Raw genomic sequence first — 46,771 nt, forward strand, 5'->3', positions numbered from 1 at the left:
CGGACAAAAGAAAGGACCGAACGTTTCCACGTTCAGTCCTCTTTGTGCCATCCAAGTACCCGTTTAGGTACAAACGATGATGCTTATCCGAACGGCATTAGGCTATAATCGCCAGCTTTTTTGATTTTACTTATCGCAGTTATAGCTCATTATATTTTTTCGCTGATCCATAACACTTATCTATTGGGTATTTGTCAGCATTTTTGATTATCTTTCTCTGGCAAGCTTCTAAAATATCTACGTCGCATTTATCCGCTAATCGAACCAGATACATCATCACATCCGCAATTTCTTCTTCTAATTGTCGCTTTTTTTCTACTGAAAGGTGTTGGCTTTGCTCTGGTGTTAACCATTGGAATATCTCGGTTAACTCTCCCACTTCGCCGCTTAATGCCATTACCAAGTTTTTAGGGCTATGGAATTGATCCCAATTGCGCTGTATTGAAAATTGGCGGAGTTGTTCTTGTAGTTGGTGTAGCTCAGATTTTGTAGATGGGTTTGATGGCATGATAAAATGTTCTTAGTGAGCAATAATTGAAGGATAAACAAAAACACCGTACAACGCACGGTGTTTGCATTTAAATAACGATTAATGAGGCAGTGCGACTTTACGTTTTTTATGAAATAAGTTGGGTAATAATGCTTCAAGAGTGCAAAAGATCAAACCGGCCCAAATAAGGCTAAAACTGATCGCCTTAGTATGATCAAACACTTCACCAAACAAGAATACAGCTAATAAGAACTGTAATGTTGGCTCAATATATTGCATTAACCCAACCATCGTTAAGCTTGTGCGATTCAGTGCTAAAGCGAAGAAAATTAAAGGAGCTACAGTGACAGGTGCCGATCCTACATATAATAGAAATGTAGTAGTACCTGATGTCAATGACACACTATCGCCCGAGAAGTATAGCCACAGCATATAAATTACAGCAAAAGGAGTAAGGATTGCTGCTTCAATAGTAACTGAGGTTAATGCGTCATATTTTATATATTTTTTTGTTAATCCATAGATAGCAAAAAAACTTCCCATAAGAAGGGATAACCAAGGTAATTCACCGTATTGCCAAACTTGATAAGCAATGCCTAATATTGCTAGAACGACAGCGATAACTTGTGCTTTAGTGAGCTTTTCACTTAAGAAAAACATGCCTAAGGCAATGGCAAATAATGGGTTAATAAAATAACCGAGGCTAGCGGCAAGTACTTCGCCATGGGTGATCGCCCAGGTAAAAGCATACCAAGAAACACTCATGATACAACCCGCAACACCACACATTAAAAATGATTTCTTATCTGATAATAGCACTTTAATGTTAGGTAAAGGGCGTTTAAGTAGTTGCATGACGAGCAACATAACAGGCACTGAAAAAATAAGTCTTAGTGCGAGTAATTCATTAGTATTTGCTTGCGGTAAGAACTGATAATACAGAGGAAGAATTCCCCAAAGTACAAAAGAAAAAGCCGCCAGCATATTTCCAGCACGACGAGATTGCATTGATAGACCTAACAGTAAAGTGTAAATATTCGATGTAGTGTGTTAGCAAGATTTTGCTATATCGTGTGGAACAGAATGAACCTAGACGATAATCTCGACATTCTGTCACTGGGCGAGTATATGTCAATATTATTTTATCTTTTTACAGTATAAAAATATAAACAATATTTAATCACTGTTTATTCTGTTTTTTGTTAAACTTCATGGGTTAGAGTGCTGTGGTGATATAAGCTATGGTTGCTTGCCATTTAGGTTTACAACTGAGAGAAAATAGATGACTAAATTAACGTCAGATATCCAAGCTAACAAATTAATGTTTGTTGAAGAAACACAAAATACACGTATTGTTTGGAGCCTTCGTAATGAAGAAGGTGATTGGCTATCTGTTGCTTCATCTGAGTTTGAAGATTCGGAAGTAATGCCATTCTGGTCAAATGAAGAAGATGCGAAAGCGCAATGTGCTGATGAGTGGGCTGAGTTCCAACCAAGTGAATTGCCATTAGATATTTTCTTAGAAGATTGGATGATCACACTTGCTGAAGACGGTGTTCTTGTTGGCTTGAACTGGAATGAAAGTCTTGAAGGTGTTGAAGTTGAGCCTAGCGATGTTGCTAAGCTTTACATCTAAGCTTTACATCTAAGCTTTAGATTGTTGATAAAAATCACACCCAATGACTTTCATTGGGTGTGATTATTTTAGGCTTTATTTTCTTTTGATGTTTCTTCACTCGTTAAATAAGAGTTTTGCGCTAATTCATTATCAAGTTGGGTGATCTTTGCAGCCATAAGTTGATGACATTTTTCTGCCAGTTTCCTTGCATCAGTAGACTTAAATGCTTGAGTGTCAATTGGAGCTAGCATTTCAGCGATGACAGTACCGTTATCAAGCCTATTTAAATTAATCTTATTATGTGTCGTACTGATCACGACAGGAATAATAGGTACCCCTGACTCAATTGCCATTCTAAAAGCGCCTGTCTTAAAAGGTAGTAATCCACGTCCTTTGCTTCGAGTTCCTTCAGGGTAAACCCATACAGATAAATTTCTTTGATGGATAGCATCAGCAACTTGCTGAATGGTATTACGTGCTTTGGCTTTATTTTCACGATCTATCAAGATATTGCCAGTGACCCAATATAGTTGCCCAAAGAAAGGGATCCACAATAAGCTCTTTTTTCCTAATGAAACGGTATTCGGCTGTAACATACCAGGGGTAGTAACAAAGTCATAAACACTTTGGTGATTTGAAATATAGACGGCATTAGCAATATTAGTGCTGTTATGAAGCCCGCGTTGTTCAACACGAACACCTGTGATTTTTTGCAATTGGTTAAACCAACGACAGAATGTGTAGACATGTTTAGGTGCACGCGGTCGGTTAACAAGACAGTAAAGTAATGCACAACAGGTTGTTATTATAATGAAAAAGATTGCGATAATAATTCTAAAAAAAGCCAGCACGTATACTCCTTATGCTGTTTAAGTCATGTTGCCTAACGGCATGTGCATACATTACCTAAATAGTAATTGATGCGGTAGTGTCTTTTTACAAAAATATAACATTTTATAGTGAGCTATCACTGTTTATAAAAATATAACATTTTATAGTGAGCTATCACTGTTTATAAAAATATACAGTATCTGGTCAGATGATTTACTGCTTGTTAATAGAATTGACAATTACATTTTCAGGTCTGATGTGAAGATAATCGCATATGTATTTATAGATAAGTAAATGACTGGATCTTCAAAAGGATAAAAGTAAGAATTATATATAGATAATCAATACGTTATAGGCGTAGCTATTATCTCTTCTGTTGTATAGATTTTTGAGCTTACTTAACAGTAAGCTTTTTTTTTGTTTATTTTTATAATAATTTGACCATATTATAACGTTCGAATTGGATATCGGTGCGAATTACGATTTCAGTATCTATCAATTCAAAACCTAACTTTTCAAATAGTGGTTGCGATAGCTTACTGGCTGTAACGCTCAATGTTGTTTGATGAGTGATATATGCTAACTGTTCTAGGTGTTTGTAAATAGTACTTGCTACGCCTAAACGGTGATATTGAGGCTTAACATAGAGTAGTGAAACATAACTTTGAGGATTAAGTTGACCGAATCCAATCACTGTCCCTTTATTATTTAGCGCCATAATCACATTGCCTTGCATCAATAATTCAGCAAATTCCTCTGGGTATTTGCGGGGGTAATCAGCCCATAATTTAATTTGCTGCTGATTATAATAAGCGGGAGCAAGCTTTGTTATCGCGTCATAATAAAGCTGAGACAATTCTTGTTGATAATGTTGTTTATAATTGCACAGTGTTATTGATGTCATATTGTTGAGTATATACATTCAGTGTTTTGTATCTAACTTTAAAATATTACAATTACTATTGTTGGAAATATGTCAAATTTATCGTGATAGTGTGCACTTCGTCCCTATTATTGATATTATTTTAGGCCATAATCAATAAAATTATTATCAAGTAATGAGTACAGGGTAAATTTTGAAGAACGGATTTAAATATAATAAATACGCATTAGTTGCATTGGCGCTTGTGTCAATGATTGGGTGTTCTTCGACTGACTCTGTAAATGATAAAACATCAAACAATAAACCTACTGAAACAACGACAGTAGGTAAAGAAATTGCATTTAGCAATGATATGTTGAAAGAAGGCTTAAAGAAGAACGCTTCTGTAGATACAGGTATGTTTGATGGTATTTACCATTCATGGAAAGGAACACCTTATCGCCTTGGTGGAACAACCAAGAAGGGGATTGATTGTTCGGCGTTTGTGCAAGTTGGTTACTCTAGCGTTTACCAAATGATGTTACCGCGCACAACATTACAATTGGTTAAAAAGGGGCGTAAAGTTTCTCGCAATAGTGCAAAAGAAGGGGATTTAGTCTTTTTCCGTACAGGACGAAATACACGTCATGTTGGGATATACTTAGGCAACTCTGAATTTATGCACGCATCACAATCAAAAGGTGTGATGATTTCACGTTTAGATAACCCTTATTGGAAGCGACACTTTTGGCAAATTAGACGCATGCCAAAATCATAATCATACTTGAATATTAAAAAGCCCAGCTAAATTTAGCTGGGCTTTTTATTTATAAGTACTTTGCTGCCACTGTTCTTGCTAATAAACCTATAGGAGTAGTAACACCTGTCGTGGAATTAAATACTTTTCCATTTTTAACAATAAGAATAGTCGGTGTGACACTTATCCCTAATTGTTGGCTGATATGACCATTTTGATCATTAATGACAGGGAAGCGATATTCTTTACTATTCATGTATGCTTGCAACAAACGATCATCGCCAGAACGAATAGCGATACTAAATACTTTTATATTCAGATCACTTTGATATTGCTGTAGCCAATTGATTGATGGACTTACAAATCGGCAACTTGGACACCATGTTGCCCATAAATAAAGAATAACGGGTTGTTGATAACTACTGGTTAGCCAATCAACATCATGCTGGTTAATTGTTTTTTCTACCGAATGGTGAGCAACCGAAACCGTGAGATCTTTATTTCTCCATATATCAACAGCAATACTTACCACCGTCACTATTATAGCTATGATCAGTATATTTTTAAGCCATCCTTGAGCAAATCTCCCTGCCATTTATGTTATTCCTTACTTGCTTTTTTAATTGCGTTAAGTACTTCGTCACTTGTTAAAATTACAGGTAATGGAATCCCCTGTGGAGCATTAGGACCATATACAATATTAAATGGCACACCAAAGCGTCCATGAGATTGCAGGAAGCCTGTCACGTAGTCTGATGGTTTCGTCCAATCACCGCGCATTAACTCGATGTTATCTGCAGATAAGGCCGAATATACGGGCTCTTGCAATAACACACCGACTTTATTGGCTTTACAAGTGATACACCATTCAGCTGTCACATCAACAAAGACTGTTTTTCCTTCAGCGACTTGTTTTGCAATGTTATCAACGTTTAGTGTTTCCCAGTGGTGGTCATCGGCTAGCGGCTTTGCCCAATGGTTTGAGGTTAAGCTACCTACGATAAGGCTACCAGCAACACCCAGAAGAAGAACTGCAGTTGTGATGATAACGGCTTTGCGTCCTTTCTTACGACCTAATTGCCATAAGATAACGAGCATAATGAGTAGACCAATAATCCAAACAACAGTTGCACTAAAGAAGCTAGTCATTAAGCTTAATAGCCAAATACTGGTGGCAAGCATCATCAAACCAAACAGCGTTTTAACACGATCCATCCATAAACCAGGTTTTGGTAATGCGTTTGCCAATTGTGGGAAGAGAGCAATGAGCAACCATGGTGCAGCCATACCTATCGCTAATGCGGTGAAAATGGCAAAGAGTGTCACATAACTAGCACCTAATGCGAATGCGACAGCTGTGCCTAAGAATGGGGCGCTACATGGCGTTGCGAGCAGGGTAGCAAACATACCTTGAATAAAGTGACCAAGGTGTGAGTTATCGCCTTTGGTTGCCATCCAAGTATTGGTGTTACTTGATAGGCGAATTTCAAATAAACCTAGCATATTTGCGCCAAAAAGGGCGGTGATCGCAATCATAGCACCAATAAACCAAGGACTTTGGAATTGGATTCCCCAGCCGAGTGCTTGACCAGATAATTTCATTAATGCTAAAAAGCCAGCCAATAGCCAAAATGATGTAATAATTCCTGCGGCAGAAGCAATAAATTGAGTCCTAATTTGACGTTTTTCTAAGCCTTTTGCTGAAATGACGCTACTTAACTTCATTCCTAATACCGGTAATACACATGGCATGATGTTAAGAATTAAACCACCCAATAGTGCAATGCCAATAATTTCTAATAAGTTATTATTAGAACTCGGCACAACCACGGGGGTATCAGTTGCTGTTGCTGGGATCTCGACGGCGAGATCATTATCACCGATTGTGATTTGAAGTGGTTCGCCAACAAGCTTTGGTGTACCAAACCAGCTAGTTACAGGTAATACTGCATACAGAGTTTGATCTTTAATCGTAACATTAGGGGCTAAGAAAGAGGTGTCCTTAACCGCTTTATTAGGTCCATCAATCAACACATCAGGTTTTACCCAGCCCGCTTTATTAGTTGCAACAACTGTAATCGCTTTATTGTTCTTATCATAAGAGACGGTATCCAGTGTCACTGCTTGAGATGATTTAGGGACTTGGCTATAACCTTTGTTGTATAAAAACATTGCATCGGTAGATACGTTGAGTTTATCAGGATTAAAATCAAGGGCTAATTCATAATCGGTAAGCACACAAATACTGGTACAGGAAGACATGGTTAATTTACCTGCGAGAAACACAGGCTTATTCATGTCTTTTATATGAATTGAAAGTGGGAAAATAACATCATGTTTATAGCCAAGCGTTTCAACCCCAAGAAACTCATAACGTTTTGGCATTGGCCATTGCCAATCAACACTTTCTACATTACTAGACATATCCCAGTTTATAGATGGCGCTACACCACCTTCACCAGGCGATCGCCAATAGGTTTTCCAATCTTTATCAAGTTTAACTTCTAGCAGTCCTTGAACGGTATGGTTAGCAAGATCTTTTTCCCCCGTTAGCACTAATCTAACTTGTACAGGGGGATGCTGCGGGTTTGTTACCCATCCCGTTGAAATCTCAGTAGCCGCGAAGGTTTGACTGGAAAAAGTGATACTGAGTAATGCGCCGAGCATGGCACAGACGAAATAAGTATTGAGGTATAATTTTTTCAATCTAGAACTCCGTTTTAACAATGCACGTGTCATTGCAACGATAATGGGCATATAAGTTGTATATTATGATCTTTGTGATCATATAGAACGGTAAAATAACGAATCTATTTCATCAACTTAGAAAAAATATTCATATTATTAGGTGACAGTCTATTTACGTTTAAGTTCGCGTATTAGCACGATAAGCCATACCATCATTTTCTATTGTTACTACGATAGCTTCAACATGCGTTTTAGTTTTGTGAAAAGGCTTTGCTGAGTCGCATTTTTCCCTTGGTAGAATGCTTGCAGTAACCGTTGGCGAAGCTGTTCATTTTCTTTACTGTTATTCGGTTTTTTTGTCTCTTCATTTATATGAGTTAACAGCGTTTCAGCTTGTTCGTTGGCATAACTATAATCAATTCTATTGGCGCCTTGAACCAGCAACCATAATAGAGTGATAAGCATATATTCATCAGCATCTTGATTAAGAAATTTACTCGCGTGTTCAGTTCCCACGGTTGATTGAAATACCGATTGCATTTGATGGTAAGCTGTCTGTTGTTCTACCCAGCGAGAGGATGCAATTTGATATTGCTGCGTCATAAAGCCTAATAGTAAAGCTAACGGTTCTTTATCTTGACGCTGGCGACAAATATCATCAAACCGTGGTGTTGATTCATGAATAAAGGCATTGATAATATTTTGCTCTTTTTCTGATAAATCAAGTTGTTCAAGGCCAAGAGAAAAAAATAAGTGTTTGAGATCTGTCATGCTATTAACTTCGTACAAAAAGACGGTCACAGAATAACATGGACAATTAGCGAGTAATAATAAATAGGAATGAGAATGACAAAAATTTATGACTTCGATGTTAAAGCACTTTCAGGCGAAGTGGTTTCATTAAGTGATTATGAAGGGAAGGTGTTACTCGTTGTAAATACAGCTAGTGAGTGTGGCTTTACTCCTCAATATGAAGCATTACAGGTATTATATGAAAAATATCGTGATCAAGGGTTAGTGATACTTGGTTTTCCATGTAATCAGTTTGGTGGACAAGAGCCAGGAACTGAGAGTCAAATTAAGCAAGAGTGTTTAATTAACTACGGTGTAACCTTTCCGATGTTTAGCAAAGTAGCAGTTAAAGGACGAGATGCTGCTCCTGTGTTTTCTTATCTCGTGAAACAATTACCAGGCCTGTTAGGCAAAGATATCAAATGGAACTTCACAAAGTTTCTGATTTCAAAAGAGGGTGAGCCGATTAAACGCTATGCACCTACAACCAAACCATTTGCAATAGAAGATGATATTATTAAGTTATTATCGTGATACTAATGAGCAGTATTTTGATTATATTGGATAATTTCAACAATCAAGTGCTGCTTATTCTCTAAATGCTTTTGTTGTATTTTTTGAAGTAATAAGATAATCGCTTTCGCACGTCTCCCTGTTTTTTTATATTGCGCTAAATAGTGATGAAGGAAGTCAATTTGCACCGAGCTATCATTGAAATCACCTAATTTTTCTTGCAGAAACTTTAATGTTTTTATATTCAAACTAAGAGATAACTGCTCTGTTAATGGACGGTAATACTCCAAACCATAACGTAATTTTTTACATTTAATTCTTAAACGATGCAATTGCGTGTCAGACGTTTTTGAATCAATAGAGTGCATTAAGGTTATGATACTATTATCTATTCTTAGTAATAGTGGATTTATCATTTCTTGTGGTTCTTTAGATAAAGCTTCTTGGCGAGGTGAGAGTCGCTTTAACTGTAGACTAATGTGCTTACATTGTGCGTGATATTCCACACTTTTTAACCAGTGTTTATTTTTCTTATATGCTTTTTGGCGCTGATGCTGTAAGTCGTCAAAAAAACGTGCCAATCCTTGATGATGCTTATGCTCGATTAAATAAAAGTAATGTTCCATTTGCATAAGGTAAACATCGAGATCGCGCTGTAAATTAGTGGATTGCATTAATTGTTTGATTGATAAGTTACTTTCTTTTAGTTGTTTGGGCATGAACAGTGATTGATGAAGGCTCAATATAGCGCGTATACGACGCATCGTAACGCGGTATTGATGAAGAAATTCAGGATCATCATCTTTTATGATCCCTTTTGTATAGTTTTCACAAAAAGAGAAGTTCTGTAATACGTGAGAGCGAATAATTTTAGGTAATGGCAATGTAGAAATAATTGGATAAACATCGGACGTTTTTCGGGGAAGCTGAAAAGTGTCTCGTTTATGCATAATAGTGCCTAGTTAATAAAATTCACTTTAAACTCTAAATATAGAACAAGAGGAGGCTTATGCTTGAAACATAAGGTTTATTTGTTGCTGTAAATCTTATGGAAACAGTACGTTACAAGGTTGAAAAAATTAAAACAATAATGAAGAAAGATAAAACTGCCTGTTATTTTAAAGCGCTGCTAAAGCTTAAAGAGTGATCAATAAGTTTAATAGGAGTCGCTGTATGTCAAAGATATATAACCCATTAGGTACTGATGGTTTTGAATTTGTTGAATACACAGCCCCAACAGAGGCTGGGCTTATTAAGCTGAAAAAATTATTTGGACAAATGGGATTTGCAGAAGTAGCGAAACATAAACATAAAATGGTGTGGCTTTACCGTCAGGGAGACATTAATTTCATTATTAATGGTGAGTTTGCTTCGCAAGCCAATACTTTTGCGATGAAGCATGGTGCGAGTGTCAATGCGATGGCATTTCGGGTTAAAGATGTGAATAAGGCTTTAGCTTATGCTATCGAGCAAGGTGCAACGAGATGTGAAAATAAAGTTGGGTTTATGGAGCTCAATATTCCTGCAATTGAAGGTATTGGTGGGGCGTTATTATATTTTGTTGATCGTTATGGTGAACATGATATATACGACGTGGATTTTGAGTATTATCTCGATGCCCATCAGCGTTTAGCGGCAATAGATACAGGGTTATTAACGATTGATCATCTTACCCATAATGTTGCTATCGGAAATATGGATAAATGGTCTGATTTTTATGAAAAAATTGCAAATTTCAAACAGATTAAATATTTTGATATTAAAGGGAAACTAACTGGTTTAAAATCTCGCGCAATGACATCACCTTGTGGAAAAATCCGCATTCCCATCAATGAATCAAGTGATGAACATTCTCAAATTGCAGAATATTTAAAGCAATATAATGGAGAAGGTATTCAGCACATCGCTTTAAGTACTAATGACATTCTTTCATCGGTAGAAAAACTCCGTCAGTCAGGTGTGATCTTCATGGATACACCAGATACCTATTATGAGTTAGTAAATAAAAGAATTGACTGTCACGATGAAAATATCGCATTGTTACAGCGTGACAAAATACTGATTGATAGCGATGAACATGGTATTTTGTTGCAAATTTTCACGGGTACTGTGATTGGTCCTGTGTTTTTCGAAATTATTCAGCGTAAAGGCAATCAAGGGTTCGGTGAAGGTAATTTTCAGGCTTTGTTTGAATCTATTGAACTTGACCAAATACGTCGAGGTGTCCTGAACGCAAAAGCTTAGCTCAATGAGATAAGCAATTTGTGTCTCTTCTGATAGCTATAAATGAAACATTTTGTCAATGTAAAATTTATGACAGAGAGATAGTTAATGCTCTCTATACTGTAGTAGTATCGTTTCAAGGTATTGGATTTATTGCTACTACAGTATATTGGGCTGGAAATATGGTTAATAAAGATACAATAGTGAATAAAAATAATAAATTTCTTGTTGGGTGGCGTGAAGTCGCTGCATTACCTGATCTTGGTATCAATGGTATACATGTAAAAATTGATACTGGTGCGCGTAGTTCGTGCCTACATACATTCAAAATTGAAGAATTTACTCGTGACGGTGAAGATTGGGTTAAGTTTTGGATTCACCCAATACACAATAACACCGATGTAGAGCAAGTTTGTGAAGCCAAAGTGGCAGATAAACGAGTGGTTAGAAACTCTGGTGGTGATGAACAGCTGCGCTACTTTATCGTTTCTACGATTGATTTTAATGGTCAACAATGGCCAATCGAAATCTCGCTAACAAGCCGCGATAATATGGCTTTCCGTATGTTACTAGGTCGTACGGCGATGCATGAGCGCATTATTGTCGATCCAGAAGCATCTTATCTTATTAAAACTCAAGGCTAGTTGTCATGAAAATTGGAATTTTATCTCGTAACCGTTCACTTTACTCGACAGCTCGTCTTATTGAAGCCGCAGAGCAACGTGGTCATGAAATTAAAGTGATTGATGCACTTCGTTGCTACATGAACATTAACTCTGAAAAGCCACAGATCCACTTTAAAGGTGAAGATCTGGTGAACTTTGATGCCATTATTCCACGTATTGGCGCCTCAGTAACGTTTTACGGTACTGCTGTTTTGCGTCAGTTTGAAATGATGGGTGTGTATACCGTTAATGAATCAGTCGCTATCAGCCGTTCACGTGATAAGCTACGCTCAATGCAGTTACTGTCACGTAAGTGTATTGGTATGCCTGTGACAGGTTTTGCAAGTAAGCCTGATGACGTTAAAGATTTACTTGATATGGTTGGTGGTGCGCCAGTTGTTATTAAGCTATTAGAAGGCACACAAGGCATTGGTGTTGTTCTCGCTGAAACACGTAAAGCCGCTGAAAGTGTTATTGAAGCTTTCATGGGTCTTAAAGCGAATATCATGGTTCAAGAATACATTAAGGAAGCAGGCGGTGCAGATATCCGTTGTTTCGTTATTGGTGATAAAGTGATTGCAGCAATGAAACGTCAAGGTGCAGAAGGTGAGTTCCGCTCAAATCTACACCGTGGTGGTAGCGCAGCACTGGTTAAGATCACACCTGAAGAACGTAAAACAGCAGTTGCAGCTGCAAAAATTATGGGGTTAGGTGTTGCTGGTGTTGACCTGTTACGTTCAGAGCGTGGTCCACTTGTTATGGAAGTGAACTCTTCACCTGGCCTTGAAGGTATAGAGAAAGCGACAGGTAAAGATATTGCTGGCATGATCATTGAGTACATCGAAAAAAATGCAGTGAAAAAATCTTCACTTCGCAACAAAGGCTAATTGAAAAATTAAGCTTAAAAAAAGGCGCTCATTGAGCGCCTTTTTTGTTACTATTTTATAATTATCTTACTGATTTATAGTTGTTTCTCTATCGGTAATACACCGGCCGCCCAAGCGCCCATTTTAAGCCAAATGCTGCTGTCTGGCTCTGATGTATACTGCTTGCCCGTTGCATCATCATTCCATACGATGTCACCATTTTCGTCTAATGATAAACGGTAAGCATCTTTAGTTAGGGAGTTACTGATCGTGTTGTAAACTTCACCCGAGAATTTAGGTGAATCAACAATCACGCCTAACTCTGTATTTAAGTATGCAGAGCGTGGATCAAAGTTAAATGATCCGACGAAAATTTTAGATTTATCAAGAATAAAGGTTTTCGCGTGCAAACTTGTACGAGAGCGACTTAGCCATTTGTGTTTTGTTTTATGACCGGGTTCAACTTTTACTTCGTATAATTTAACACCACCTTCTAGCATGATTTTACGGTATTTAGCATACCAGCCGTGTACAGCAAAAACGTCATTAGAAGCTAATGAATTGGTAACAATAGTAATGTTTTTGCCATTTTTTGCCGCTTTAGCTAACTCTTTTGCACCTTCTTCTGTTGGTACAAAATACGGTGAAACTAAGAAGAAATCATGCTCTGCTTTCGCAATCATCTCTGATAGCTTATGTAATAATAAATCATCTTTACTATTAGCAATTTTATACGGTGTATCGTAAAGCAGTTCTGCATCTGTCCAATATAGCGGTAATGCTTCGTTCATTAACTGTTGTACCATCGGGTGGTTTTTTAACGAACTTGCATAGTCTGACGTCATGTACTTAAGCTGGGCATCTTTCCACTGTGCCAGTTGTTCTTTCGTAGGCTCATGCGCTGATGAGACTAAGGCTTCAATAGGAGTTGCAGGTTTACTGTTCCAGTATTCATCAAATTGACGTGCGAATTGTGGGATCACCTTACCTAGCATAATAAGATCAAAGTCACCGAATTCTACATCACTATTGGCAGAGAAATATTCATCACCAATATTACGTCCACCTGTAATAGCAAAAACACCGTCTGCAATAATCGCTTTATTATGCATACGGCGATTTAAGCGATCAAAGTCTGTTAAGAAACTTAATGGCTTGATAGTACGGTTTGAAAATGGGTTAAATAAACGGACTTCAACATTTGGATGAGCAGACAGACTTGCTAATGCCTGATCGTCACGATTTTGCATATCATCAAGTAATAAGCGGACACGTACACCACGCTCAGCTGCTTGGTATAAATACCATGTTAATAGTCCACTTGTCGCATCATCTCGATAAATATAGTACTGAACATCCAGTGTTTTTTGTGCATGTTCAATAATGGCTAAACGAGCAAGTAACGCGGCTTGACCATCACCAAGTGGATAGAAACCTGTTTTATCTGGATGAACACTCGTATAAGGCAAAGAGCTTTGGTACAGGCTAGTATTGAAATTATCAACATTTGAATAGCTTGTTTGCTTTTCTGTTGATAACGGTTGAGCACAACCTACAAGGGTAAAGATACCTGTTGCGATAACAGTGCGAGATAACAGTTTCTGATAATGTTTAATACGGATCATGAATAGGGTATTGAAAGTAAATGTGGCTGAATTCTACAGAGGAATAATGGTGTAAGCTGTAATTAATAACACGTTATGTGATCATTTTCTTATTTTATAGAATTAAGTATAGAAGAAGTGTAACAAAGTAAGAATTAATTATCATCTAGGTGAAAAAAAAGCCCGAAATAGTTGAGTATTTCGGGCTTATTTCTAAAGCAAATAGATCATATTGATTAATCAGCAGTCGCTGTAATACCATGCCATTGATAGTGATTATTTGGTTTTTTACTCACAATACCTTCATCTAGTAATTGTTTGAAAATACTATCAACTTCATCGGTTGAGATATTTAAAAACTTACTCACAGCACGTTTACTGCAATTTACTTTGTTGTGGCTAAGTGCATCAATGGCTTGTTCATAAGGCGTTTTCGGTTTTTCTGGTTCAACCACAATTTCTTCAGCTTCATGTACTTCAACTTCGGATGTACCAATTGTTGAAGGGTCAAAATGCTCTAGCAGTTTGGGCTGGTCAAAATCATTGTATCCAGCCATTTCTAACACTTTGTTATGGCGATATTGATGACGGAAACGATTCTCTTCACCGATCAAGCCAACAAAAAATGCAGCAAAGAAATCCAGTAATACAGAAAGAAAAACCACTAAGCCTAACTGTGCAGATTGGGGCGAAATCTTTAATGTAGCGGCAAGGCTATCGATTAAGCCTAGTACTGAACCTTGGCTGACAACAGGAATACTGTCTCGTTGCATTGCAAGTGCTTGTTGCTGTTTGCGTAACTCATCATTCTGTTTTTGAATACGAGATACACCTGAAGCAATACGTTCCATTTGAATATATTTTTCAGCAGCGACATTGTTAAGATCAATTTGCTTTTCAATCGCATCAATTTGCATGTTAAATGCATTGATTTTGCTTTGCTGAACATTAACTTCACTTTGTGCTTTATTCGTTGCACTGTTAATACCACCAATAGAGCCACCAATCGAAATTGCGGCAAGTACAGCATAAAAGGTAAAAGCTGATAGGGTACCAGTATAGTTACGACGTGCTTTTCGCTCGCCAACTTCATACCACGCAAAGAATTTACCTAATTCAAAGATAACGGCTAATCCACCAAAGAGAAATTTCATCAATGGATCGTCATCAATGGAAAGGAATAGCAGCAGCGAGAAGATAATAGAGGCGAGAATAGCTGCACCTGTGAAACTATAAACTGTCCACATCGCAAAAAAACCTTTTGGGTAGCGGATGTGACTTTTCTGATCGTAAAGCATAAATTAAGTCTGAGTAATGAGCGTTTGCTCGCTTGTCGTTACTAACGCCAAGCAAAAAAAGGGTCTATAGGATACCTTAAAAATGCTCTCATCCCTTATAAAACCTAGCTTGTTACGTTTTTTCGACGAAAATTTACACACCGCTTTCATTGCTGTTTAAAATGCCATCAATGAGTGATTACAAACTAAACATAATCTAAGGTTAAATAAGATTGTCGTACAAAACTGTTTAATATTTAACATGATGTGTTGCGATTATTTCTGGCTTGATGATCGAGCTTTCATCCCTGTCCGATGTAAATAAATTCATATTGAATGAGATAAATTGTCATTACACTGACAAAGATATGTAGCGATATTTGAATAATACGAGTAATAAATTAATCACGGGTAGTTTTGTGAAATATCAACCACAGTCGAATGTGATGGGAAGCATCGATCAACAGGTTAGGGATAACACAATACCGATTTATTATACCGAGAGAGAACGCGTTATGTATGAGCGCTTAGGACAGTCCTATGCGTGGTACAAAATTATGGATGACGAATTATCGGTTATTGAGCAAAAGTGTCTAAGTGCTTTTTATGATGCTTGGCCACAATTAGAAAAGTTTGGTTTTCAAAATTATAAAGAAATTATTAGCAATAAAGTACATGTTCAATTTGAAATTGAGCGTATTCAAACGAAATATCCAGCGTCAGATAAACATCAATTCTCTATAAATAACTTATTGATGCAACGAGACTTATTGTTTTCTGAGTGGTTAAGAGCAAAAAAATCTTTAGAGTATATAGAGTCTGAAAAAGCGTATCTGCGTGCGGTTAAAGATATCGCTCATAATTAATTTTGTAAAAAGCTGACCTATACTTATTGTTAATTTAACGGTTAAGAAGGGTCAGTGATGTTCTTTACCAGCGAACATAAAATGACAAATGAAGAGCAATTTTTCATTAAGTCACAGTATATGGGGTGTAATTTACCATCTAATTTACAATTACACCTTGCTTTAATTTATGTTGATAATCAAACATTCCAATGTGTTTGGGAAGCAGAGTCACTTGATATGGTTGAGCATTATGTTGAGGCTCAATTAGCAGACTGTTGCCAGAGTAGTTATTTCGAAGTTGATCCTTTCTCTGCTATTGGTGCTTAAATGCATGCTGTTAATATAATGATATGTTGTTTTAATGTGATTAATTAAAATATAACGTCTTATTATTGTTAATAATTATATCGTGTTATTTCTTTGTGTGATGAATGTCGAATTGTCATTTATATGAAGAGTGACTTTCTACGCAAAAATACCTCTCATTAATAATTACTCTCAATTTATAAATATTTTGTAATATATATCGAGAGAAGTAGTAATGAAAAAGAATTTAATTTGTTTAGGTATGCTAGTTGCTGGTTTAAGTTTTCAATCATCCGCTTTTGCTCAAGGTACAGAGTTACCGAATATAAAAATATTAGCTACTGGTGGTACGATTGCAGGTGCAGGGCAATCTACGACAGGTAGCGCTTATACGTCAGGGCAAGTCGGTATTGACGCTCTTATTAATGCAGTACCTGAAATGACAAAAATAGCAGATATCAGTGGAGAGCAAGTCGCGAACATTGGTTCACAAGACATGAACGATCAGGTATGGCTGACACTAGCTAAGCGCGTGAATGCACTCTTAGCGAAAGACGATGTTGATGGTATTGTTATTACACATGGTACTGATACCATGGAAGAAACGGCTTATTTCTTAAACTTAACTGTGAAGAGTGATAAGCCGGTAGTATTAGTGGGGGCAATGCGCCCATCAACTGCCATGAGTGCAGATGGACCAGTTAATTTATATAACGCAGTGATCACCGCTGCTGATAGTGATTCTAAAGGTCGCGGTGTTTTAATGGCAATGAATGATGTAATTCTGGATGCGCGTGATGTCACTAAGACCAGTACGACAGCTGTCGATACATTTAAATCACCTAATTTTGGTGAGTTAGGCTATATCCATAATGGCGATGCTGTGTATCAACGTAGTCCTGAGCGTCATAATACCAAAGATTCTAAGTTTGATATTTCGAAAGTAGACACTTTGCCTAAAGTTGGGATTGTTTATAACTATTCCAATGCTTCTGATTTACCAGTTAAAGCGCTAATAGACGCTAAATTTGATGGTATTGTGAGTGCCGGTGTTGGTAATGGCAATATCTATAAAGGTATTTTTGAACAACTCGCAAAAGCAAGTAAAGACGGAATCATGGTCGTCCGTAGCTCTCGTGTACCTACTGGTGCGACAACACTGGCAGCAGAGGTGGATGATAGCAAGTATGGTTTTGTTGCATCTGGAACCTTAAATCCTCAAAAAGCGCGTATATTACTAATGTTGTCGTTAACACAAACACACGATTACCGCGAAGTACAAAAGATGTTTCAGTATTACTAAACTCTTTGTTTGAATTTTGTATATAAAAATTTAGATAGTAAAAAGCCAGTCTTCCTGACTGGCTTGATACTCGCTTAATAACGTACTGAATTATTTAGCGTTACTTTTTACTGCCGCAATGGCATCTTTTAGACCCTGAGGATCATAGCCATTAATAATGTGAACATTGTCTGTGGTTACATTGTCTGTAGGCATAACAATGAGTGCAGGTGTGCCTTGAAAACCTAATTGGCTAAATAGTTGGAAGTTGTCTTCAAAACTATTGTTAGCATCAAATTTACTGATATCAATTCCCAACTTAGCTGCAATATCATTAATATCTTGTTTGGTTAATTTTCCTTCATCTTTACCTGAGGCAAAGACAGCATTATGATATTTACTGTAAACATCACTGCCTTTATGAGCAAAAATCCAGTTACCCATATCTGCCGCATATTTTGATGCTTCCCAACGTGAGGCAAAGATTGGCGTTTCTTTGAAAATGAATTTCACATCAGGGTTTGCAGCTTCAAGTTGTTTCACGATAGGTGAAATCTTAGAGCAGAACATACATTGGTAATCAAAAAACTCAATAACGTTTACTTTTGCATCTTTAGGACCAACATATGGTGTTTTATCATTTTTAACAAGTTGATCAGCATATGTTACGACAGTTTGCTTGGCTGATTTCTCCTGTTTTTCCATTTGTTGTTTCTGCAGTGTTTCTGATGCTTTTACTAAAACTTCAGGATGCTCAATAATATATTGGCTTGCGATTTTCTCAATTTGTACTTTTTGCTCAGGGCTAAAATCTTTATTGTTTACTGCTGTTGTTTCATTACAACCAGCTAATAGTGCAGTAACCATAAGAGGAAGAATTAGTTTTTTCATGTTATCTCTATACGTTAGATAGCGTATTTATTATTTACAATTAGATGTTATTAATCATGAATGTAGCCTGAATCAAATTGTTAAATATTATTCAGTTTATTCGTTTATACATAAATAAGAGTAACTGTTATTTATTAGTTATTTAATTGAATCATTAAAAAGTAAATCTTATATTTCATTTGAAATCGAATTCATTGTGACATATTGCGCAGTTTTATTGTTAACTAACCTTTAAATTGAGCGCATTTAATCAACAGGGATCTTATTTATGAATAAAAAAGTAACATTATTAGCCGTTAGCTCTTTATTTGCATTATCGACACTTTCTACTACGGCTTGCGCAGATCCTAAAGTTCCTGCTACTGATCCTGGTTACAGTACAGTTCAAATAATGGAAATGGGACAACCAAAAGATGTCCATTGGACTTCAGTAGAACAAATTGCTGAAAAGTTAAAAGGCAAACCACCAATGGCGGTCGGCTTTGATATTGATGACACTGTATTATTCAGCACGCCTGGTTTTTACCGTGGTCAGCAAGAATTTTCACCGAGTGCATTTTCATACCTACATGATCAGAAGTTCTGGGATAAAATGAATTGTGAATGGGAAAAATTTAGTCTACCAAAACAAATAGGTAAAGAGTTGATTGCTATGCACCAACAACGTGGCGATCAAATTTACTTTATTACAGGGCGTACACCATCAAGCTGTGAAATTACTACTCAATACTTAAAAGATGTATTTGGTATTAAAAATATGCATAAGGTGATATTTGCAGGTTCAAGCAAAACAGAGTTTACTAAAACACCATATATAAATAAAAATAATATTAAGCTGTATTATGGTGACTCTGATGGCGATATTATTGCTGCTCGTAAAGCAGGAGCTGAAGGTATTCGTATTATGCGCCCAGCTAATTCAAGTAATCGACCGATTGCCAAAAATGGTGTATTCGGTGAAGAAGTTGTAATGAACTCACAATACTAATAATTTTCATACAAAACAGCGACTATTATGGCCGCTGTTTATACATGTTTATTCCGTTGTGCCCAACAGCCAATAAATATAAAAAATACAGTGATAACACAAATTGATAAATAGTTAGGGATATTTAAAAGTTCACGATATACCCAAGGTGATAAATTTATAATTAAAAATCCGTAGCCAAAGGCATTGACGAAAATAAACACAATAGTTCTAATAATAAAATTATACCGAGATAAGTGCCGACGTAAAAAACGATTAAAATCTCCACCGAAAACAACCAATAAACAAGCAACAATAGCGGTTGATATATCATCTAACCAAGGACGAATTTCGTGTCCTAAATCAGATAAAAGACGAACAATAAGATCCATGTCTATTTGCTTTCCTACTAAACAATGACATTTGAGAGTAATTCTCTTGATGATAAAAAACTAGGGTAGCGGTGCGAACTTGCAAAGAAGATCACGGCACAGAAATATATACCTAAGTCTTCTCAAGATGCAGTATTCAAAACCTTGTCACGACGTTGAGTTCAACGGACTATTTACTATTGCTATATAACGATTTAACGCTCTCTATGATAAAATTGACGTAAGAAAAGCAGAGAGTAAGTACATGTTAGTTATTTCAAATTCAGTTCAACTTGCCGATTGGGAAATAGAACTTACCGCTATCCGAGCTCAAGGAGCTGGTGGTCAGAACGTCAACAAAGTTTCTAGTGCAATCCATTTACGGTTTGATATCAATCGTTCATCATTACCTGGTTTTTACAAAGAACGACTTTTAAAACTATCTGATAGCCGTATCACAAAAGATGGTGTCATTGTTATTAAAAGTCAACAGCATCGTACTCAAGAGATGAACCGTGACGAAGCGTTAGCACGGTTAAAATCGCTTATTCAAGGTGTAATGACAACGCAAAAAGCGCGTAAAGCAACGCGCCCAACCAAAAACTCACAGGTACGCCGTGTGGATAAGAAAACCCAACGAGGAAAAACAAAAAATCTTAGGGGAAAAGTGAATTTTTAATCAATATTAATGTGACCTTTACAGCATAAGTTTCTGAAAAGCAGTGACATTATGATACGTAACCGAATATCTTTGCTATCAATAGCGTTGTAAATTCTTTATTGCAGTTATTTAATATTGGGTGGCAGGGATGTTCGAGAAAAAAACACTTCAACTTTTACAATTGTTTTATCGTGAAACAGAGCGTGTACGTTTATTCGGTTTAGCCGAGCTCCCGCCATTAGCTATTGAACAGCAACAACAAATGAATTTATGGCTAGAAACCAAACGTAATTTTGAACGCAATGAAATTGTCGATCAGGTGTGGATAAAAAGCTGTAGTGCTGGGTATATAACAGAGTTAAGACTGCATGATGATGGCACTCTTGATGAATATACACTATTTAATCGTCTACACACCACTGGCTATTGGGAACTCGTCGATGGTGTGATAGAAATTGAAATTAAAAAAGCAGAAAATATTTATCGCTTCGCTGTGTTTGCTAATCGCCACGTTAATATCCATTCTGCCATTGAGTACAAAAATGGCGAGCTGCATTCATACCTAAAATTGGCTCAAACACGACCTATAAAATTCTAATCTATAGCTTTTTGGTTGATAAAATAAACTGGTATCGACGTATATTATCAGTACACTGGATGTAAGAGTTTGGATATTAGGAAGGTCAAGGATGAGTAAGATAAATAAAGTTGCAGTTGTTGGTGGTACTCACGGTAATGAATTTAGTGGTATTTACTTACTCAAAAAGTGGCAAATTGATCCCCAGCAATTAGCACGTGAGAGCTTTTCTGTTGATACTGTATTTGCAAACCCAAAAGCATATGGTGAAAACAAGCGATATGTTGATCATGATCTAAACCGTCAATTTGGTATTGATGATCTCGCAAATAGTGAACGGACGAGTTATGAACAAACGCGCGCTAAAGTAATAAATCAGCAAATTGGGCCCAAAGGAAGCGCAAAGAGTGATTTTATCATCGACTTGCATAATACCACCAGTAACATGGGTCCTTCGTTAATTTTATTACAGTCAGATCTATTTAATCGCCGATTAGGGGCTTATGTAAAGTTAAAAATGCCAAAAGCAGTGGTGGTATTTGAAGATCATACTTCTGTTGATGAACATTTATTTCTTTGCTCAATTGCTAAACAAGGTGTGATCATTGAAATAGGGCCGCAACCACAATCGGTTATACGTCAAGATGTATTAGATTGGATGGAAGCGATGACAAAACATATTTTGGATTTCGTTCATTTAAATAACACCAATGAAGTGCCTGAACTGCCAGCAAATTATGACGCTTACCGTTATGAAGAAACCCTTAAGCTTCCAGAAGATGAACAGGGTGAGCGAATTGGCATGGTTCATCAATCGGTTCAAGATAATGACTTTGAACCGCTGCGCTCTGGCGATCCTATTTTCACCTTGTTCGATGGCACAGAGATTTTCTGGGAAGGGGATTATGAAGCGTACCCTCACTTTATTAATGAAGCCGCTTATTATGATAATAATCTTGCGATGTCATTAGGCAAGAAGATTGTGGTATCAACAAACTAGTACTTAGCCCATATCCTAAGTGATCAAATACTTGCCCGTAACAGACGCATATCGTTCTGTTACGGGCTTTTTAGTTGTTACTATTATTCTTTAATGGGTTGTTTTCATGACCACAATAGGGGTGTGATCAACCATAATGATATGTGAATCAACATTAAATACCGCAGAAATAAGCTCACTCGTTACTGTAGTTTTAGGCGAGCCATAGTCGAATAATTTGCCGTTATGTAGTACCGCAATATGGTCGGCATATTGAAGTGCCAAGTTAAGATCGTGGATCACCATAATTACACATGCCCCCGTGCGTTTAGTATAGGAGCGAACATAATTGAGTAATCGCAATTGGTTTTGCATATCAAGTGCTGATGTCGGCTCATCTAACAGTAATACTTTAGGTGCGTTTATTAGCGCTTGAGCAAGCCCTACCATTTGGCTTTCACCGCCAGAGAGCGCAAAGCATTGTTTATTAGCGAGATGTAAAATCCCCATATCTTTTAATAAGAATAACCCTTGCTCTGCACTTTCTTTTTTCGCGATCAAAGACGTTGAGTGAATGTTCATTGTCGTGATCAATAACTCAAGTACCGTGACGTTTGCGTGGATACGATGCTCTTGCGGTAAATAGCCAATATCTTTTAGCGACAGCGGTTGTTTAAGGTATCGAATTTGTTCGGGGTGTTGTTTAAGCAGTGCTGTCATTTGGCGTAAGAGTGTCGATTTACCTGCACCATTTTTCCCTATCAAGGCTACCATTTCGCCACAGTGGATAGTGGGCAGTGTTAAGTCTTTTAATACCGACTGTTTGCCAAATGTCACTGTGATATTGTTGATATCAAGGCTCATGCTAGCGTCCCCCTTGTTTAATCACAAGAAAGATAAAGAAAGGGATCCCAACAATAGACATTACAACTGTGAGAGGCAAAATGATCCCAGGCATAATTGCTTTACTCGCAATAGAGGCTAACTCTAGTAATACCGCTCCAACTAAAAATGATGCGGGTAAGAAGAAGCGTTGATCTTCACCTAAAACCATACGTGCAATGTGCGGCGCAACTAGACCTACAAACCCGACTGCGCCAACAAATGAAACCGAGATAGAAGTAATAATTGAGACTAGCACTAAGGTCTTCATACGTAGACGCTTGACGTTAATTCCCATCGATTCTGCACGTTCTTGTCCCATTTTTAATGAAGATAATCGCCAAGCATCTTTCATCATAATGATTAATACAATGGGTAACAAAATCAGTAAGAAAACAATTTTTCCCCAGCTACCGCGATCCAGTGAGCCCATTTGCCAGAAGACTAAAGTTTGCAATTGGGTTTCGCTGGCAATGTATTGCATCATGATCAGCAAACTGTCATAAGCAAACATAACGGCAACACCAAATAACATCACACCTTCAATTGAAATACGCTTTATCGACGAAATACCTGCGATCAATAACGTTGTTAATAAACACATAATGAAAGCCATTACAGCTATTTGATATTGCGCAGGGATAAAGGGTAGAGCAACAACATTAGTGATAACTAAAGAGGCCCCGAACCCAGCCGCAGCTGAAACGCCAAAGGTATAAGGATCAGCCAATGGGTTATGCAATGTTGTTTGCATTTGTGCACCCGCCAAGGCTAATGCTCCCCCAATAAAAGGGGCCATCAGTGACATTGGCATGCGTATATCCCACACAATCACTCGGCTAGCGATAGCGCTTTGGCTAGGTGAAAAAATTGCTTGTATCACTTGTGAAAAAGAGAGACCTTGTGAGCCAATAAGCACATCAACAATGACACATAACACACTTAAGATGGCAAGACTGATCAGTGCGATTTTTTTATTACGAGAACGAATATGATGGGTTCTCAATTCGACTGTAATGCTGTTCACAGGTCCATTGCCTTAAAGTTATTTTGCCCAAACAGACCACTAAGATGACGGTCACCGAATTTAAGGTTCATCTCTTCAAATGTCTTTTCTGGTTGTAGCTTTGAAAAAAGTGAAGGGTGTAACCATTTTGCAAAATACTCAATCGCCACTAAGTTATAAGGCGAGTTATAAAATGGCATATAAATCGAATAAACATTCTTTTGTTGATACGCCGTTAATGCTTGTAACCATGGTCGATTCATCAAAGCGGTGGTCGCTTGTTTAATTGCGTCATGGTTAGGAGAGTAACCAAGAGGAATACCACTCGTTGCCTTACCGTCATTGGTGATCCAACCGGTGGTTTGCATAATATAAACATCAGGCTGTGAGGTAATGACGGTCTCTGGTGACATCTGCCCAGTTTCAGAACCATCAAGTGGTGCTATCGCAATATTTTCAGCCTTAAGCATTGGGATGTAAGCGCCCATATTACCATTAGCAAAAGTACGGCAGCATGAATCACTGTAACCCGCAGCTCTTTCAATAAACACTCGCGGAGTCGGTGTGTTTGGGTGTTGTGCAAGTGTATCTTTTATCGCATTCAAGTGACTTGTATAGTATTTGGCGAATGCATTGCCTTGTTCTGAACGGTTAACAGCATCAGCGATAACCTGTACTGATTTCACGGTGTTTTTTAGTGGCTTTTCACGGAAATCTACAGTTAATACTTTAATACCAGCATCATTGAGCTTCTTCAATAAACCTTTATCTTGAGCCAATTTAAGATTTGATAGATCAACAATAAAAAGATCGGGCTTCGGTTTTAGATTAATAAAACGTTCAACATCAAATTCTCCTGATTTAATAAGACCAATAGTCGGAACATTTTTTAGTGAGGGGTATTGCGCAATATAACTGGCATACATGCTAGGCGCTGAAACTCGCATATCATCTCTTGCTGCAACAAGGTGTTTTGCTGCCTCTTTTTGATAAATAATTTCTAGCAATGGAAAAATACGACTGGTTGAAAGTGCAATGTTTTGAGGTTGGTGATCAAAGGTAACATGTCTGCCTGCAACATCTGTTACTGTGACTGGATAGGTGTTTGCTAAGGCGGCATTGGAGACGGTTAAACCCACAGTAAGAGCAATCAATGTTTTTATAGGCGTTTTCAAAATGGTTATCCTTAAAAATTTTCGCCAAATAATAATGATAATAATTATCGTTATAAATATATTTTAGTGAGAGATAAGGATCCATTACTGAAACGTAATGATATTAGTTATCGTTTTCTTTGTGAGTTGTTTATTTAGAAGGGAGATATCTGGTAAACATTTAGAGGGAGAAAAGAATCCAAGATAGTGGTTATTTTAGTGATAGAAATTGTTTCTTGGACTCTATATTGCTATTTAACCTTCTGATCACAGTGCATTTACTGCAGAGGTAAAGCCATCAGCGGATAAATTAAAACCTGCAATATCAACGTAGTTTTTAGTTTGAAACAGGTCAAGAACTTGCGACATTTGCACACCATTATTGCTGGCATAAGCATAGGCAGTACAAGTGCAGTTGGTTGGATCAAAGCTGGTAGAGACACGCAATAAGGTTTGTTTAGCAACATTATAATTACTGAGCGCTGAAACATATTTCCAACTGTTACATGCACTTTGGCTAGAAGGCATATGGTCAATAAAGTCGATACGTGTTAGTTGATGTGAGCCGCTACTAAAGTGAAACACATAGCTTTGATTACCAAAATCGGTTTGGGTAAGCAACTCACTTTTAGATGGAACTGCTTGATAAGTATTGTGTTGAGTGGTATCAGCAAAAGCATTAGGCAGACTAAAAATAGAAAAAACAAGTGCAACAAGTGAAGTAGAACGCTTAAACACAGATATGACTCCGCATGGCTAGATTATAATTAAAGATTAATAACATGCCTTTTAAGCATTCGTAGTGCAAATGTTTTTATATAAACCTTCGGTATAATTAAATTCCATTTGTAGTAATAGAAGTAAAATATAAATAATACTCAAATAGTTGTATTCCATGATTTGTATACAGAGATGTATATGTAACGTGATGTGAGTTTTGCAATATAATTTCAGGTGTATTAAACCGTTACATTTTTGAGCTTTTAAAAGAGCCCATATACTGCCATATTTTTGACTTAGTATTTTATCTCTAAAAACGTTAATTTTATAAATTAAATAATGTTAAACAGAGTTTTGATCGTTCTTACTGGGAATGGATAACCTAATTCATGGATATGACGACAATAATATTTAATGCTCTACAGCCTTTATTTTGGATTATTCCAGTTGTTTTTATTCTGTTTGTTATAAAATCGCCGTGGTTTAAGGGCCGTGCGGGTGAATTAATTGTTCATTACCGTCTGAAAATTTTGTCGGCAAAGCATTACAAAGTATTAACTAATGTAACCTTACCCACTGAAAATGGGACAACTCAAATTGATTACCTTGTTGTTTCTCAATATGGCATTTTTGTGGTGGAAACAATAAATATAAAAGGGTGGGTTTTTGGCGGGACATATCAGCCGATGTGGCATCAAGCATTGGTTAATCGTTCATCAGTATTTAAAAACCCATTACACCAAAATGAAAAACATATTAAGACACTTCAACATTTACTGGGTGTTGATGAAGCAGTATGCCATTCTACTATTGTTTTTGTCGGTGATTGTGTTTTTAAAACCGAGATGCCTGATAATGTAGTGAAATCGGTAAGCGCAATGATGCGTTATATTCGTACATTTAATACACCGTTATTTACAGAGCAGCAGTTACAACAATGGGTTACAAATATCCAAGGAACATCACTGAATCCAGATCTGTGTAATTAACGATCAGACCACAATACTATGATACTTTCAAAATAGTGATGGTGCTTTGTCTTGCATGTTCTGAAAATAAGTGGGTATTGCGTTTTTAAGCCAAATAATTACTTTTACGTGCTACAGAACTGCCTTTAACTTAATCCAGATTAAAGTTTTCACCTGTCTTTATCAGTAATATCCTCTTTATCTGTTCAAAGTTGACAGATATTAAACAAAGAATAGTTCCCTATGCGTATAGCTGTTCTTTCTTGTTCTTCAATCTGATGATAAATCATAAAAAGATGTAAGAGGCTTCACCTTGAGTAATTTGTTTTCTGCAACTCACATTAGTTCGATGACGTTAAAAAACCGCTTTGTACGCAGTGCAACGTGGGAAAATATGGCGACAGAAGAAGGGCATATGACAGATAAGCTTTATGCTATCTATGAAGAGCTTGCCAAAGGTGAGGTTGGCTTAATTGTCACGGGTTATGCCAATATTGTAGAAGAAGAAAAGCCGAATGCGGGCATGATGGGGATGTATAACGATTCTTTTATTGAAGAATACAAAAAGCTAACAGAGCTTGTACATCAGTATGATTCAAAAATTGTCATGCAGTTAGCCTATGGTGGTACGAAAACAACGTATAATCTTGGCGAACGTGTTATTTTTGCGCCAAGTGCAGTGTGTGAAAAAAGTACCCAAACATTGGGTAAACCAATGACACAAGAAGAAATTGATTACATCGTTGATGCATTTGCACAAGCAAGCTTGCGTGCTCAACAATCAGGTTTTGACGGTGTAGAAATTCATGCGGCGCACACTTATTTAATTAATCAGTTTTTAAGCCCTTACTACAATCAACGTGAAGATCAGTACGGCGGCAGCCTTGAAAATCGTATGCGTTTCTTAATTGAAATTTACGATGCGATCAGAAAGTTAGTAGGTAACGATTTTCCGATTTTAGTGAAATTAACCGCAACAGAGTTTTTTGAAGGTGGATTAACTTTTGGAGAAACGCGTGTTATTTGTAAAAAACTGGAAGAGATTGGTGTTGATGCCATTATTATCTCAGGCAATATTCATGGTAAAGCCGATACTATGGTTGGTGAAGTACATGATGGTTATGAGATTCAAGCTGAAGGTTACTTTAGCGAATATGGCCGTGTGGTAAGTGAAGAAGTTAATGTACCAGTAATGACAGTTGGTGGCCTAAGTAATTACTGTGCAATTGAAGCTCTTGCTGATAATACCAATATTGAATTGTTTGCGTTTTCACGTCCGCTACTGACGGAGCCACAACTGATCAAACGTTGGAAAGAGGGTGATCTTAGCGATGTTGAATGTGAGCGTTGTTCTAAGTGCCGAACACGTCGTGGTAATTTTTGTGTGACATCTAAAACACGAAAAGCTGAAATTGCAAAGTTGTAATCTGTAATTGAGCGATAAAGAGTTAGTGTTTCTAATAATAGCAACACTAACTTCTTATTTCTGCGGCGGGAGTTATAGCAAGTGAGGCGCTTTTTGTTGCCATTGCTGAAACCAAGTATCAATACTGCTGTAAGGCATTGGTGGAGAGATAAAATATCCTTGTGCTTGTTGGCAATGCATGTCCTGTAATCGCTTCCATAAAGCAAGGCTTTCAACACCTTCAGCTACCGTGACTAAGTTTAAACGTTTAGTCAGTAATAAGCATGATTCCACAATTGCTTCTGCAGTAATGCTTGTTGGTAATGCTTGAATAAATCCAAGATCCAGTTTAAGTGAATTGAACGTTAATGTTTCTAACTGCTTAAGTGAAGAATAGCCTGTTCCAAAGTCATCTATAGATAAAACAAAATCATGCATACTTAAACGTGACGCCGATTCTATCGCTTGCCCTACTGACTCAAACACATCAGATTCTGTGAGTTCAAAATAAAGCCATTGATTTAAATCGTAATATTGTTCTTTTAGTTTCAATACGCAGTTGATGAAATGTGGATCAACCAATGTCTTAGATGAAATATTAATCGCAATTTTCCGATTATGAAAATATGAACGATAGCAAATAACGTAATTAATAATGAAAAGAGCCAATTGCTTTTCTTTATTATGCGCCATGATTTGATCAATAAACTGATAAGCAGGCACCGTACCATATTCAGGATGAACTAACCTAATGAGTGCTTCACATGCAATCCAGTCACCGGTTTCAAGTGAGACAATCGGTTGAAAGTGAGGAACAAACCAATGTTGTTCAAAAGCTTGATCGATAAACGCAGCATCTAATTTAATATCTGATGATGGAATGAGATCAGGCAATGCATTAGTTTGCTTGGCTGTTTCGATTAGTGCACTTATTTGCTTTAAACAAGTGGGTTTGGGGAGTGTACCTAATAAATTGAGCTTATAGTTAATACACATTTTTTCAACGCTAGATAAGATATCTTGCTTTAATGCGCTTGTAATAATGATAGCGCCTTTAAATTGTTGCTTGGCTATATGACCAAGAAAGCTAATGCCATCCATTTCTGGCATATTTAAATCACACAATAATAACTGAGGCTGGTATTGCTGCATGATGTTTAATGCATCAGCACCATTTACAGCGCAATGAATTTCATCATTAACAGGATCGATGATACGAGCTAACTGTGTGGTTAGCACTTGACGTTGAAAATTATGATCTTCAATCAAGAGTATACGCATGTTAGTGAGCCTTTAGGTTTGTGAACTGTTGATTTAATTGCTTAATTAAAACGGTTAAAGATGCATAGTGGTGTTGCAGGGTATCGATATTATGCTGTTGAATGTCTTTTTCAACATCGATACAAAAGGCATCAAGCTGATGGAATGTCATTACGCGTGCAGCACCTTTAATTCTGTGAATAATTAAACTGACTAATTCAATGTTTTTTGCGTTAATCGCAGCGCTCAATTCATACTGATCTTGAGAACAAGATGTGAGATATTGTTCAAGGAGTATATAAGTTGTTTCACGATCACCAAAAATATCAATAAGCTCGTTAATATCGATCAAATCCATCGTGTTTTTATTATCAAGATTATCTGTCACTATATGAACATCTTTTAACGTGACATTGTCACTATTGATGCTTGGTAGCCATTGGCTTAGCACTGCGTTTAATTCATCTAATGTGATAGGTTTAATTAAGTAGGCATTAAATCCAATTTCTTTAAAAAACTCTTCGTTAGATAGTGCATCTGCAGTTAATGCCAATATAGGAAGAGGCTTTGCATTTATTATCTGTTCTTTTTTACGAATGGCTTTAACCAGTTCAAATCCATCAAGCTCTGGCATATGGCAGTCTGTTAGTAGCAGATCATATGAATTATTGCTTAATGCATCTAATGCTTTTTGACCGTTATCTACAATATCAACGGCATAATTAAGTAGTTCTAGTTGTTGTTTTAGGATCTGCTGGTTTATAGGGTGATCTTCTGCAACCAGAATGTAGCGTCCTTGTGCAATAGCTTGCTCGTAAGTAAGCGTAGATTTTTCCTTAAGATTTAATTCAGGAAATGTTGAGTTTCGATTCGTTTGTTTTGCTAACAACCGATAAAGCACGTCCGGCAGTAATGGACTAAGAGAAACGCTATAACTATCATTCGTATTTTGAGTTAAAAAATGATCCGGTGAAATGATAGTAATGACGTTAATTGACGGTAAGTTTGTTATAAACCATTCTTCATTTATACCGTGTTCAATAAGCCAACTATCTCTTACGATAATCGTATTGATTTTTTTCGTGAGTATAATTGTAAGTAACTTCGCTTTATTTGATTCCATAATTTGACAAGAAGAACACTGCCATGCGTCTAAATATTGGTCTAAATATTGGTCGTAAATTCCACCAATCAAACCACAATGTTTGTATAGTGGTGTAATCATCTTCTTTTCTATAATTGGAAAAGGAATGGTAACGCTGAACGTTGTACCAATGTTTATATCGCTTTTAGCTACAATTTCCCCTTTCATTAGTTGGGCTAACTGATAACAAATGGATAGACCAAGCCCAGTACCACTAAAACGACGATTACTACTTTGTTCAACCTGTACAAAAGGCTGAAATAAACGCACCAGATCTTCTTGTTTTATGCCAATACCCGTATCTGTGATTGAAAATGTGAGCGTTTGGTGTGAGGCTGATTCTTGGATCATATCAATGGCAAGATGGATATTGCCTTTTACAGTAAATTTAATTGCGTTATTAATGAGGTTGTTAAGGATTTGTGTTAAACGCACTTCATCAAAACATAAATAATGTGCAATAGCAGGATCGAGCCATAACGTTAATGTGATTTCTTTTTGTTGAGCATGGATAGAGTGGGGTTGTACTAACTCGTGAATAATATCTGAAATACTATGTTTACTCGGGTTAATACTAAGCTTACCAGCTTCAATTTTAGAAAAGTCCAATACATCATTAACAATGTTTAATAAATTACGTCCAGATTGCGATAAGTTATGATGAATTTGGCGTAGTTCAGTTGCTTTTGCATATGGTTCCATTAATTCTAATAGACTCAAAATACCACTGATTGGTGTACGGATTTCATGACTCATCATTGCTAAGAAACGTGATTTGGATTCAGTGGCCGCTAATGATTGTTCATTAGCCTTCATTAACGCCACTTGTTGTTCTTTTGTTTGTGTAATATCTAAAATGATAGTATTCCACTGCCATCCATTTTCAACTTCTGATATTTGGCAACGCAGTTCTATCCAACGAGGTTTAAATGTATGGCTATGAATTTGTAAGTTTGTGCTCCAATAGCCAACAGAAACGGCTTGTTTCATGGCTAAATATAGCGTTTTAAAGTCTTCACGCTGCTGCAAGATATTAATTAATAAGGCAGGCTCTTCATATAGCTTAGATGCATTATAATCAATGAATTGGTTTATTTTTTCGCTAATAAATAGAAATTCAATATCAAATGGATTTGCACTCTTTTGTAGGTGTTGAATTAAAATACCATCAAAATTATTGGTTAAGTAAGTGAGTTTTTGTTCCGCATTTTTACGTTGAGTGATCTCTCGTCTTAAACGACGGTTCCAATAAATAATCACAGCGATAATACTGGTAATGACAATGGCTACTGTTAAAGCCCAGCCAATCATTTGGTTGTAATTAACATCTGATTTTATAGTAATGGATTGCCACTCTCTGAGATTATTGTATAGATTCTCTTGTGGTAAAGTTAAAATCACTTTATTGATGATATTTCTTAATGGGAAGTTATCATGATTTACCGCGAACTTAATCGAGCGCTGGTGGTTATCTAACTTACTTGGTACAACTTTTAATTGACCAAGAAATGCATTTTGTAATAACAGATGTGCTTGACTGAGTGATATAACAGCGTAATCAAGTTGATCATTCATTAGTGCGCTTAGCATTTCATTGTTAGATGAAAAACTAATGGTTTTATTTCTCGGATAAAGATTATTGGTAAGACTTTTGACAAACGCGGATTCAAGCACGCCAATACTGTTCTTATGCGTAATTCTATGACTATTTTGTTTTGAAATTTTATTTACAATTACCCAACCTTCCTGACTGTAAGGCATACTGAAAAGAAGTTCTTTTTTACGTATTGGAGAAGATGCAACTGCACCAACAATATCTATTTCCCCTTGAGCCAACATTTCCTTCGCTTGGCTATAGTTATTAATATGAATGAATTGATAATTAACCCCTAAGCTATCTTTTATTCTTTTGGCAATACCTTCAACCTGTAGATAAAGAACGTCATCTTCTTTTGGGCAATGATTATCAAATTGATATCCAATTTTTAGCGTGGTTAAAGATTTCAAAACGGTTTTTTCATTGAATGTGAGTTTAGCGCTCGTTGGATTTTCTAGAAGGGCGATCTGATCATTTGTCAGCCATTTTTCGTAAAGCCAATTTGTTTCAGTTTTTGATAATGCACTAATAGCAACATCAAGTTGTTTGATTAGTGCGCTATTTCCTTTAGCACTAGCAATATGTATTTGCTCTAATGGCATTTGTTCAATAGTTGTTACTTCGAGTGGCACCGAAGCATTATTGTTACTAAGTAGCTTATCTAAAATGATTGAATTACCGATATAGGCATCTGCCGCACCTGTTTTTACAGCATTAAGAGCCATTTTTGAATTTGGCATTCTAAGTACGTTAATACTCTTTCCAAGCTGAGGAATGAATCTATTAACGGCACTGTTTTCTTCAATTGTTATTATTTTATTATCATAATTCAAAAGGATATTTGATGAAGAGTAGCTAATCATAGCGTATGGAAAAGCCAGTAAAGCTTTGCTAAATGCAAATGTCTTTTCTCTTTCTATACTTTTACTCACACCCATCGCAATATCAAGTTCATTGTCTGCTAATGACCTTAGTAGCTTTTCTGGAGTATCGTAAACAATATTCTCGACGCTATACCCTAAATTACGAGCAATAATTTTCATAAAATCAGGTAATAGACCAACAACTTCGTTCTTATTATTGATCGATGAGAGTGGTGACCAATCGAGTGAAAGGTAACCTGCTTTTAATACTGGTTTTTGTGTGTCTTCGTGAGTATTAGCCCAAGTTAATGAGCTGATAAATATACTTATCAGTAAGGTTAGGTGACGCATTATTAGATACTCATCAACGTTTAATAAAATGACAGAGGCTTGTTAAGTGCTGTGTGTTTATTTTTTAAGGTCTTGTACCATTCAGGTTTAATATCTTGTGATTCAAAAACCCATCGAGCTTCTATGATGGTATTTTTTTCAGCGTCATATAAATTGAGGTATCCACGAGCAAATAGCTCCACGATGCAACGCGCTAAAGTGATATCAAAACGGTAGAGTGGCCATAATGTGATCAGTAATTTACCAGCAGTCGCAAACTGTTTTTGCTTCACTAACTGTAAGGCGTAATTATATTCTGCACATTTATTCTCATTAATTTTGGCTGTCTGTGCTTTTAGCCACATTTTTTTTATGACGTTATGTGGGTCATTCGGCTGTAAATTTAAAATCTCGGTTAATTTCTGCACAAACTTCATGATGTAACTATGCATTGAAAGCTTAATTGCAATACTAAGTGCAACAATAAGAAATTCGCTAGGTAACACATTGTTTTCATGGTGTTCTGTGTAATTTAAAGCATTCATAAATTCACGATACGCAATCAAAGTGGAATTGTTTTCAGTTGCTTGATAAGCCTTTAATAAGTACACATAAGCACGTTCATGTTTAGTGAGCTTTTGCTGTTGATTAATAGAACCCCATAATTTCTCGACCGATTTATTTTTTTTATTATGCTGCTGTAACTGTATCCAAACGAGAAATGCGTAGTACTGCGGTTTATCCCAAATAGAAAAACGCAATGAAAAACAAGCTTCTCTAATATGACGCTCGATCTCAGTATCGTGTTGTAAGCAAAACTCAATCCAAATTAGACCGAATAAGCGATAAAGATTATTACGACTTACTTTATGCGCTGCTAACCAAAACTCATAGCCTATGCTTATACGGTTTTGTTTTAATGCAGAGCGAGCTTTAAGATCTAATAACGTAAGGTGCTGTTGCGGGCTAGATGAATTGATTGACGAGAGTAATGGAGTTAGCTTGTCAAACTTATCTTGCTCTAACCATAATTGCGCTAATAATAATTTAGCAGGCACATAGTCATTTTGTTGAAGTAAACTATTTAGCATGACTTCGATATCGCCATAACTTTCCATTACCTTATTAAGCAATAATCGTTTAGCTAAGGTTGTTACACTCGACCAATATTTATCACAAGAAGAGTAGTTTTCAATAAACTCTTGCACACCTAGCCAACCTTTTGATTGGTAAGTATTAAATACACTATCTTCAAATTTATGCTTATTAAAATGTACATTTATGCGAGTTGTTAGTGTTTCTAAGCGAAATGGCTTAATTAAATAGTCAGTAGGTTGGTATTCAGAAAAACCCATCAAAATAGATTCTGAATCATCTGCTGTAACAATAAAAATTAATGGATGATGAGTAATCAATTGATTGTGATGAATGCGTTCAAGTAATTGAAGGCCAGTACTACCAATGCCTAAATTAAAATCAATAAAAATGATATCGAATACATTGCGTTGGCAAAGTTTTATTGCATCTTGTGCATTGGATGCAAAATAAATTCGTTGTGCTTCGAACTTCGCTTTCAACAGGATTAATTTAGTTGTTTGTTGAATAATTACACTGTCGTCGACAATAAGAATTGATTGACTATTCACCATATAAGCTCAGAAAAGGAAAATGCATTTAAATTTAGCAAAGGGAGCAGGATGATAGTGGCTAATTAAATAACCAACAAATATTCTTATGTAACAATATGTAACCTATAAAAAATGCCATTTTAACCTAGTTATTTTCATGAGGAATGGCTGTTATTAATAGGCGTTTAAACGTTAACTTAAGAAGAGTTATATAAAAGCGGTAGTGTTCATGAATGCTGATAATCTTATTATAAAAAAGAGGCCGCTAAGTTAACGACCTCTTTTAATATCAATAACGCATGGTTTAAGTTAATAGTTAACTTTCAGTGGCAAGGTGATTATTTTCTTCGCCAATGAAGCCACCGGTTTGATGAGCCCATAACTGAGCATAAATGCCTTTCTGATTGATGAGTTCTTGGTGTGTTCCTTGCTCAATAATTTGGCCTTTATCTAATACGATAAGACGATCCATCGCTGCAATAGTGGATAAACGGTGGGCAATCGCAATAACGGTTTTGCCTTCCATTAATTCAACCAAACTTTCTTGAATCGCGGCTTCTACTTCAGAGTCCAACGCGGAGGTTGCTTCATCTAAAATTAAGATTGGTGCGTTCTTCAATAATACACGGGAGATAGCAATACGCTGACGTTGACCACCTGAAAGTTTAACGCCACGTTCACCAACCTGTGCATCGTAACCAATATTACCAAACGGGTCTGTTAACGTTTCGATAAACTCATGGGCATGTGCTTGTTTGGTTGCGGCAAATAGTTGATCGTCGCTGGCATCAGGATCACCATAAAGAATATTGTCTTTAATAGAGCGGTGAAGCAAAGACGTATCTTGTGTAACCATACCAATTTTACTGCGTAATGAATCTTGCGTAACTTTCGCAATATCTTGACCATCAATGCGAATATTACCGCCTTCTAAATTATGAAAACGTAATAGCAAGTTAACTAATGTTGATTTACCTGCGCCAGAGCGACCAACCAAACCGACTTTTTCGCCGGGTTTAATATTCAACGAAAGGTGATTGATAACATCTTTATTTTCGCCATAGTTAAAACTCACGTTATCAAATTCAATGCCGCCATTTTGCACTGCTAATGGTTTAGCGTTAGGCTCATCTTCAATTTCAACTGGCTTAGAGAGTGTTTTCATACCATCAACAACGGTACCCATATTTTCAAATAACGCACCGACTTCCCACATAATCCACATTGACATGCCGTTAATGCGTAGCGCTAAACTAATCGCAATAGCGATTGCACCAATTTGAATGGCACTGTGCATCCATAGATAAATAGAAAGGGCAGAAATAGAAAAAAGTAACAAGTAATTAGCTAATTGAACGCAAATATCAAACCCAGTAACCAAGCGCATTTGATGATGAACCGTTGCAAGGAATCCTTTCATCCCTTTTTCTGCATAATCGGTTTCACGTTTACTGTGGGAGAATAATTTGACTGTTGCAATATTGGTATAACTGTCAACAATTCTTCCTGTCATGGTTGAGCGGGCATCAGCTTGCTCTGCTGCGACCTTCTTTAACTTAGGAACAAAGTGAATTTGAATACCAATATAAGCGATTAACCACGCCAACATAGGTAACATCAATAGCCAATCAGCTTGAGCAAGAATCACTAGCATCGAAGTAAAATAAACAGATACGTAAACGAAAACATCAGCTGTTTTCATTACTGTTTCTCTTACTGCAAGAGATGTTTGCATTACCTTTGTTGCAATACGTCCGGCAAAGTCATCTTGGTAAAACGACAGGCTTTGTTTGAGTAGATAACGGTGGGCTTGCCAACGAATTGACATTGGGTAATTACCCAATAAAGTTTGGTGTGATAACAGGGATGAAATCAACACCAATAGAGGCATGACAATGAGTACAACCACTGATAGCCAAATCAGCGCGGTCCCGTTTTCAGCTAAAAATGTTTTAGGATCACTGGCTGCCAGCCAATCGACTAACTTACCCATAAACCCGAAAAGTACAACTTCGATAATAGCAACAATCGCACTGAGTAATGCCATGCAAAGTAATGGCTTTTCAAATCCTCGAGTGTAATAGCGGCAAAATGCAAAAATACCTTGGGGTGGTTGTGTGGGCTCTTGCTTTGGAAAAGCGTTAGTGAAACCTTCGAAGCGTTTGAACATAGTTCACCTAGTCAGTGTTTGCATTAGATTGTTAGCTGTGGAATAACGCGCTCATCAGAAAATGGGGATTAAATATGATTTATGATTGAGCGTATTACAGTAAAACCGTACGCATGGCAGTTAATAATTTAAACACTTGCAGTGTACGAATTATCTCTAAAGGTCTCAATACGAGAATACGATTTTATAAAAATATACAAGTATGGTCAGGTTTCATTTGTAATAAATGTATACCAGTAAAAGAAAAAGGTTTGTCATGGTTAAATGACAAACCTTTAATCGCTATATTATTATGATTTTAGAGAAGAGATTTAAAGCTTCTTAGAGAAAATCCCACACAGTGCAATAATTGCTAAGCCTAGTAACATGATGTCGCCTTTATCACTATCAAAACCTGCTTTTACCCCTGAAATAGCAACAATAGCGATAGCAACTGGGATGATGTATTTGATCAATACATACCAAAGGTTGAATAGTGGGAAAGCCACTTTTCCATCATTGGTAATTTCTTTTTTTAGCTCACTTCGGTCTAAACGCCAGCCAGCAAATAGACACACCAACATACCGCCAACAGCAAGGAAGATTTTGTCTGTTAGTAAGTCGAAGATATCAAATGCTCCCGTGTCGAACAGTTTAGGACCAAAGCCACCAATAGATAGTGAAGCTAGAATACAAAGTAGCGCCATCACAATACTTGCGCTGATCACAGCAGTAACACGGCTTAAACCTTTCTCGTCAATTAAGTAAGCGACAACGACTTCAAGTAATGACACTGACGATGTTAATGCAGCCACACTTAAACCAATAAAGAATAGAAGTGCTAATAAGAAACCAATACCACCCATTTCAGCAAACAATTGCGGTACAACCACAAATACTAAACCTGGACCTGCTGAAGGTTCCATGCTGAACGCAAACATTGCAGGGAACATTGCAATACCAGCTAACAACGCAACACCTGTATCCATTGCCGTCACCATGGCAGTGGTTTGCACAATATTCTCTTTTTTACGTAAGTAACTGCCGTATGTCAGCATACAGCCCATACCTAAGCTAAGAGAAAAGAATGCTTGTCCTAATGCAGCAAGTACGACAGAGCTATCAATTTTTGAAAAATCAGGTTTAAACAAAAACTCTAAGCCCGCCATTGCACCAGGTAAGGTAAGGCCTTTGATAGAAACAATGATTAAGATAATGAAAAGCAGTGGCATTAACACTTTACCTGCTTTTTCTATACCACCTGAAACGCCTCGGATAACGACAAAAATATTAAATAAAAGGTAAAGTCCCATCCAGAAAAGCGGTTGTATAGGATCAGAAATAAAGCCACCGAAGCTATCGTTAATAGCTGTTGGCGTACTTAATAATCCTGTTGAAATTTTATAGATATAAGCAATTGCCCAGCCACCAACAACAGGGTAAAAGCCCATGATCAGTAGACCACTTAATACTCCGATAATGCCCACAAAGGTCCAGCGACGATCGGTAGTTTTAAATGCGCCAACGGCAGATAAACCTGTTTTACGTCCTACCGCAAATTCAGTTAGCATTACGCTGAAACCAATAAAAATAACGAAAAGTAAGTAAATAGCAACAAACGCGCCACCACCATTTTCGCCAGCGGTATAAGGAAACTTCCAAATGTTACCTAAACCAACAGCAGATCCTGCTGCGGCCATAACAAAGCCAATTCGGGAACTCCAGTTCCCACGGTTTGGGGTTGTTGAACTTGATGTGTCCATAAAACATCCTGTTAATGATTGTTGTGAGTCATAATTGTTATAAATATTTAGGCTTTAATATCCTTTTTATTCTTATAGTTATGCAAATGTTTGACCATAAAGCATGGAATTAAAAGTTATTTAAGCTGATAGTGTTTACATATTTAACATTTTTATCACGCATTGGTAGGGTTGAAAATCATTAATTGTAATGAATTAGTTAATTTTCATAAAAAATATAGAAGTGTTATTAGAGGTTTACACTTTTTAGTTTTGTGCGATGTTCAATTAATCCAGATACAAAGAAGTGGAAGATTATGCTGTAAAGATGCTTTAGGTAGATAGCCTAAAATAATAAAGCTGTTTTATAAATTGATTGTGGTTTAATAATGAATATGAAACAGTAAAACGAACAGCGGTCCATTTGGTTCGTTTATATAATAAGAAAAGTCAGTCAATTGGTCATAATGTGTAATGTTGATTAGCCTCATTACACAGTGCAAAAGGAAAGATTCCCCTAATGTCACTTGTTATACCTATGGTTATTTATATACAGCAGCACTTAGCGAAAGTTGCAGATAAAGCCGTTGCTGCTGATATGCAACATACACTCAAGGTAAAGCAGCCTTTTTATGGCGTAAATGCCCAGCAACGAAGTGAAATATTTAAAGATGCGAGAGCACATACAAAGATCGATAATGCAGAAAATTATCGTCGCTTATTGCTTTGGCTATGGTCAGGCGTTTATCGTGAAGAGCGCTATTTAGCGCTTGATGCTGGTGAGTATTACCATGCATTTAGAAATGAATATGCTTTTCATACTTATGAAGAGATGTTGGAAACCGTTGATGGGGTTGATATTGCTGATCGCTTAGTCGAGCAGTTAATCAGTCCTATCGTGTTAGCGCATCGCGAATTTGAATCAAAACTGATTGAATGGCGAGAGTCTGAGAATAAATGGTTGAGACGTGCTTCACTATTAGCGCATTGTCATCACAAACAGCAAACCAATGTCGACTTACTGTGTGAGACAGTACTGTTATTAGCCGACGATAGTGATTATGAAGTGCAGCAAGCAATAGGGTTAGTATTGCGAAATTACAGTGAAACCGATTTTCCTTTCGTTGATCATTTTCTTATATCGAATATTGGAATATTAACGCCGCAAGCTAGACGAGAAGCAAGAAAGCTCTCGTTGGGATAATAAAGTAAGATATTAAGCATTAAAAGCTAACGAAAAAGCCCGTATTACGTGATAACTCTTACTAGAGCATATCGAGTTAAAACGTATACGGGCTTTTTGTTATTCAACGATAGTGACTTTTTCAATCACAATCGGATCACGAGGTACATCTTCATGATCGCGAACAGATAATGTTTTTACTTTTGAAATTTTGTTTACTACATCCATTCCTGCCGTTACTTGGCCAAAAACAGTGTATCCCCAGCCCACATTCGTTGTTGCTGTGTGATCAAGAAAATCATTGTCAGCAACATTAATAAAAAACTCAGCTGTTGCTGAATGTGGTGCATCGGTTCTTGCCATAGCAATAGTACCAATCACATTTTTTAGACCACGGTTGGCTTCATTAACAATGGGAGCTCGTGTTGGTTTTTCTTTCATTTTCGCAGTGTAACCACCACCTTGGATCATAAAACCTTTGATCACACGGTGAAAAATAGTGCCGTTGTAAAAACCGTCTTGGCAATATTTTAAGAAGTTCTTAACCGTGACAGGCGCTTTTTGCTTGTTCAGCTCAATCGTAATATCGCCAACATTGGTGGTAAAAATAATCATCTAAAACTAACCGTGGTGTAAATTGAATCGGGCAGTATACGTAATTGTTACACTTTTTGTAGTAAAAAAAGTAATTAAAGTTCGTGCCCTAAAGATCATGGCTTAAATTGAAGATCATTATTGACCAGCCTTAATCCTGCTTCTCTACCTTGTTGATAACCTTGATCTAATTTAGTGATATTTTTGGTTAATCTTTTGATCATAAATGTTTTATCAGGTGCGATGGCGGTGATTTTACAATCCTTTGGTGGATTATGAATAAAATACAATGCCTTGTTATAGCGAGATTCTTTGGTTAAAAATTCTTGCCCAAATACGGGATTCGTACGGAATAAGCGACGTGTTAACCATGGCACCTGTCGATTTTTAGCAAACAAGCCTTGAGCATGAGATAAAATAACCGTGATATCACGTGCGCCTTTATTGTAAGCCTCGATCACAGGGATAGGATCGGCAATACCACCATCACTCATTGCAATACCATCAATTTGTGGAAATTGACGATAAATGATCGGTAGTGCACACGTTGCGGTCATGACTTCATTTAAGTTGCTACGTGTAACCTCAACATAGTCGGGTTCACCTGTATCGACAACCGTGGTCGTGGCGTATAGTGGTACATTACGACTTTCGTACTTATGTAGTTCTAAAGGAAGGTTACTGATACTGGTATTCCATAACCAATCAATATCAATTAAGTTCCCGCCTTTTACAAAACGCTTGTAGTTAATGAATTCTTTACTACGCGCATATTCAGTAATGACTTTATAATTACGTTGATAACTTTCACAAAGATATCCCATTAGCACGACAGAGCCTGCTGATACGCCGATGGTAAAGTCAAACGGGTTGTAGCTTCGTTCAATAAAAGCATCTAATACACCTGTGGCAAAAATGCCACGCATTGCACCACCTTCGACAACTAAAGCGCGTTTACTCATTACTGTTCCTTATCTATGGTGATTCAATTATTCCATTTTGGAATCATATGATATTACCTTTAAGAATATGCATGAATTGAACTCGAGATCACATTTTTATGAGAATTTTGTTAATTGACGTATTATGACGGGCATTATTTTGCGTGTTTCTTTTTCCACATTTTATTTTAGGTTTTTCGATGCAAATTTTCCAAAAAGATGCGATTGAGTGGTTAACAGCTTTGCCCGATCAAAGTATTGACTTGATGATCACAGATCCACCTTATGAATCGCTTGAAAAGCATCGTTCTGTAGGAACAACAACACGATTAAAACAAAGTAAAGGGTCGAGTAACCAATGGTTTGATATCTTCCCCAATGAACGATTTGAAAGTTTACTGACACAAGCCTATCGCGTTTTAAAACAAAATAGTCACTTCTATTTATTTTGCGATCAAGAAACAATGTTTCACATAAAGCCGATTGCAGAGAAGGTTGGTTTTAAGTTTTGGAAACCCATAGTGTGGGATAAAGTCGCGATAGGGATGGGATACCATTATCGAGCGCGTTATGAATTTATTTTGTTTTTCGAAAAAGGAAAGCGAAAACTGAATAATTTATCGATTCCAGATGTATTGGAATGTAAGCGTGTTTACCGTGGGTATCCGACAGAAAAACCCGTCCCACTATTAGAGATATTAATAGAGCAGAGTAGTGTTGAAGGTGATGTTATTGCCGATCCGTTTTTTGGTTCAGGCTCAACGTTAGTGGCGGCAGATAAGTTATCACGCCAAGCATGGGGTAGCGATATCTCTGATTCAGCCCATCAACATTTTAAACAACGTCTATCGTCGCGATAGACGACATTTTTAAGCTAGGAACATACATGACCCAACAGGGAAAAATTATTAGCTGGAATCAGCAAAAAGGTTTTGGATTTATTGCACCAGATAACGGCGAGCAAGATGTTTTTTTTCACGTCTCTGCATTGCCGGATAAACAGTGTCGTCCTCGTATTAATGAGGCCGTGACATTTCGAGTAGGTAAAGATAAAAAAGGGCGCATGTCTGCAATAACGGTGACATTTATGAAAGCACATTCAGGTTTAGATAAATACACTGCTTCATTTTCAAAAGCACAGTGGTTTAGTGTTATCTTTTTAGCTTTTGTTGCGATATCGATAGTGCTTTTTCATACGCCTTACCAAGTATTGATCGGCTATCTAGTATTAAGTATCGTGACATTTGCCGTATATGCACATGACAAACGTGCTGCTCAATCAGATAAATGGCGTACTAAAGAAGCAACGTTGCATCTGTTGGCGTTAGTCGGTGGTTGGCCCGGTGCGTTGTGGGCACAAAAGATATTGCGTCATAAATCTCAAAAACAGCCATTTAAAGCCATATTGTGGATAATGATCATACTTAACTGCGCGGCGTTTATTCTATCGTTTACCCCAGAAGGGATGACGTTAATCAAACAAGTGTTGCAGCTAATTTAAAATAGAGAGTGATTCATTAAGGTAACGAATCACTCACTACTCATCGTTCAGCACATCTAATACCATAAATTACAACAAGGTGTGCTGTACGATAATTGATTTATCGAGCAACGGAAATGTGACCTGCAGCATCGGCAGACCAGGTAAAGTGTTGGTTATCTTTACCTGTAATAATTGCGCTACCATTTGTGATATACGGATGAACTTCATTGATATTGTATTGGTATGTCAGCGGTGATGTAGATTCTGTAGACCAGTACTTAGCCTCATTTTCTGCAGTATTCATTAACATGCCTTTAAATGTGATTTGATTACTATTATTCATCGTCATGATGTAATCATCGTCTGTTTTATCATTTAGGCTTAATGTAATCACTTCACCATTTGTGATCGCGTTGTGCGTGGTAAACTGCATAGCTTCAATGGTATGAATAATAACCCTGTCAGTTTGTTTTTCTACCTTGATACGACCTTTTGCTACCGCAATATCAATATTGCCCTGAATTTCAGGGATATAACATTCATTAGAATTACCAACCGGTAGATTTTCAGCACAGTCTTTTGCTGCTTTTGCAACAACAGTTAAGGCATCAGCGGTTACGTCTGCATAGTTTTGTAAATCAGCTTGGCTCAAGTTATTAACGTCAATACCGCCGTGTTCTACAACTTCATCACCAGCGTTACAACCCAATAATGTTGTTACTACCATTGCTGCTAAACATAACTTCTTCATGCAAGACCTTTTTTCAATATATGAATAAATATTGCGAGAGATGGTAGGTTATGAATAAATTGAAAGAAATCATTCGCAGCATGAATGAGTTTGTTTTAACAAAGAGATGACAGTTATGGCATTTTTAAGCGATTTTCATGACATTTGTCTAACAGAGCAACTCTGGTGCTGCATGATGTTAACTTGGGCGTGGAAAAGTAAAGGCTTATTGTAGCTGGAATATTGTTTAAATTAACAAGTGGTTAAATATAAAAACCAGCACTACGTTATAGTGCTGGATAAATGAATGCTAATCGGAATTTTATTGAGCGGTAATATCGCCATTACTATCAGCAGACCAATTAAATGTCTGGTTATCTTTACCAGTAATTACGGCATTACCATTGATAAGGGACGGAAGCTTGATATTAGCATCATATTTAAGAGCTAACCCAGTTGTTGATTCAGTAGACCAATATTTAGCATCGCTGTCAGCGGTATTAATGAGCATTCCCTTAAAGGTAACGTTATTTCCGCCAGGTAGCGTTTTAAGGGTCATGCTGTAATCTTTATCAAGGTTTTCACTGAAATTAAGTGAAATGACTTCACCGTTAGTTACTGCATTTGGAGAGGTAAACTCCATTGCTTTTGTTGTATGAACAATAACAGTTTGATTTTCTTGTTGTTCAACGTCAATTTGGCCTTTTGCTACAATAATGTTAGCAGTTGTATTGCTAGCGCTAAGGTCACATTGTTTTGTCTCACCAACAGCCATTCCATTTGAACAATTATCAGCCGCTTGCGCGATGACTGCTAATGCATCGGCAGTTAACTCTGCGTAATCTTGTTTTTGGGTTTGAGATAAATTATTAATGTCGATACCGCCGTGTTCTACAACTTCGTCACCTGCGTTACAACCAACAAGTACTGTAGCTACCATTGCTGCTAAACATAACTTCTTCATGTAAAACCCTTTCTTCAATATATGAATGAATATTGCGGAAGATGTTAGATTGTGAGTAAATTAAAAGCAATCATTTGCGGCGTGAATGGTATGCTTTTAACAAAGAGATGACATAACGAGCCATATATATGGGCTTATGTCAGCTGATTGTTAGTATTAACTATCAGGATATTGGTCTTTTATTCTATTGGCTTTCATTATTTCATCGGTCATTGCATCAACACATAACGGATCAAATTGTTTATTCTTACCTTGTTGTAAATAATCAATTACTTGAGCAATAGACCATGGCTTTTTATAAGTTCTGTGACTTAATAAAGCATCGGTGACATCAGCAACAGTCACTATACGTGCTTCTAAAGGGATATCTTCGCCTTTTAACGCTAATGGAAAACCTTTGCCGTCATAGCGTTCATGATGATGCCTCACAATATTAAGAATAATGGTTAGGTTATCGTCTGTAATATTTCCCCATTGCTTTAATGTTTTTAATAGCAGCTGATAACCCAGCTCAGGGTGCTCGTTCATGATTTTTCGTTCTGCATCGGTATAGATTTTAGTAGAGAATAAGATCTCTTCTGGGATCATATACTTACCAATATCGTGCATATCCGCGTAATGATAAATAGCATTAATAAAATCACCATTACAGCGTTTCTTTTTACCAAGATGTAAAGCAATTAGCCGACTATATTCTGCTACGCGTTTTAAATGATTTTGCGTTTCAGGATCTTTATGGTGACTGATCATTAATAGTGTCCTAATTATATTATGAAAAGAATATTTAATATTTAAGTCATCATTAACAAACAGTGAAATAATAATGGAAATAGTTGTGAAGAAATTAATGTTTACACTAAAAAAATGCGGTATTCGTGAATTAAGGAAGATGATCCCAATAAACTTATCATCCTTATCGTAAATAGGAGAAGCCATACTTGAGAGGCAGTGTTGTTTAATTAACTTGCTATGAATGTGCTTTATTGATGGTGTATAACTCATCATATCATCAATAATATCAGGTTCGCGCTTATCTTTTAATTTTGAAAGGCGAGATGATTTATGAATAGACTCAATAAAAGAAGGGAAGTTTACACCGTATCCTTGGCTACGATAAACAGTGTATAAATTGTTGTCATCATCTAACATTGCAACAGCAAAACCAATAAAGTCTGAATACCATGTTTTAATGAGTCTATCGAGGTGATCTAACTTTTGTTGCAGCGTTAAATTATCGCTAATACTGAATACCATTTTCTTACCTCCCTATAAATAATATGCATCGTTATTTATATTGATTGGTCTTGCTATGCTTGTATAGAAGAAAACATATCAATGTTATTTGAAGTTGACTTTTATCAATTAAGTATCTAATAATAAATCGCTTTTTAGATAGAAAGTTATTCAGAATGTCACAACGTCGATATGCTCATAACCGACTGGAATTGTCTGCGGTAAGAGAGAGATGGTAGAGGATTATGTTGCCTGTAAGAAGATAAACATCTGAATAAGTCGCCAAGGTAACTTGGATATATTCAGCATTATTTTACGTTTATTTAATGACTTATTATGTACGTTCTTTTTTAACCCCAAAAACAACTGTATTTATCGGTACCAACTATGTCCGTAAAAGAGGATAATTCTTTTACTGATGGTACTGGTTCATAGCTATGCCATTTAAAATCAGATTTCATCCAGTAAATTTTCCACTCATTTTTAGATTTAACGTAAGTTGCTTTTGCAATTGAACATTCAGTTTTTTTAGTAGGATCATTCCACATAGATCTAAGCTCAAAAATTTCGATACTCTGTCCACTAATACGATAAGAGATATCAACTTGTGCTCTCAGTTCAACAGGTGGACGGCGGACTACTAAAAAATCGTCAATTACCTTTCCATATCTTTTCCTGATTACCACTATTTAACAGCCACTGTTAAATTATCTCCTATACTTCAAGG

General features: G+C 36.8%; 45 protein-coding genes. 18 read left to right on the forward strand and 27 right to left on the reverse strand.

What is annotated here, in order from left to right; all coding sequences use genetic code 11:
- Positions 1-139: 139 nt before the first annotated feature.
- Together I3259_RS14585 and rarD are read right to left on the reverse strand one after the other, a co-directional pair.
- On the reverse strand, positions 140-508 hold the full coding sequence (locus I3259_RS14585; RefSeq protein ID WP_238030282.1) for a nucleotide pyrophosphohydrolase: 369 nt from the start codon (positions 506-508) through the stop codon (positions 140-142).
- Between the two features lie 81 nt (positions 509-589).
- The gene (rarD, locus tag I3259_RS14590) at positions 590-1,498 is read right to left on the reverse strand and encodes an EamA family transporter RarD (RefSeq protein ID WP_238030283.1); all 909 of its coding nucleotides are present in this window, start codon (positions 1,496-1,498) and stop codon (positions 590-592) included.
- 274 nt (positions 1,499-1,772) lie between these two features.
- Here rarD and I3259_RS14595 point away from each other — a divergent pair, with 274 nt between their 5' ends.
- The gene (locus I3259_RS14595; protein WP_006644976.1) at positions 1,773-2,126 is read left to right on the forward strand and encodes a DUF2750 domain-containing protein; all 354 of its coding nucleotides are present in this window, start codon (positions 1,773-1,775) and stop codon (positions 2,124-2,126) included.
- A gap of 68 nt (positions 2,127-2,194) precedes the next feature.
- Here I3259_RS14595 and I3259_RS14600 read toward each other — a convergent pair whose 3' ends face one another.
- Together I3259_RS14600 and I3259_RS14605 are read right to left on the reverse strand one after the other, a co-directional pair.
- Positions 2,195-2,959 (reverse strand): 1-acylglycerol-3-phosphate O-acyltransferase, encoded by a 765-nt coding sequence (locus I3259_RS14600; protein WP_238030284.1) that lies wholly within the window; start codon positions 2,957-2,959, stop codon positions 2,195-2,197.
- Positions 2,960-3,366: 407 nt separating this feature from the next.
- Positions 3,367-3,843 (reverse strand): GNAT family N-acetyltransferase, encoded by a 477-nt coding sequence (locus I3259_RS14605; RefSeq protein WP_238030285.1) that lies wholly within the window; start codon positions 3,841-3,843, stop codon positions 3,367-3,369.
- Between the two features lie 229 nt (positions 3,844-4,072).
- Between I3259_RS14605 and I3259_RS14610 the strand changes: the two genes are divergently transcribed.
- Entirely contained in the window at positions 4,073-4,579 is a 507-nt protein-coding gene (locus I3259_RS14610; RefSeq protein WP_238030325.1) for an NlpC/P60 family protein, read from the forward strand.
- A 49-nt stretch (positions 4,580-4,628) separates the two neighbouring features.
- Here I3259_RS14610 and I3259_RS14615 read toward each other — a convergent pair whose 3' ends face one another.
- The 3 genes from I3259_RS14615 to I3259_RS14625 all read right to left on the reverse strand — a co-directional run bounded on the left by I3259_RS14615 (position 4,629) and on the right by I3259_RS14625 (position 8,017).
- Positions 4,629-5,153, reverse strand: coding sequence for a protein disulfide oxidoreductase (locus tag I3259_RS14615; protein ID WP_238030286.1), 525 nt, complete (start codon positions 5,151-5,153; stop codon positions 4,629-4,631).
- 5 nt (positions 5,154-5,158) lie between these two features.
- Positions 5,159-7,264 (reverse strand): protein-disulfide reductase DsbD domain-containing protein, encoded by a 2,106-nt coding sequence (locus tag I3259_RS14620; RefSeq protein WP_238030287.1) that lies wholly within the window; start codon positions 7,262-7,264, stop codon positions 5,159-5,161.
- Between the two features lie 210 nt (positions 7,265-7,474).
- The gene (locus I3259_RS14625; RefSeq protein WP_238030288.1) at positions 7,475-8,017 is read right to left on the reverse strand and encodes a hypothetical protein; all 543 of its coding nucleotides are present in this window, start codon (positions 8,015-8,017) and stop codon (positions 7,475-7,477) included.
- Positions 8,018-8,092: 75 nt separating this feature from the next.
- Here I3259_RS14625 and I3259_RS14630 point away from each other — a divergent pair, with 75 nt between their 5' ends.
- Complete coding sequence (locus tag I3259_RS14630; protein ID WP_238030289.1) at positions 8,093-8,572, forward strand: glutathione peroxidase; 480 nt, start codon at positions 8,093-8,095, stop codon at positions 8,570-8,572.
- A 2-nt stretch (positions 8,573-8,574) separates the two neighbouring features.
- On the opposite strand, the gene I3259_RS14635 is transcribed toward I3259_RS14630, so the two are convergent.
- Positions 8,575-9,501, reverse strand: coding sequence for a CHAD domain-containing protein (locus I3259_RS14635; RefSeq protein WP_238030290.1), 927 nt, complete (start codon positions 9,499-9,501; stop codon positions 8,575-8,577).
- Between the two features lie 223 nt (positions 9,502-9,724).
- On the opposite strand from I3259_RS14635, the gene hppD reads away from it, so the two are divergent.
- The 3 genes from hppD to rimK all read left to right on the forward strand — a co-directional run bounded on the left by hppD (position 9,725) and on the right by rimK (position 12,326).
- A complete protein-coding gene (hppD, locus tag I3259_RS14640) occupies positions 9,725-10,795 on the forward strand; it encodes a 4-hydroxyphenylpyruvate dioxygenase (protein ID WP_238030291.1) in 1,071 nt (356 codons plus the stop codon).
- 161 nt (positions 10,796-10,956) lie between these two features.
- Positions 10,957-11,418 (forward strand): ATP-dependent zinc protease, encoded by a 462-nt coding sequence (locus I3259_RS14645; RefSeq protein ID WP_238030292.1) that lies wholly within the window; start codon positions 10,957-10,959, stop codon positions 11,416-11,418.
- A gap of 5 nt (positions 11,419-11,423) precedes the next feature.
- On the forward strand, positions 11,424-12,326 hold the full coding sequence (gene rimK / locus I3259_RS14650; protein WP_238030293.1) for a 30S ribosomal protein S6--L-glutamate ligase: 903 nt from the start codon (positions 11,424-11,426) through the stop codon (positions 12,324-12,326).
- 74 nt (positions 12,327-12,400) lie between these two features.
- Here rimK and I3259_RS14655 read toward each other — a convergent pair whose 3' ends face one another.
- Entirely contained in the window at positions 12,401-13,930 is a 1,530-nt protein-coding gene (locus I3259_RS14655; protein WP_238030294.1) for a phospholipase D family protein, read from the reverse strand.
- A 215-nt stretch (positions 13,931-14,145) separates the two neighbouring features.
- The gene (locus I3259_RS14660) at positions 14,146-15,156 is read right to left on the reverse strand and encodes a Preprotein translocase subunit SecY (RefSeq protein ID WP_238030295.1); all 1,011 of its coding nucleotides are present in this window, start codon (positions 15,154-15,156) and stop codon (positions 14,146-14,148) included.
- Between the two features lie 587 nt (positions 15,157-15,743).
- Here I3259_RS14660 and I3259_RS14665 point away from each other — a divergent pair.
- The 3 genes from I3259_RS14665 (at position 15,744) to ansB (ending at position 17,643) form a co-directional block, all read left to right on the forward strand.
- Complete coding sequence (locus I3259_RS14665; RefSeq protein ID WP_238030296.1) at positions 15,744-16,052, forward strand: hypothetical protein; 309 nt, start codon at positions 15,744-15,746, stop codon at positions 16,050-16,052.
- A gap of 57 nt (positions 16,053-16,109) precedes the next feature.
- The gene (locus I3259_RS14670; RefSeq protein ID WP_238030297.1) at positions 16,110-16,361 is read left to right on the forward strand and encodes a hypothetical protein; all 252 of its coding nucleotides are present in this window, start codon (positions 16,110-16,112) and stop codon (positions 16,359-16,361) included.
- A 214-nt stretch (positions 16,362-16,575) separates the two neighbouring features.
- Positions 16,576-17,643 (forward strand): L-asparaginase 2, encoded by a 1,068-nt coding sequence (gene ansB, locus I3259_RS14675; protein WP_238030298.1) that lies wholly within the window; start codon positions 16,576-16,578, stop codon positions 17,641-17,643.
- 90 nt (positions 17,644-17,733) lie between these two features.
- Here ansB and I3259_RS14680 read toward each other — a convergent pair whose 3' ends face one another.
- Entirely contained in the window at positions 17,734-18,513 is a 780-nt protein-coding gene (locus tag I3259_RS14680) for a thioredoxin domain-containing protein (protein ID WP_238030299.1), read from the reverse strand.
- A 268-nt stretch (positions 18,514-18,781) separates the two neighbouring features.
- Here I3259_RS14680 and aphA point away from each other — a divergent pair, with 268 nt between their 5' ends.
- Positions 18,782-19,501 carry an acid phosphatase AphA gene (gene aphA, locus I3259_RS14685; RefSeq protein WP_238030300.1) on the forward strand — a complete coding sequence of 240 codons (720 nt, stop codon included), beginning with the start codon at positions 18,782-18,784 and terminating at the stop codon, positions 19,499-19,501.
- A 38-nt stretch (positions 19,502-19,539) separates the two neighbouring features.
- Here aphA and I3259_RS14690 read toward each other — a convergent pair whose 3' ends face one another.
- The gene (locus I3259_RS14690; RefSeq protein ID WP_238030301.1) at positions 19,540-19,872 is read right to left on the reverse strand and encodes a DUF3392 domain-containing protein; all 333 of its coding nucleotides are present in this window, start codon (positions 19,870-19,872) and stop codon (positions 19,540-19,542) included.
- 244 nt (positions 19,873-20,116) lie between these two features.
- Here I3259_RS14690 and arfB point away from each other — a divergent pair, with 244 nt between their 5' ends.
- The 3 genes from arfB to I3259_RS14705 all read left to right on the forward strand — a co-directional run bounded on the left by arfB (position 20,117) and on the right by I3259_RS14705 (position 22,089).
- Positions 20,117-20,530 carry an alternative ribosome rescue aminoacyl-tRNA hydrolase ArfB gene (arfB, locus tag I3259_RS14695; RefSeq protein WP_238030302.1) on the forward strand — a complete coding sequence of 138 codons (414 nt, stop codon included), beginning with the start codon at positions 20,117-20,119 and terminating at the stop codon, positions 20,528-20,530.
- 130 nt (positions 20,531-20,660) lie between these two features.
- Complete coding sequence (locus I3259_RS14700) at positions 20,661-21,110, forward strand: hypothetical protein (protein WP_238030303.1); 450 nt, start codon at positions 20,661-20,663, stop codon at positions 21,108-21,110.
- A gap of 91 nt (positions 21,111-21,201) precedes the next feature.
- A complete protein-coding gene (locus I3259_RS14705) occupies positions 21,202-22,089 on the forward strand; it encodes an aspartoacylase (RefSeq protein ID WP_238030304.1) in 888 nt (295 codons plus the stop codon).
- A 90-nt stretch (positions 22,090-22,179) separates the two neighbouring features.
- On the opposite strand, the gene I3259_RS14710 is transcribed toward I3259_RS14705, so the two are convergent.
- From I3259_RS14710 to I3259_RS14725, 4 genes are all read right to left on the reverse strand, one after another.
- Positions 22,180-22,932, reverse strand: coding sequence for an ABC transporter ATP-binding protein (locus tag I3259_RS14710; RefSeq protein ID WP_238030305.1), 753 nt, complete (start codon positions 22,930-22,932; stop codon positions 22,180-22,182).
- Between the two features lies 1 nt (position 22,933).
- Positions 22,934-23,977 (reverse strand): iron ABC transporter permease, encoded by a 1,044-nt coding sequence (locus I3259_RS14715; protein WP_238030306.1) that lies wholly within the window; start codon positions 23,975-23,977, stop codon positions 22,934-22,936.
- Positions 23,974-25,131 carry an ABC transporter substrate-binding protein gene (locus tag I3259_RS14720; RefSeq protein WP_238030307.1) on the reverse strand — a complete coding sequence of 386 codons (1,158 nt, stop codon included), beginning with the start codon at positions 25,129-25,131 and terminating at the stop codon, positions 23,974-23,976. The genes I3259_RS14715 and I3259_RS14720 overlap by 4 nt, the downstream gene beginning before the upstream one ends.
- A 246-nt stretch (positions 25,132-25,377) precedes the next feature.
- A complete protein-coding gene (locus I3259_RS14725) occupies positions 25,378-25,848 on the reverse strand; it encodes a hypothetical protein (protein WP_238030308.1) in 471 nt (156 codons plus the stop codon).
- A gap of 371 nt (positions 25,849-26,219) precedes the next feature.
- Here I3259_RS14725 and I3259_RS14730 point away from each other — a divergent pair, with 371 nt between their 5' ends.
- Positions 26,220-26,819, forward strand: a complete 600-nt coding sequence (locus tag I3259_RS14730) for a nuclease-related domain-containing protein (protein ID WP_238030309.1) — start codon at positions 26,220-26,222, stop codon at positions 26,817-26,819.
- 292 nt (positions 26,820-27,111) lie between these two features.
- Complete coding sequence (locus I3259_RS14735) at positions 27,112-28,224, forward strand: NADH:flavin oxidoreductase (protein WP_238030310.1); 1,113 nt, start codon at positions 27,112-27,114, stop codon at positions 28,222-28,224.
- A gap of 72 nt (positions 28,225-28,296) precedes the next feature.
- On the opposite strand, the gene I3259_RS14740 is transcribed toward I3259_RS14735, so the two are convergent.
- The 5 genes from I3259_RS14740 to I3259_RS14760 form a co-directional block, all read right to left on the reverse strand.
- Positions 28,297-29,484: an EAL domain-containing response regulator gene (locus tag I3259_RS14740; RefSeq protein ID WP_238030311.1), complete on the reverse strand. Its 1,188-nt coding sequence runs from the start codon at positions 29,482-29,484 to the stop codon at positions 28,297-28,299.
- Position 29,485: 1 nt separating this feature from the next.
- Entirely contained in the window at positions 29,486-33,418 is a 3,933-nt protein-coding gene (locus tag I3259_RS14745; RefSeq protein WP_238030312.1) for a transporter substrate-binding domain-containing protein, read from the reverse strand.
- Between the two features lie 20 nt (positions 33,419-33,438).
- Positions 33,439-35,046: a response regulator gene (locus I3259_RS14750; protein ID WP_238030313.1), complete on the reverse strand. Its 1,608-nt coding sequence runs from the start codon at positions 35,044-35,046 to the stop codon at positions 33,439-33,441.
- A gap of 295 nt (positions 35,047-35,341) precedes the next feature.
- Complete coding sequence (locus I3259_RS14755) at positions 35,342-37,195, reverse strand: ABC transporter ATP-binding protein (RefSeq protein WP_238030314.1); 1,854 nt, start codon at positions 37,193-37,195, stop codon at positions 35,342-35,344.
- A gap of 311 nt (positions 37,196-37,506) precedes the next feature.
- Positions 37,507-38,937 (reverse strand): sodium-dependent transporter, encoded by a 1,431-nt coding sequence (locus I3259_RS14760; RefSeq protein WP_238030315.1) that lies wholly within the window; start codon positions 38,935-38,937, stop codon positions 37,507-37,509.
- Between the two features lie 499 nt (positions 38,938-39,436).
- On the opposite strand from I3259_RS14760, the gene I3259_RS14765 reads away from it, so the two are divergent.
- A complete protein-coding gene (locus I3259_RS14765) occupies positions 39,437-40,120 on the forward strand; it encodes a DNA alkylation repair protein (protein ID WP_238030316.1) in 684 nt (227 codons plus the stop codon).
- Between the two features lie 99 nt (positions 40,121-40,219).
- Here I3259_RS14765 and I3259_RS14770 read toward each other — a convergent pair whose 3' ends face one another.
- Positions 40,220-40,714 carry a peptidylprolyl isomerase gene (locus I3259_RS14770; RefSeq protein ID WP_238030317.1) on the reverse strand — a complete coding sequence of 165 codons (495 nt, stop codon included), beginning with the start codon at positions 40,712-40,714 and terminating at the stop codon, positions 40,220-40,222.
- Positions 40,715-40,809: 95 nt separating this feature from the next.
- On the reverse strand, positions 40,810-41,655 hold the full coding sequence (locus I3259_RS14775; protein ID WP_238030318.1) for a patatin family protein: 846 nt from the start codon (positions 41,653-41,655) through the stop codon (positions 40,810-40,812).
- 179 nt (positions 41,656-41,834) lie between these two features.
- Between I3259_RS14775 and I3259_RS14780 the strand changes: the two genes are divergently transcribed.
- The gene (locus I3259_RS14780; RefSeq protein WP_238030319.1) at positions 41,835-42,494 is read left to right on the forward strand and encodes a site-specific DNA-methyltransferase; all 660 of its coding nucleotides are present in this window, start codon (positions 41,835-41,837) and stop codon (positions 42,492-42,494) included.
- A gap of 26 nt (positions 42,495-42,520) precedes the next feature.
- Positions 42,521-43,135 (forward strand): cold shock and DUF1294 domain-containing protein, encoded by a 615-nt coding sequence (locus I3259_RS14785; protein WP_238030320.1) that lies wholly within the window; start codon positions 42,521-42,523, stop codon positions 43,133-43,135.
- A gap of 100 nt (positions 43,136-43,235) precedes the next feature.
- Here I3259_RS14785 and I3259_RS14790 read toward each other — a convergent pair whose 3' ends face one another.
- The 4 genes from I3259_RS14790 to I3259_RS20300 all read right to left on the reverse strand — a co-directional run bounded on the left by I3259_RS14790 (position 43,236) and on the right by I3259_RS20300 (position 46,730).
- Positions 43,236-43,868, reverse strand: a complete 633-nt coding sequence (locus tag I3259_RS14790; RefSeq protein ID WP_238030321.1) for a hypothetical protein — start codon at positions 43,866-43,868, stop codon at positions 43,236-43,238.
- Between the two features lie 301 nt (positions 43,869-44,169).
- Positions 44,170-44,811 carry a hypothetical protein gene (locus tag I3259_RS14795; RefSeq protein ID WP_238030322.1) on the reverse strand — a complete coding sequence of 214 codons (642 nt, stop codon included), beginning with the start codon at positions 44,809-44,811 and terminating at the stop codon, positions 44,170-44,172.
- A gap of 156 nt (positions 44,812-44,967) precedes the next feature.
- Positions 44,968-46,065 (reverse strand): HD domain-containing phosphohydrolase, encoded by a 1,098-nt coding sequence (locus I3259_RS14800; RefSeq protein WP_238030323.1) that lies wholly within the window; start codon positions 46,063-46,065, stop codon positions 44,968-44,970.
- Positions 46,066-46,394: 329 nt separating this feature from the next.
- On the reverse strand, positions 46,395-46,730 hold the full coding sequence (locus I3259_RS20300; protein ID WP_238030324.1) for a DUF3024 domain-containing protein: 336 nt from the start codon (positions 46,728-46,730) through the stop codon (positions 46,395-46,397).
- Positions 46,731-46,771 lie beyond the last annotated feature (41 nt).

Origin of the sequence: Photobacterium sp. Ph5, from assembly GCF_022129445.1 — a bacterium.
Taxonomy (GTDB): domain Bacteria; phylum Pseudomonadota; class Gammaproteobacteria; order Enterobacterales; family Vibrionaceae; genus Photobacterium.

Excerpts from the sequence above, each read along its gene's own strand:
- I3259_RS14585 (WP_238030282.1), bottom strand. The coding sequence starts at position 508 with ATGCCATCAAACCCATCTACAAAATCTGAGCTACACCAACTACAAGAA.
- rarD (WP_238030283.1), bottom strand. The coding sequence starts at position 1,498 with ATGCAATCTCGTCGTGCTGGAAATATGCTGGCGGCTTTTTCTTTTGTA.
- I3259_RS14595 (WP_006644976.1), top strand. The coding sequence starts at position 1,773 with ATGACTAAATTAACGTCAGATATCCAAGCTAACAAATTAATGTTTGTT.
- I3259_RS14605 (WP_238030285.1), bottom strand. The coding sequence starts at position 3,843 with ATGACATCAATAACACTGTGCAATTATAAACAACATTATCAACAAGAA.
- I3259_RS14610 (WP_238030325.1), top strand. The coding sequence starts at position 4,073 with ATGATTGGGTGTTCTTCGACTGACTCTGTAAATGATAAAACATCAAAC.
- I3259_RS14615 (WP_238030286.1), bottom strand. The coding sequence starts at position 5,153 with ATGGCAGGGAGATTTGCTCAAGGATGGCTTAAAAATATACTGATCATA.
- I3259_RS14625 (WP_238030288.1), bottom strand. The coding sequence starts at position 8,017 with ATGACAGATCTCAAACACTTATTTTTTTCTCTTGGCCTTGAACAACTT.
- I3259_RS14630 (WP_238030289.1), top strand. The coding sequence starts at position 8,093 with ATGACAAAAATTTATGACTTCGATGTTAAAGCACTTTCAGGCGAAGTG.
- I3259_RS14635 (WP_238030290.1), bottom strand. The coding sequence starts at position 9,501 with ATGCATAAACGAGACACTTTTCAGCTTCCCCGAAAAACGTCCGATGTT.
- hppD (WP_238030291.1), top strand. The coding sequence starts at position 9,725 with ATGTCAAAGATATATAACCCATTAGGTACTGATGGTTTTGAATTTGTT.
- I3259_RS14645 (WP_238030292.1), top strand. The coding sequence starts at position 10,957 with ATGGTTAATAAAGATACAATAGTGAATAAAAATAATAAATTTCTTGTT.
- rimK (WP_238030293.1), top strand. The coding sequence starts at position 11,424 with ATGAAAATTGGAATTTTATCTCGTAACCGTTCACTTTACTCGACAGCT.
- I3259_RS14655 (WP_238030294.1), bottom strand. The coding sequence starts at position 13,930 with ATGATCCGTATTAAACATTATCAGAAACTGTTATCTCGCACTGTTATC.
- I3259_RS14660 (WP_238030295.1), bottom strand. The coding sequence starts at position 15,156 with ATGTGGACAGTTTATAGTTTCACAGGTGCAGCTATTCTCGCCTCTATT.
- I3259_RS14665 (WP_238030296.1), top strand. The coding sequence starts at position 15,744 with ATGGATGACGAATTATCGGTTATTGAGCAAAAGTGTCTAAGTGCTTTT.
- I3259_RS14670 (WP_238030297.1), top strand. The coding sequence starts at position 16,110 with ATGTTCTTTACCAGCGAACATAAAATGACAAATGAAGAGCAATTTTTC.
- ansB (WP_238030298.1), top strand. The coding sequence starts at position 16,576 with ATGAAAAAGAATTTAATTTGTTTAGGTATGCTAGTTGCTGGTTTAAGT.
- I3259_RS14680 (WP_238030299.1), bottom strand. The coding sequence starts at position 18,513 with ATGAAAAAACTAATTCTTCCTCTTATGGTTACTGCACTATTAGCTGGT.
- aphA (WP_238030300.1), top strand. The coding sequence starts at position 18,782 with ATGAATAAAAAAGTAACATTATTAGCCGTTAGCTCTTTATTTGCATTA.
- I3259_RS14690 (WP_238030301.1), bottom strand. The coding sequence starts at position 19,872 with ATGGATCTTATTGTTCGTCTTTTATCTGATTTAGGACACGAAATTCGT.
- arfB (WP_238030302.1), top strand. The coding sequence starts at position 20,117 with ATGTTAGTTATTTCAAATTCAGTTCAACTTGCCGATTGGGAAATAGAA.
- I3259_RS14700 (WP_238030303.1), top strand. The coding sequence starts at position 20,661 with ATGTTCGAGAAAAAAACACTTCAACTTTTACAATTGTTTTATCGTGAA.
- I3259_RS14705 (WP_238030304.1), top strand. The coding sequence starts at position 21,202 with ATGAGTAAGATAAATAAAGTTGCAGTTGTTGGTGGTACTCACGGTAAT.
- I3259_RS14710 (WP_238030305.1), bottom strand. The coding sequence starts at position 22,932 with ATGAGCCTTGATATCAACAATATCACAGTGACATTTGGCAAACAGTCG.
- I3259_RS14730 (WP_238030309.1), top strand. The coding sequence starts at position 26,220 with ATGGATATGACGACAATAATATTTAATGCTCTACAGCCTTTATTTTGG.
- I3259_RS14740 (WP_238030311.1), bottom strand. The coding sequence starts at position 29,484 with ATGCGTATACTCTTGATTGAAGATCATAATTTTCAACGTCAAGTGCTA.
- I3259_RS14745 (WP_238030312.1), bottom strand. The coding sequence starts at position 33,418 with ATGCGTCACCTAACCTTACTGATAAGTATATTTATCAGCTCATTAACT.
- I3259_RS14750 (WP_238030313.1), bottom strand. The coding sequence starts at position 35,046 with ATGGTGAATAGTCAATCAATTCTTATTGTCGACGACAGTGTAATTATT.
- I3259_RS14755 (WP_238030314.1), bottom strand. The coding sequence starts at position 37,195 with ATGTTCAAACGCTTCGAAGGTTTCACTAACGCTTTTCCAAAGCAAGAG.
- I3259_RS14760 (WP_238030315.1), bottom strand. The coding sequence starts at position 38,937 with ATGGACACATCAAGTTCAACAACCCCAAACCGTGGGAACTGGAGTTCC.
- I3259_RS14765 (WP_238030316.1), top strand. The coding sequence starts at position 39,437 with ATGTCACTTGTTATACCTATGGTTATTTATATACAGCAGCACTTAGCG.
- I3259_RS14770 (WP_238030317.1), bottom strand. The coding sequence starts at position 40,714 with ATGATTATTTTTACCACCAATGTTGGCGATATTACGATTGAGCTGAAC.
- I3259_RS14775 (WP_238030318.1), bottom strand. The coding sequence starts at position 41,655 with ATGAGTAAACGCGCTTTAGTTGTCGAAGGTGGTGCAATGCGTGGCATT.
- I3259_RS14780 (WP_238030319.1), top strand. The coding sequence starts at position 41,835 with ATGCAAATTTTCCAAAAAGATGCGATTGAGTGGTTAACAGCTTTGCCC.
- I3259_RS14785 (WP_238030320.1), top strand. The coding sequence starts at position 42,521 with ATGACCCAACAGGGAAAAATTATTAGCTGGAATCAGCAAAAAGGTTTT.
- I3259_RS14790 (WP_238030321.1), bottom strand. The coding sequence starts at position 43,868 with ATGAAGAAGTTATGTTTAGCAGCAATGGTAGTAACAACATTATTGGGT.
- I3259_RS14795 (WP_238030322.1), bottom strand. The coding sequence starts at position 44,811 with ATGAAGAAGTTATGTTTAGCAGCAATGGTAGCTACAGTACTTGTTGGT.
- I3259_RS14800 (WP_238030323.1), bottom strand. The coding sequence starts at position 46,065 with ATGGTATTCAGTATTAGCGATAATTTAACGCTGCAACAAAAGTTAGAT.